The following is a 55375-nucleotide window of genomic DNA, read 5'->3' on the forward strand; positions in this document are numbered from 1 at the left end:
GTTCGACAGCCAGCAGGGCCTGAACGACGCGTTCAAGGCGGGCACGCTCACCGGCGATTTCATCGCCGTCATCCGCTTCCAGGGTCCGAAGGCCAACGGCATGCCGGAACTGCACAAGCTGACGACCGTGCTCGGCATCCTGCAGGATCGCGGCCAGCGCGTCGCGCTGGTCACCGACGGGCGCATGTCGGGCGCCTCCGGCAAGGTGCCGGCGGCAATCCATGTGACGCCGGAAGCGGTCGAGGACGGGCCGATCGCCAGGATTCATGACGGCGACATCATCCGCCTCGACGCCGATGCCGGCACGCTGGAAGTGCTGGTGCCGGGGACGGAGTTCGCGTTGCGCCGCACCGCGGAAGTCGATCTCATCGGCAATGAATTCGGCTTCGGCCGCGAGCTTTTCGCCGGGTTCCGGCAGTTGGTCGGCCGCGCCGACCACGGCGCCAGCGCTTTCGGAACGGCTTGATCGTCTTCTGGATTTTCAAATAAAAAAGGGCGGCCTTGAGCCGCCCTTTTGCTTGTCCGGCTGGGTGCTACTCGACTTTGAGCTCACTGCGCTCGCCGGCCTTGACCGTGAAGGGCGTCTCCTTGTCGGCCTTGTCGGTGGTGAAATTGGTCACGAGCACGTAGTCGCCCGCTGCCAGCGTGGTCTGCATCTTCTCTCCATAGGCGTAGGTCACCTGCTTGCGCTCGCCCTGGATGTTCTTCTTGGCCTCGAAGATCTTGAAGCCGTCCGCGCCTGGCGCGTCGACCGCCAGGACGCCCGCGTTCAGCGTCACGTTGACATCGGTCATCTGCCCGACCGTGACACTGAAAGGCTGTTCAGTGGACACGGCCTGCACATCGACGCCCATCACATAGTCGCCCGGAGGCAGATCGAACTGGCTGTCGGGGCCGTAGGCGTAGGTCACCTGATCGCGCGTGCCGTCGAGTTTCTTGGCCGCCTTGTACACCTTCCAACCCACATCGGTTTCAGCCTTCTCCCCGCCCTGGGTGTAGAAGGCGTTGGCCTTGGCCTTGCCGACGCCGACAATCATGTCCTTGTCGACAACCTGGCCGGCGACAAGCTGCATGGTCTCGCTCACCTCGCCGGCCCCCAACTTCACGGTGACCTTGGTCTCGCCGGCCGGAACGACGAACTTGACCTCGCCATAATTGCTGTCGGACGTGCCGCCGGGATAGGCGATGCTGATCTGCGCGTTGCGGTCGACATCGGCGCCGGGCGCCGGGCGGGCGTGGATGGAGAGCTCCGCGGCGTTCAGATTGAGCGCCACCTCAGTCGCTTTGTCCGCCGTCAGCGAGACCTTCTGCTCGGCCTTGGCGCCGCCGCTGGTGGCAACGACGATGTAGTTGCCAGCGGGAACGTGGAACTTGATGGCGTTGTAACCGTAGTTGACATTGTCTCCGCCGACGCCCTTTGCATCGTCCTTGAAGACTTCATAGTAGACGTCGATCTTCGGCGCTTCGCCGCCCTCTTTCAAGAATGCTTGCGGGATGAGATTGTAGTCGACCTCGGCCGCTTTCGGGGCGGGCGCGGGAGCAGGCGCCGGTTCGGGTGCTGGCGCGGGAGCCGGGGCTGGTGCCGGCGCTGCGACGGTTTCGACCAGCGCTTCCTGCAGCGCCTTCTCGTCGGAGGCCTGGATGTACTTACCGCCGGTGTTTTCGGCGAGGCAGGCGATCTGCTTGCCTTCATCGGCGGTCAGGCCGAAGCCGACGACGTCGGCGGTGAAGTCGACGCCGGACGCCTCGAGTTCCTTGCCAAGCGCACAGGGGTCGCCGCGGCAGGTCTCGAGCCCGTCGGTGATGAGGACGACGGTCGCCTTGTCCTCGGTGTATTTCAGCGCTTCGGCCGCCTGCTTGACGGCAGCCGTCAGCGGTGTCTTGCCGAGGAATTTCAGACTGTCGGCGGCATCCGTGATGGCGCTTGCCGAGCCCGCCTGGGGCGGTACGATCAGCTGGATGTCATCGCAGCTGCCCTTTTCGCGATGGCCGTAGGCCATGAAGCCGATCTCGTCGTCGGCGGGAACCGATTGAAGCACGGTTCTCAGCGACTCCCGGGCGATTTCGAGCTTGGGCTTGCCGTCGATCTGCGCCCACATCGAGCCGGAAGCGTCGAGAATGATGATGACCTTGTTTGCGGCAAAGCCGAACGTCGTCATGGAAAACAGGAGGATCGCCGCAGCGACGCCCCGCGCAAATACCGCCATCGAAATCTCCTGAGTTAGCCCCCTAGTCCGCACAGGGAAGCTATTTGACGCCGCGTCAGGACACAAGCCCGGGCGCAGCCATCTCGTTCAGGCGCCCTGAGCGGGAACAGAGCGTTCGTGCCGGTCAGCGGGCGTCCCGAGCCCAGACCGGCGTCCGGCTCAGTAGGTGGTGCGGCGCTCTTCCGAAGGCGGCCGACCAAACTGCAGCCGGTAGCTCTGGGCGAAATAGGAATGCGAGGTGAAGCCGGTCGCGATCGCCACGTCGAGGATCGGCATGTTGGTCTGGCGCAGCAATTCGCGCGCCCGCTCCAGCCGCAGCCGCATGTAATAGCGGCCAGGCGTGACGTTGAGGTGGCGCAGGAACAGGCGCTCCACCTGGCGCACCGAAAGGCCGGCCGATTTGGCAAGTTGCACCGCCGACAGCGGCTCGTCGAGATGGTCGGCCATCAGTTCGACGATGCGCCTCAGCTTCTCCGACTTGCCGGTCAGGTCGCGTTCCGGCCCGACGCGCTGGCGGTCGCCAGCCGAACGGATACGCTCGTGCTGGAATTGGTTGGCGACGCCATTGGCGAGGTTCGAGCCGAAATCGCCGCGCACGATCTCCAGCATCAGGTCGATCGAGGTGGTGCCGCCGGCGCAGGTGTAGCGCTTGCGGTCGATCTCGAAGACATTGCCGGTGCAGTTGATGTCAGGGAAGCGCTCCATGAAGCCGGCGCGGTTTTCCCAATGGATGGTGCAGCGGTAGCCGTCGAGCTGGCCGGCCTCGGCCAGCAGGTAGGAGCCGACCGACAGTGCGCCGAGCGCGTTGCCGCGCCGGCCCCAGCTGCGAAGGGCCGCCAGAACCTTGCTCTTGCCGGGGAATTCCGTCGTCAGGCCGACCGAGACGAAGAGGATGTCGACCGGCGGCAAGTCGGCGACGGCATAGTCGATCTTGAGCGGCAGACCGTTGGACGCCATCACCGGATCGCCATCGGCAGACACCGTGGTCCAGCCGTAGAAATCGCGGCCGAGCAGACGGTTCGCCGAACGGAAGGTGTCGATGGCGGCGGCCAGCGAGAACATGGAAAACTTGTCGACCAGCAGGAAGGCGAACTGCCGGCCACCTTGAACGGGATCACTCGTGACCGGCCGTTCCGGGGAAATGGTGGGGTTCGGCAAAACTGGCGCTTTCAGGGTCAACCCGGGCTCAGAAGGAGGGCCGCTTCAATCCGGCCGCAAGGTAGGCGGAAGCTAACGTATTGGCCATCAGCATGGCAATGGTCATCGGCCCGACACCGCCAGGCACCGGCGTGATGGCGCCGGCTTCCTTGGCCGCCTCGGCATAGGCGACGTCGCCGACGAGGCGCGATTTGCCCTCGCCCTTCTCAGGCGCGGGAATGCGGTTGATGCCGACATCGATGACGGTGGCGCCGGGCTTCACCCAATCGCCCTTGATCATCTCCGGCCGGCCGACGGCGGCAACAAGAATGTCGGCCGTGCGGGCAAGCGCCGGCAGATCCCTGGTGCGGCTGTGGGCGATGGTGACCGTGCAGTTGGCGGCAAGCAGCAGATTGGCCATCGGCTTGCCGACGATGTTGGAACGACCGACGACGACTGCGTTGAGGCCGGACAGGTCCTTGCCGCGCACGCGCTCGATCAGAAGCATCGAGCCGGCGGGCGTGCAGGGAACAAAGGCGGTGTCGAGTTCGCCGGTGCCGAGCTTGCCGACATTGATGAAATGGAAGCCGTCGACATCCTTCTGAGGCGCGATGGTCTGGATGACCTTGCCGGCGTCGATATGGGCGGGCAGCGGCAGCTGCACCAGGATGCCGTTGATCGCCGGATCGGCATTGAGGTCGCCGATGATCTTGAGCAGCGCCTCCTCGGAGGTCTCGGCCGGCAGCGTGTGCTGGAGCGAATGAAAGCCGCATTCCTTGGCGGTGCGCGACTTGGAGGCGACATAGACCTGGCTCGCGGGATCCTCGCCGACGATGACGACGGCGAGACCGGGCTTGGCCTTGCCCTTGGCGACCAGCTCGGCGGTCAGGGTCTTGACCGTCCGCACCACATCCTCGGCAACGCTCTTTCCGTCAATCACTTCGGCCATGAACCATCCTCAACACTGTTTTGCCCATCGCCGCTTTCGACAACACAACGCAGCGTCATCGGCAACATGCAGCGCGGCATTGTCACGAAAATCCCATCACGCAATCCCGCCAAAACGCCGTCCGATGCCGTTTACGCGAAACCGGGATGGTTTTGTTCGGCCTCGGCAACGTATTTTGTGGCTCAGAAATAGCGGCGGCGGGTGCGGCTCTCGGTGAGTTCGCGAACAGCCTCGCGGAATTCGCGCAGGCTGGCGCGAATTTCCTCGATCGGCGCCTGTTCGGCGCTTTCCTCTACCGGCGAAGGCTCGGCCGGTGGCTGGGCTGGATAGGCCGATGGTTGCGGCGGAGCGGGCTGTTGATATGGCACATGCCCGGCATAGGGCGCCATACCCTGGGCATAGGGGGAGCCTGCCGGCGGCTGTGGCTGCCAAGGCTGCATCTGCGGATAGCCCGCCTGCTGTGCAGGGGGATAGGGCGGCGGAGCCGGATAGATGGGCGGCGGCATCAGGGGCGACCGCGACGGCGGCCCCATTGGCTGGGAATAGGTGGCATCGAAGCCTGGCGGGAAAGGCGGCCGCGCATAGTCCGACGACCGAGGCATGAAGGCGGTATCCGGGTTCGGGACGCCGGAGGGCATGGCAGCATCCGCCGGCCGCGTGTTGCCGCCAAAAGCGGGGAACTCGCTGTCGTCGTCCGCCTCTGTGGACGGCTTGCTGGATACGGCGTTGCGCAGCTTCGCCATGAGAACGGCGATACGCCCGGGCCGTTCGACGGGAGCGGCTTCGGCCTGTGCCAAGGGCGGTGGTGATGCTGGCGGCGGCGATGCAGGTGGCGGAGGTGGCGGCGCCGGGGGCAACGGGGCTGCCGGCATTGGTGGCGCGGGCGGCGGTGCTGCCCGGAATGCCTGCTCCTCGAGAGGCGCTTTGCGCTCGCGGCGCGATCGCGAGTTCGCGGTCTCACGCAGGCTCTCATAGGCGCCGCGCATAGCGCCGAGGCCGACGCCAGAGGCAAAGCCGAGCAACAGGCCGGCAAGTGCCATCAAGGCTCGCGACGGCCCCTTTGCCTCGAGCGGTGCGAAAGCCTTGGAGATCACGTTCATATTGGCGGTGTTGATGTCCTTCTGCTCGCCGGTCTCCTTGGCGCGCAGCAGATATTGTTCGTAGACGGAGCGCTTGGCAGAGGCCTCACGCTCCAGTTCGCGCATCGATACCAGATCGTTGTTGACGTCGCCGCTGCGCACCTTGAGTTGGGCAAGGCGGGAGGAGAGATCCTGCTCGAGCTGGACAGCGCGTTTCAGATCGACCTGAAGCGAGGAGGCGATGCGGCGCAATTCGCCGGCGATGCGGTCGCGCGCGCCGGCGATCTGTGCGTTGAGCGCCTGGAGTTCGGGATGGCGCGGGCCAAGCCTGATGGCGGCACGGTCCGCCTCCTGCTTGAGCGTGGCATATTGCGAGCGCAGATCGCTCATCGTGTTGGAGTTGATCTCTTCCGGCAAGGTGCCGGAGAGAACCGAATTGACGTCGATCGAGCGCGCCGATGCCGCCCTGGCATTGAGCTCCAGCGTGCGGGCGCGGGCGACCGAGAGCTGCTCGTTGAGCTTCAGCATCTCGTCGTCGCTGATCAAATGGCCCTGTGCATCGACAAGATCATGCGAGGCCCTGAACTCCTCGACCTTGCGCTCGGCCACCTCGACGCCCTTGCGCAGTTCATCGAGCCTTGCCGTCAGTTCGTCGGTCGCGCGGCCGGCGGTATCGGACTGGATCTGGCCGAAGGTCTGCAGGAACACATCCGTCATCGTGTTGGCGATGAGCGCCGATTTCTCGCCATTCTGCGTGATCGCACTGACGGTGATGACGAAGGTCTTGCCGCCGCGCTCGACCGAGAGGCTTTCGGCCAGGTTGCCGACGGCAAGCGCGCGCCGGCGAACCTCGTCGGCGCCGCTCGGGCCATCCTGGTGCGGAAGAATCGAGCGAATGAGAGACCTGATGCCAAGGCCGCCGGCCCCCTGACCATTGAACTCCGGATCGTTGCTCAGGTTGAGCTTGTCGACAACCTTGTTGAGAACGGTGCCCGATGTCAGCACCCTGACCTGGTTTTCGACGATGGCAAGCGTGGCGTCGGAGGCGACCACATTCTGGGTGAGGTCGCGGTCTGTGAGCTTGAGGTCGCGTGGATCGACGATCAGTTCGGTGGTGGCTTCATATTTTTTCGGCGTCGACAGCGCGATGGCGATGCCGAGCCCGGCACCGATCAAGGTGGTCGTGATGATCAGCAGCTTCGACCTGGCAATGCCGCGCACCACCTGCATCGGATCGATCAGGGGTTTCCACTGCTGATCATCCCTGCGATCGCCAAAGGACGCATTCGCTTCGCCCTCATAGCGGGGTCCAGAGGTCTCATGAGACCGAGCACCGCCGGACGGTTCTTCAGCGGCTGACCGTGCGTACGGCGTGGCCGGCGGCAGATCGCTGGTGCCGGTGTCGTCCTGCGAGCGCCAGGCGTCATCCTGTGTAGCCGCTTGCGGCTGCTCGTCCGGCCGGAACCGCTCTGTTCCGGCGGCAGCGGATGGCGTCGGGTTCGCCCGCGCCTCACGACGTGAACGGGCAAGGCGATGGCGCGTGGCGGCATCCTCGCGCCAGGCCGAATCTGCCCGGTCCCCTATCGAGACCAGGGACGCGTCATCCTCACCGCGCATGGCCTGGCCGAGCGCCAGCAATGAACGCTCACGCCTCCAGTCTTCACGGTTTTCCCTGTCGACCATTGTCTTGGAGCTTCACTCTTTGGCCGCTTGGCAGCGGCAGTCGGCCAATCGTTAAGTCACGCTAAACAAGCATAGGAAACAAAAGGTTAATTTCGGCAGGCCGGCGGGTAAGCTTTTCATAACCTCACGGGCGGGAATTTCGGCGCATCCGGGCCTCAAAACGGCACGTTAAGCTTTGCTGCCTATGGCTTGCCCAGACATGACCGAGGCTCGCGGCATATCGCAAAGGCGGACTTTCGCCCGGATCGGCACTTTCGTGGCCGAACGACGGGGGCTGGTGCGCGACTATTTTTCGGCGATCAGCGGCGCCGGCGGGCGACTGGTGTTTTCGCTGGCCTATTTCATCGCGCTCGCCAACACGCTGTCCATCTCCGAATTTGGCATGTTCGCCACCGCTTCGGCGGCCGGCGTGATGCTGTCGCGGATCCTGGCCTTCGGTTTCATCTCGGCGCTCTATCGCACCGCCACCATTCGCCCCAATCTGATCGGTACCTTCACCGCCGGCTTCCTGCTGCTCGGTGTCGCCTCGCTGCCGCTCTTGGCCGCGGCCTCGTTCGGCGTCTACCTGCTCTTCTTCGCCGGCACCGTGCCGCTGTCGGTGTTTTCCACGATCGTCTTTGCCGAAGCACTGTTGTGGCGGCCGGTGGAGGTGGCGCTGATCGTCAACAACGGGCTGGGCAAATTCGGCCGTGCCGCCGTCCTGGCGATCGCCGCCACGGCGCTGCGGGCGCTGGGCGCGGTGCTGTTCATGCTCTCAGCCCAGCACAGCATCTGGATCTGGTCATGGTTCTATATCGGCGCCAATGCCGCCTCGCTGGTTCTGGCTTTCGGCTGGTTCTATCCGCGCCAAAGACTGCGGCTGCGCATCGAGCTTTATCTCAGGCGACTGGCGGATTCCCTTTACGTGGCCGGCGCCGAAATCCTGTTCTACCTGCAATCGGAATTCGACAAGCTGCTGGTGCTGGCGATCGGCGGCCTGCATCTGGCCGGTATCTATGCCATCATCATGCGGCTGGTCGACCTGACGGCGATCCCGATCCGCACCTTCTCGATGATGCTGGTGCAACGCATGATGCGCGCGCCAGACCTGTTGTCGCGGCTGACGGTCAAGAGCGGCATCGAGGGTGGCGTGTTCGCGGTCTCGACCGCGGCGCTGCTGGCACTGGGTATCGTACTGCACTTCTTCCCCAACGCACTCGGCAAGAATGTCTCAGAAGCCGCGCCCTTGGTGGCGCTGGCGATCTGCGTTCCGGGATTGCGCAATCTGGTCGAATACCAGGCCGAGCTTCTCTTCGCGCGCGGCCAGACGCTGGTGCGGGCGCTCAACCTCGGCCTGCTCGCAGCATTAAAGGCGCTGCTGCTGACCTATGTGCTGACCACCATCGCCGATACGTCAAAGCTGGTGCTGTCGCTCAACATCGTCTTCCTGCTGCTCTATCTCGCTTCGATGCTGCTGACTTATTCGGCAATGCGCAAGCCAGCGAAAGCGATCTGAATTCAGGTGAGGCCGGCCTGCAAACGGCGGCTTCCTGCGCTTCCGGTGCTCACGTACGAAGAGTACGCTCCGCTCCGGTTCTCGGAGGCCACCGTTTTCGACTCGGCCTGACCTAAATTCCTGCGCAGGCTAATCCAGCCCGATCAGGCGGCGGATGCGGCCGATATCGGTGCCGATGAAGGATTGCATGCCGATCGCCACCTGCTCCGGCGCCATGCCGGCAACGAAGCGGCGGAACTCATCGTCCGACAACGCCTCGCCCGTCCAGTGGACGCGGCAGAATTCTTCCGAACCGTGGAAGTGGCCGGCGCCGTCGAGCACATCGTCGACATAGCGGCCATAGATCATGCATTCAGAGAATCTGCGCGCCGAGCCGACGACCTCGACCCAGTCGCGGCCATGCACCTTCTCGATCTGGCCGCACATGGCAAGCACGGCGTCGCGGCGCCAAGCGATCAGCGTCGAAATGTAATCGTGGACCGACGTCCGGGACGGGTCGATGCCGAGTGCCGAACCCGCATTGCGCGACCAGATGCGATGCTCGTCGTGACCGTCATCCGCCAGCACGCCGTCGCGGCGGAACAGCCGCGCCTTGCCGTCGCGCCAGAAGGCGGCGCAGTCGAACGCCTTCAGGAAAGCGACATCAGAATCGCAGAAGACCAGAACGTCTTCCCTGGCATGGTTGGCGATGGCAATGCGACGCAGCTGCTGCACGTGCCAGCCGCGCAGCGGCTGCGTCTTCAGGCTGAGCCAGACACGCCGGCGAAACAGGCTGAGCGGATCGTCGAAAGCATGCAGCCAGCGCGGCAACAGGTCACGTTCGTCGACGATCGTGCGCCGGCTTGTCTCCAGCTGACGGAAGAGCGCGACGTCGCGATGTTCGACCAGGATGTAGTGGTGCGCGGCACCCGAGACATGCCGGTCGAGGGTCTCGCACAACAGGCGGCAGCGCTCGAAATCCGGCGCGTAGCTCGCCGTCACCACCGCCGCAGTCGGCGTCTTCAGCAACAGGCCCGGGCCGGCAAGGGCCTCTGGAACGAACCGCTCGTTCAACGGAGATCTCCGTCCGTTTCGGCGCCATGCGACCATCTCTGCCTCACGACCCGCCACAGGAAAACAGGATTGCCGACCACGTAACGGCGCCAGAGCCGGCCCGGCTCGACCGCCAGCCGGAACAGCCATTCCAGGCGCAGGCGGCGCATCCATAGCGGCGCGCGCGGCACCGAGCCGCTCAGGAAATCGAGCAGCGCGCCGACCGCGACCGGCATGGTGCAGTGGCGTTCGTCGATATGGCGTGCGATCCAAAGTTCCTGGCGCGGCACGCCCATGGCGACCAGCAGCATATCAGGCCGCAGCGCTGCGATCCGGCCGATGATCTCCGGCTCCTGTTCGGCGGAGAAATAACCGTCATGAATGACCACGAAATTGTGCTGCACGGCAAGGGCGGCCAGCTTGACCGACGCCGCCTCGGCGTTGACACGCGTCGCGCCGAGCAGCCCGACGGTCAGCGGCCGCGTCGAGGCCTGCAGGAAGGCCGGCACGAAATCGGTGCCGTTGAGATTGTCCGGAAACGGCGCGCCATAGAGAACCTTGGCGGCGAGATCGACGCCGATGCCGTCCGGCAGGATGAGGAAATCGTCGAGCGCCTCGGCGAAGACCGGATCGGTATGGGCGATGTTGGCGTTGTGGGCGTTGAGGAAACTGACCTTTGTGAAGCGCCGTTCGGCGATCAGGCGGTTCAGCAGGGCAATGGCATCGTCCCAACGAATGGAGAGCACCGAAATGCCAAGGATCGCCTTCAAGCTGTCTAGCCCGAACGTGATGCGGGCGGTGTGCATGTTCATGCGAACACCTCCTGCCTGACGCCCCCGAGTTTTTCCAAACCGAGCCGGATGGCGACATCGAGCGCCTTCACCTGCTGGCGATGGAATGCGCTGCCATCGACGTCCCGGACGTCGGCCGCCGCGGCCTCCAGCGCCTTGGCGAAACTGGCCGGATCGTCGGTGACGACGCAATTGTCCGGGCGATGGTCGATACCGCGCAGCGAGCGGCTGGTGGCGACAGACGGCAAGCCAAGCTCGAAAGTCTCTATGGTCTTCAATTGCACACCGCTGCCGGCGGTGCTGATCAGCGGGATGACGGCCGCGCCGCGCACGAATGCCCTGGCATCCGGGACACGGCCGACAAACTCGACGCCCGGATGCGCCGAAGTGACGCCAGAGGGCATGTGGCCCGCGATGCGGATGCGGAAATCGGGCCGCAGATGCGGCACCACCTTGCCCAGGAACCAATCGAGGCCGATGCGGTTCGGCTGCCAGGTCCAGGTGCCGATCAAAGCGGCGTCGCAGTCGATCCGGCGTGGGCCTTTCCGGGTTGGCGCCTTGGCACCGGTGACCAGCGGCAGCACCGCCGAGCGGCCGTCGGCGGCGACGCCGAGTGCCGCGCGGTCTTCCTCGGCCAGCGTGAAGACAAAGCGCGCGCGGCGGCAGAGACGCTCTTCCACGACCTTGAGCAGCCTTGCCTCGCGGCGAAACAGCAGGCGCTGGAAGAGGCCACCGGCGGCAACGGCGTTCTCTTCCGCCGAGAGATGCTCGACGTTGTGGGCGACGAAGATCGAAGGCTTGTCTTCGAAGAGCTTTTCGAAGGCACCGGCGAACTGCACGGAATTCAGCACATAGCCATCGAAGGGACCGGCCTGTTCGATGGCGGCCCGGACATCGTGCTCGGGCACCGCGCGCAGCTTGACCGACGCGAAGGTGAGGCCCGAAAGCACCGCCTTGCCGACCCAGGCGAGTTTTTGCAGCGCGGATGCACTTTCGGTGCGGACGTCGATGGCACCCAGCACCACGGTGTTTTCGGGGTCGGCAGCGCCCTTCCCGGGCCACGTGAAGCCGATCACCGTGACGCGCGCGCCGGCGCGCCGCAAGGCGGCGATGATCGCAGCGTTGGCGATCTCGTAGCCCGAGGCGAGGGCACCGTCGGGCACGATCGATGTGGCGAACAACAGATGCATCTACCTATCCTGTGGTGTAGCCGGTAGCAAAGCGCGGTGAACCCATGATTAAGCGAGCACAATCAACGGCCGAAAGCGCCTGCCTGACGGGCGTCTCCGCGCAAGGTGATTAACGAAACCTTATCACCGTGGTGCTACCAGAACGCGACTCAGATGTGGCTGGACACGGATGATCCCTTTGCCATCGGATGGTTCGGTATCGATCGCTGGACGGTCTCCCCGGCTTGACGTGGAGGCTGTCGAAGCGGTCGTCACCTTGCCGACCTTCAAGCGGCCCGAACAGGTGCTGGACACGCTGGCGTCGCTCAACGCGCAGCAGACCGGCAGGCGCTTTGCCGTCATCGTCATGGAGAACGAAGGCGAGGCGCGCGAAGGCGCCAAGGCGGCGCTGCCGTTGTTCGAGCGCGGCGAGATGCCGGGCATGGTCATCATCGCGCATGAGCGCGGCAATTGCAGCGCCTACAATGCCGGCTGGCAGACAGCGATCCTGCATTTCCCCAACTTCAGGCATTTGCTGGTCATCGACGATGACGAGATCGCCGATCCGCACTGGCTGGAACGCATGTGCGCGGCTGCAGAAACGCTCGGCGCCGATATAGTCGGCGGACCGCAGGTGCCGGTGTTCGCCGACCCTGCCCATGCGAAATGGGCCGAGCATCCTGTCTTTGCGCCGCCCTACCGGGAGACGGGACGCGTGCCGGCGCTCTATTCGTCCGGCAATCTTCTGGTCGGGCGCAACGTGCTGGTCGCCATGGGGCCGCCCTTCCTCGATCTCAGATTCAATTTCATGGGCGGCGGTGACTCCGACTTTCTCAGCCGGTCGGCGCAACGGGGCTTTGTGCTCGGCTGGTGCGCCGAGGGCCAAGTGCGCGAAACCGTTCCGGCGCGGCGTGTCGAGGCCGACTGGATCCGGGCCCGCAGCCTGCGCAACGGCGTGATCTCGACACTGGTTGAGAAGAAGAAGCGCGCGGGCACGCCGCTGGCCGGCGCCAGAGTGTTCGCGAAGAGCCTAGCGCTGCTTGTCGCCTCGCCGTTTCGCGGCCTGATCCGGCTGGCGCGGACCGGATCGCCGGCGATCGCCATCTACCCCGTCCATGTGGCCTTGGGCCGCGTGATGGCCGAATTTGGATATGCCAATGAGCAGTATCGCCAGCCCGAGAAAAACTGAGCGCGCCCCGCTCAGCGACGCGTTCACGCGCGACGGCGTGGCGACCGCGATCGCCGCACTGCTGTTCACCGTCATCATGGTGTCGTTCCGCCCGTTCCAGCCGGCCGGCGCCGAACTCACCGGCGACGGCGGCGACATCGTCAACCAGCTCGGCTTCGGCTCGCTCGGCGCCGTTTCGATCTTCTCGCTGATGGCCTTCGCCGATCCGCGCATCGTGCGCTCGCTGCTCAGCCCGTCATGGGTGCTGATGCTGGGTTTCTTCTTCTTGTCGGTGGTGCTGGCGACCGATCCGCCCTCGGCGATGCGCGCCGCGTCCTTCACCATGATCGGCATCCTGACGATGGCAACGATCCTGGCGCTGCCGCGCGATGCCGAATCCTTCTCGAAAGTCATCATCTTCACCGCTGTCGTGGTGATGGGGCTTTCCTATCTCGGCCTCATCGTCTTTCCGCACGAGGCGATGCACACGGCCGATTCCCAGGAGCCAGAGCATGCGGGCCTGTGGCGCGGCGTGTTCACCCACAAGAACATCGCCGGCCCGATCATGGCCTGCCTCAGCTTCGCCGGCCTCTATCTCTACCGGCGCGGACAACGCTGGTGGGGCGCAGGCATCTTCTGTGCGGCGATGATCTTCATGCTGCACACCGGCTCCAAGACCACTGCCGGCCTGGTGCCGTTCTCGATCCTGATCGTGGTGCTGCCGAGCCTGATGGGCATGCGCCTCGGCACGCCGATCCTGTTTGCGCTGGCGATCATCGCCACGGCGGTCGGTACGCTGGGCATCGTTTTCCTGCCGCCGGTCAAACATCTGGCGGCGATCTATTTCCCCGACATGACCTATACCGGCCGCACGACGCTGTGGGAGTTCGCCGGCTCGATGCTAGCGAAGAAGCCATGGACCGGCTACGGCTATGAGAGCTTCTGGGGCACGCCGCTGCTGCTCAACCAGGACCAGCCTTTCGACCGGCCCTGGGATATCAGGACCATCGTGCACGGCCATGACGGCTATCTCGACATCGCGGTGCTGATGGGCATTCCTGCCCTTTGCGTGGCGGTCTACACCTTCCTCATCGCGCCGCTGCGCGACTACATGCGCATTCCGCTGCGCCGGGAAAACATCTTTCTCGGCGACTTCTTCATGATGGTGGTGCTGTTCACCGCGCTCAATGCTTTCCTCGAGAGCTTCTTCTTCCATCGCGGCGACCCGGTCTGGCTGTTCTTCGTGCTCGGCGTGCTTGGCCTGAGGCAAGTGTCGCTGCGGCCGATCGCGGTGCGCGGCCCCGATCGCGATTCTCGATCTTCGCACCCGGCCTGACGGGGCTTCCCCAGGGAACCGCGAGCGTCTATGTCAGGGCCTTCCTTCGGAGGGCTTTCGATGACGATCAGGCTTGTTCTCGCCGGCTGCGGCAATATGGGTTACGCCATGCTCTCGGGCTGGCTGAAATCCGGCAAGCTCGCGCCATCGGCGGTTTTCGTGGTCGAGCCCAATGCCGATCTGCGCCAGCGCGCCGCCGCACTCGGCTGTGCGACGGCTGCTGATGCCGGCGACATTCCGGCAGACGCCGTGCCTGACCTCGTCGTCATCGCGGTGAAGCCCCAGGTGATCCGCGAGGTGACGGCCGCCTACAAGCGTTTCGGCGACGGCCGCACCACCTTTGTCAGCATCGCCGCCGGCACGCCCGTGGCGACCTTCGAGCATATCCTTGGCAACAGCGCGCCGATCGTGCGCTGCATGCCCAACACGCCAGCCTCCATCGGCAAGGGCATGATGGTGGTGTTTTCCAACCCGCTCGTGTCCGATGATACCAAGCGTTTCGTCGCCGACCTGCTGTCGGCCAGCGGTGAAGTGGCCACGATCGACGACGAAGGCCTGATGGATGCCGTGACCGCCGTGTCGGGATCGGGGCCGGCCTATATCTTCCACTTCATCGAAGCGCTGACCGTGGCCGCGGAGAGAGCGGGCCTGCCGGCGGCAACCGCCAGGCTGCTCGCCATGCAGACCGTCTACGGCGCTGCCTCGCTCGCCGCCGAAAGCCACGAAGACCCGGGCGTGCTGCGCCAGCAGGTGACCAGCCCGAACGGCACGACGGCGGCGGCGCTTGGCGTGCTGATGGGCGAGGACCGGCTGACCAATCTAGTGACGCAGGCAGTGGAAGCCGCGCGGCTGCGGTCGATCGAACTGGGGAAGTAAGACCTCAGTTCGCCCCGTACAGCATCTCGTCCTGCAGCCGGCGCAAGGCGAACAGCCTCGTCGTCTGGTCGGGCGCGGCATTGTCGGCGGTCAGCAACTCGCCTTTCCTGACCGGCCTCAGCACCTTGCCGCCCTCGAGCAGGCCGACCGGCACGGCGTGCTGAGCGCGGGCTTCGCCGACGGTCATGGTCCATGAGCGGTAGCAGGTCTCGCCGATCGCATCGAAGGTCTCGCCAGCAGCCAAGTCCCGCTTGGCGACCGCGCAAACCTCGGCGACCGGCCGTGGCAGCGGCACCATGTCGGGCTTGCCGAACAGCACGATGCGGGCGGCGGTCAGCGGCACTTCCAGTGACGTCAGATGGTACGGCCGAAACAGGCTGTAATATGGACCGTGGCCGATATGCAAATCGTCCATGCGCTCGATGATGCGCGGATGCGTTGCCTCGACGATGACGAAGACACCGGGCGCCACCCCCTTGCCTATGGTGTAGTCGACGACGCCCTTTTTCAGCAACAGCCCGCCGTCCTCGCGTGGGATCAGCACCTTGACGAGGTCGTCGCGGTCGGCCTTCGGGCCATGCATGCCGGGCACGTCGGGCACCAGGCCGGTGGCGTTGGCGATGGCGCACATCTCGACCATGGTTTTCGAGCCATCGACGAACTCGACCAGCATGCGCGGGTTCATGTTGCGGCGGATCGCTTCCTCGCGATAGTCGTCGGGCATGGCGTCGTGGTTGAGCGGGTTGTTCTTGCCCTTGCCGGCCGAGACGATGGTGAGGCCGAGCGCCGACGCGAACTCGATCAGCTCCATGCAGCTCGACGGCTCGTCGCCGGCGCCAACGGAATAGACGACGCCGAGCCGGTCGGCCTGCTGCTTGAGATAGCAGCCGATGGTGACGTCGGCCTCGACATTCATCATCACCAGATGCTTGCCATGCTCCATCGCCGACAGGCAGAAATCGGCGGCGACGCCGGGTTTTCCCGTGGCATCGATGACGACGTCGATCAGCGGATTGGTCACCAGCATCTCATTCGAGGTGATGGCGATTTTTCCGGCCTCGATTGCCGCTGTCACTTTCGACGCGGTGTCGGCTTCGACCGCCATCGCCTCGTCGCCATAGGCGATGCGGATGGCGTCACGTGCGGTGTGTGGACGTCGAGTGGAAACGGCGCAAACCGAAATGCCCGGCATCAGCATGCCTTGTGTGACGAGGTCGGTGCCCATTTCACCCGAACCGATGACACCGATGCGCACCGGGCGGCCCTCGGCGGCACGCTTGGCAAGATCGCGGGCAAGGCCGGTCAAGGCGACATTGGTCATGCGGGGATGTCCATGGTTCTTGATTTGGAGGCGGCATAGCAGGGAACCGCCCGCTTTTGCCAACGAAACCGCTCTAACGTGGCTTCAAACCACCCTGACGTAGCTCGTCATGCCCGATTTCTGGTGCTCGATGATGTGGCAGTGCAGCAGCCAGTCGCCGGGATTGTCGGCGACAAAGCCGAGCTGAACCTTCTCGTTGGGCTGGATGAGATAGGTGTCGGAAATGGCAGGCTGAACCGGCCGCGTCGACGACGACAGCACCTTGAAGCTCATGCCGTGCAGATGCATCGGATGCGATTGCGGCGTCAAATTCTCCATGTCGATGACATAGCTCTTGCCAAGCTTCAGCTCGGCCAGCGGCGCGGTTGGATCTGATGTATCGCCCGGCCACGGCACCTTGTTGATGGCCCAGAAACTGTAGCCGAGTGAACCGCAGATGCCATCGCTCGGGACGTTTTCCGCCGTCGCGCTGAGCGCCAGCGAAATATGCTGGGCAGCGGTGAGATCCACCTCCTTCACAGGATTGGCCTCCAGCGGCGCAACATCACGAACGTCGCGCTTCAGCGAGCTGCCAACCGCACGCAAGGTCGTGAGCACCTTGGGTTTGGTGCCCCTGACGTCTCGCAGGCTCACGATCGCGCCCTCATCATCGGGCATGCGGATGGCGAGTTCCATGCGCTGGCCTGGTCCCAGCAGCAAAGCATCGGGTGAAAAGCGCTCAGGCACCGGATTGCCGTCGAGTGCCATGACCGTCGCCTCGGCGCCGTCGACGCGAAAGGCATAGATGCGGGTGACGTCAGTGATCGCCACCCGTAACCGCACCAGTCCACCGGCCGGCGCGTCATATTGCGGCTGATCGAGCCAATTGGCGGTGCGCACCGTGCCGTAGGTGCCGGTTCTCGCGGCATCGCGCGGGCGGAACTGATCGATGAACTGGCCGTCGTCGCCAAGACGCCAATCCCGCAGATTGAGGACGAACTCGGCGTCGAATTTCGGATCGCTTGGGTTCTCGACCACGATCACGCCGGTCAGACCGTGCCCCATCTGCTCCAGCGTGTTGCAATGCGGATGATACCAGAAGGTGCCGGCGTCGGGCGGGGTGAAGGCGTAGTCGAAATGATCGCCGGTGTAGACATAGGGTTGGACCAGGAAGGGCACGCCGTCCATCTTGTTTGGAACGCGAATGCCGTGCCAGTGGATGGTCGTCGGATCATCGATGGCGTTGACCAGACGCGCGGCGAAGGGCTCGCCCTTCTTCATCCTCAGCACCGGCGGCATCCCGGCATTGCCATAGGTCAGCACATTGTTGGTCGGGCCGGCATCCATCAGCCTGGCCTGGATTTTCGCCGTCTGCAGCACCACCGGCTCCGGACCGGCGGCGGCCCAGCTGCCAAGCCTGCCGATGGCCGAGAGTCCGACCCCGCTGGCGCCAGTGATGGCGGCCGTTTTCAAGAGCCTGCGGCGTGTAAGGACGGTCATTCAAGCTCCAACTGCAAAGACGGCTGCCCAGTATCTATCGCCGCCTTGAACCATGAGCCAGCAATCCGTGCAAATGCCTTATGGGCACATCCTGTCTTGCCATGGCGGCAGGATGAGACGACAGAGCCTCCCGCCCTACTCCGCCGCCTCGGCATACTGCGCGGGCACATAGTTGAGGATAGGTCCGAGCCAGCGCTCGACCTCAGCCAACGGCATGTCCTTACGAACGGCATAATCCTCGACCTGGTCGCGCTCGACCTTCGCGACGCCGAAATAATAGCTTTCGGGATGCGCCAGATAAATGCCGGACACTGACGAGCCCGGCCACATCGCGTAGCTTTCGGTCAGGCTGACGCCGGCATTACGCTCGCCGTCGAGCAGCCTGAACAGCGTTTTCTTCTCCGTATGGTCGGGCTGGGCGGGATAGCCGGGCGCCGGGCGGATGCCGCGATAGGGCTCGCCGATCAATTCGTCCGGTGCCAGCGCCTCGTCAGCCGCATAGCCCCAGAATTCCTTGCGCACCTTCTCGTGAATACGCTCGGCGAAGGCTTCGGCGAAGCGGTCGGCCAGTGCCTTGACCATGATCGAGGAGTAATCGTCATTGGCGCGCTCAAAACGCTCTGATATCGCCACTTCCTCGATGCCGGCGGTGACGATGAAGCCGCCGATGTAGTCGGACTTGCCGCCGTCCATTGGCGCGACGAAATCCGACAGCGCGACATTGGCCTTGCCGTCGCGCTTGGTCAGTTGCTGGCGGAGAGTGAAGAAAGTCGCCAACTCCTGCGAGTGCCCCTCGTCCGTGAACAGCCTGATGTCGTCACCGACGGCATTGGCCGGCCAGAAGCCGATGACGCCGCGCGGCGCGAACCATTTTTCCGCGATGATCTTCTTCAGCATCGCCTGCGCATCCTCGAACAGCTGGCGCGCGGCGGGTCCCTGTGCCTCATCCTCGAGTATCTTGGGATAGCGGCCCTTCAGCTCCCAGGTCTGGAAGAACGGCGTCCAGTCAATGTAACGCGCAAGCTCGGTCAGGTCCCAGTTCTCGAACACCTTCACGCCGGTGAAAGACGGCTTCGGCGGCTCGTAGGCAGACCAGTCGACCTTGTGCGCATTGGCCCTTGCCCTGGCCAGTGGCAGCCGCTGCTTGTCGGCCTCGGAGCGGGCATGCGCGTCGGCAACCCTCTTGTACTCGGCTCGCACCGTATCGACAAAGCCGCCCTTAGTCTCGTTCGACAGCAAAGACGACAAAACGCCGACCGCGCGGCTGGCGTCGGTGACATAGACGGTCTGCCCCCTGGCGTAGCGCGGGTGGATCTTCACCGCCGTGTGCACACGGCTGGTCGTCGCGCCGCCGATCAGCAACGGAATGTCGAAGCCTTCGCGCTCCATCTCGGTGGCCATGTGTACCATCTCGTCCAGCGATGGGGTGATCAGGCCGGAGAGGCCGATAATGTCGACATTTTGCTCGCGCGCGGTCTGCAGGATTTTCGCCGCCGGCACCATGACACCGAGATCGATGATCTCGTAATTGTTGCAGGCGAGAACGACGCCGACGATGTTCTTGCCGATGTCGTGGACATCGCCCTTCACCGTCGCCATCAGGATCTTGCCCGCCGTCTGGCGCTCGCCATTGACGATGCCGTTGGCGGCGTTGGCCAGTTTCTCGGCCTCCATATGCGGTAACAGCCCGGCTACCGCCTGCTTCATGACACGGGCCGACTTCACCACTTGCGGCAAAAACATCTTGCCTGCGCCGAACAGGTCGCCGACGACATTCATGCCGGCCATCAACGGGCCTTCGATGACATGCAGCGGGCGCTCGGCCGCCAGCCGCGCTTCCTCGGTGTCGGCGTCGATGAATTCGGTGATGCCGTTGACCAGCGCATGCGAAATGCGCTGCTCGACCGTCCATTCGCGCCAGGCGAGGTCGCGCTCCCTGGCTTCCTTGCCGGCCGTGCCCTTGAAGCGTTCGGCGATCTCCAGCATGCGCTCGGTGGCGGTGCCGCCGGCCTTGGGCGCGCGGTTGAGCACGACATCCTCGCAGGCCTCGCGCAGCTCCGGCTCGATCGTGTCATAGACGGCCAACTGACCGGCATTGACGATGCCCATGTCCATGCCGCGCTGGATGGCGTGGTAGAGGAACACCGCGTGCATGGCCTCGCGCACCGGCTCGTTGCCGCGAAACGAGAAGGAGAGGTTCGACACGCCGCCGGAAATATGGACATGCGGCAGCGTCGCAGTAATCTCGCCGGTGGCCTCGATGAAGTCGACGCCGTAATTGTCATGCTCCTCGATGCCGGTGGCGACCGCGAAGACGTTGGGGTCGAAGACGATATCCTCGGGCGGGAAGCCGGCCTGTTCGGTCAAGAGCTTGTAGGCGCGGGTGCAGATCTCGACCTTGCGCGCCTTGGTGTCGGCCTGGCCGGCCTCGTCGAAGGCCATGACGACCACGGCGGCGCCATAGGCGCGCACCAGCCTGGCATGATGCAGGAACGCTTCCTCGCCTTCCTTCATCGAGATGGAATTGACCAGCGGCTTGCCCTGCACGCATTTCAAGCCCGCCTCGATGATCTCCCATTTCGAACTGTCGACCATGACAGGAACACGGGCGATGTCCGGTTCGGCGGCGATCAGGTTGAGATAATCGACCATCGCCTTCTTCGAATCGATCAGCCCTTCGTCCATGTTGATGTCGATGATCTGCGCGCCATTGGCGACCTGATCGCGCGCCACGTCGAGCGCGGGAACATAATCGCCCGCGGTGATCAGTTTCCGGAACTTGGCAGAGCCGGTGACGTTGGTGCGCTCGCCGACATTGACGAAGGGGATTTCGTCCGAAAGCGTGAACGGCTCCAGTCCAGATAAGCGCATCTTGCGCTCGATCTGCGGAATGGCACGCGGCGGGTACTTTTTCACTGCCTCCGCGATGGCGCGGATATGATCCGGCGTCGAGCCGCAGCAGCCGCCGACGACATTGACCAGCCCTTCCCTGGCAAAGTCCTCGATCTGCGCGGCCATGAAGTCCGGGCTCTCGTCATACCTGCCGAATTCATTGGGCAGGCCGGCATTCGGATAGGCGCAGACGAAAGTGTCCGCGGTATCAGATATTTCGGCCAGGTGCGCGCGCATGGCGTTGGCGCCGAGCGCGCAGTTGAGGCCGATGGTGAAGGGATTGGCATGGCGCACCGAATGCCAGAAAGCCGTCGGCGTCTGGCCCGACAGCGTGCGGCCGGAAAGGTCGGTGATGGTGCCCGAAATCATCACCGGCAGGTGCACACCCTTCTCGATGAAAATCTCGTTGCAAGCGAAGATTGCCGCCTTGGCGTTCAGCGTGTCGAAGATGGTCTCGATCAGGATGATGTCGGCGCCGCCGTCGATCAGGCCGCGCAGCTGCTCGCCATAGGCAAGCCGCAACTCGTCGAAGGTCACCGCGCGATAGCCGGGATTGTTGACGTCGGGCGACATCGAGGCGGTGCGGTTGGTTGGCCCGAGCGCGCCGGCAACGAAGCGGCGCTTGCCGTCTTCCTGCTCAGCCCGCTTCGCCGCCCGTCGCACCAGCCGCGCGCCGTCGCGGTTCAGCGCATAGACGGCATCCTCCATGCCGTAATCGGCCTGGGCGATCGCGGTCGACGAGAAGGTGTTGGTCTCGAGAATATCCGCGCCGGCAATCGCGTATTGATAGTGGATCTCCTCGATCGCGGCGGGCTGCGTCAGGATCAGAAGGTCGTTGTTTCCCTGCTGATGGCAGGCGCAGCCGGCGAAAGCATTGCCGCGGAAATGGTCTTCGTCGAAACCAAGCCCCTGGATCTGCGTGCCCATGGCGCCGTCGAGGATGAGGATGCGCTCGCGCGCCGCCGCGGTCAGCGCCGCGAGCACTTCCGAACCGTCGGGCTTGGCCGCGACAGGGCCGAACAGGTCATCCAGCGATGCAGAATTCTGCGACATTTTCTATCCCTTGGGCGACAAGCCTGTTCATGTCACATAAGGATATCTTTATGTCAATATACGCTTCTCACTAACGGTGTCACGCGCCATCGCAGGTGCCAGAGCAACTAACGCCAAAAGCGACCGTTGCCGGGGCGTCCTTTGCACGTCTAACTGGACGCGCGGCAATCCTGTGTCAGTGCAAGTCGGCCAGCAAGGCTTGCGCCTCGGCAAGGTTCTTCTCGGAGCCGGCGGTGAGGTCGTCCATCTTGCGATCCCTGAAAACGACGAGCGCCTCCTGGCAAGCGGCGATCGCCTCTTGGGCAAGCGCCTTGTCCTTGCGGGCCGTGCCCAAATCGGTCAGCACGTCGCACAGGCTGTCTTCGGTGAAGGCGACGGCCGGTACTGAATTGATCTTCTTCTGCACGGCGATCGCCTCGCGCAAGATCGGCACCGCCTCCTCGAAACGGGCAACGTTGTTTTCGGAACGGCCGGCCATCGTCAAGGCATAGCCGACCTCGTTCTGCAGGCTCGCCCAGCGGTCGGGGTCGCGATCTCGGCCAACCTCTTCGGCCAGCGCCCGATTGACGGCGATCGCCTCGTCGAACACTTCAGGCGATGGTTCCCTGGCCGCGATCATGCTCAGCACATTGGCAAGGTTCCCCTGCGTGGTTGCCCAGCGCTCTGGATCGCGAGCCCGGGTGCGCACGGCCTGTATGCTGCGGTAGATGCCGGCCGAGCGTTTCAGCAAGGCGAGGTCATTGCGCCAATAGCCCAGCGACGACAGGGCGCTTGCCAGATTGGACTGGTTGCGGGTCCAGCCATCGGCATCCTTGTCACGGGTGGTGACCGTTAGTGCCGCCTCATAGGCCTGCACCGACTTCGCCATGATGTCCGGATCGGAAGCCGCACTCGCCTGCATCATGCGCGCATTGCCGAGATCGCTTTCGACCGAGGCCCACAGCGTACGGTCGGGTAACGTGGCATAGACGGCAAGGGCTGCTTCATGCGCGGTCGCCGCCTTCTGGTAGAGCGACTGATCGTTGCTCGCGCCGGCGAGGTAGTAGTAGGCGCTGCCGAGATCGTTCTGCAATTGGGCGTGATCCTGCGGCACGCTGGCAAGGTCATAAAAGGGCAAAGCCGCTTCGAGCGCCGTCACCGACTGGTTGAAATCGGCGCCGTCTTGCACGCGGTCGCCCAGCACCAGAAGCACATGGCCGAGCCCCCATTGCGTCGCCGCCCAGGCGTCCGGATCGCTGTCGCGGGTCTGCACTTCGAGCGCCGCACGATAGGCCGTCACCGAGCGTTCGAGCGCTTCGGTCGGGCCGCCATCGGCCTTGCCCAGCATCGAAAGGGCGGCACCCAGCCGATACTGCGTCTTTGCCCAGTCCTTCGCTGCATTGTCCTTGGTCCGCACGGTGAGCGCGGCGTCGTAGGCGGCGACCGCCTGTTCGAGCACCGCTCTGTCGCCGGCACGATCGCCCCAGGTCGACAGCGTGCTGCCGAGACTGTGCTCGATGGAAGCAAACTCCGCGGGCGCGGCCGTGGCCGTGTAAACTTCCTTTGCGCTGCGATACGCGGTTGCCGATTTCTGCAGATAGTCGATCCCCGTGTCGCGCTCGCCGAGCGAGGCATAGGCGGAGCCGAGATTCTGCTGCAGCGAGGCCCAGTCGAGCGGCAGCTTTTCACGCGGATACTCCGAGAGGGCGGCCTCATAGGCGGACACCGCCTTAAGCAGCGTCGCGGTGTCGTCCTGCTTCACGCCGAGACGCTGCAAGGCATTGCCGAGCGTCAGCTGGCCGTTGGCCCAGCTTGCCGGCGCATGCTCGCGCGTCCACACGGTGAGTGCGGCGTCCGCCGCTTCGCGCGCATGCTGCAGCGTCGGGATGTCGCCATTGATCTCGCCGATCGTCTCCAGCGCAGAGCTCATATTGTTCTCGATCGTCGCCCATTGCGCCGGCGCGCGCTCCCTGGTCATTTCCTCCGTCGCCGACTGGTAGGCGGCGACCGACTGCTCGAGCGTTGCGACGTCCTTCTCGCGTGCACCAAGGCGAAACAGGGCAGCACCGAGATTGACCTGGCTCAATGCCCAGTCGAGCGGCACGCGCTCGCGGCTGTACTCTGTCAACGCGGCGCGATGCGCCTCGATGGCGGCGCGAAAACTGTCGCTGGTCGTCTCGCGTTCGCCGAGTTCCGACAGCACGATGCCGAGATTGTTTTCAGTCGCCGCCCATTCCAACGGCACCTTCTTCGACCCCTGCACCTCGAGCGCCGCGCGGAAGGTGGCGACCGCCTTGTCGAGCAACGCCGTGCCGGTCTCGCGCTGCCCGAGCCGCCAATAGACGGTGCCGAGATTGCCTGACGTGGAGCCCCAATCGTCCGGATAAGTTTCCCGCGTATAGACCGTCAGCGCCTGCTCGAAGGCGGCGGCCGCCTTGTCGAGGTTTTCGCGCCCGGCCTCGCGCTCACCCAAAGTCGACAGCGTGGTGGCGAGGTTGTTCTGGGTGGCTGCCCATTGCCGTGGATTTTTCTCGGGCGACACATAGGCCAGGCTCTTTTCATAGGCCGCGACGGCCTGCGCCAGGAATGCGTTGTCGCCGGAGAAAGTACCTTGCTGGGAAAGCGCGTTGGCTTCAGCCGCCTTGTAGTACCAGGCGTCCTGGTCGTCCCATTTCTCAGCCTGCTCATAGGCCTTGCCGTAGTCCTGGGCCGCCTCCTGAAACTTGAAGGAGATTTCGTAGGTTTTTGCGCTGTCGCCAAAAACTTTCGCAAATTCCAGCCGGCGTGCCTTGAGATCCGCTTCGGCCTTGTCGACCGTGTTTGACAATTCGCCGACGCGCGCCTTGGCCTGTTCGTGGAATTTCCTGGCGGCATCGAGCGCGCCTTCGCGCACCGCCTGATCGGCCAGTTTCGACAGCCGGACGATCTCCGGGTCCTGGCTCTTCAGCGCCGCCTGCTCGGCCAGCACCTGCTTCAGCCGCTCGGTCTGGCCGCGCAGCAATTTGTCGAGCTCGGCCGGGTCTTTCGGCGTGTCGGTGCCCAGCGTCTTCAGCATGGCATAGAGCGCGTCCATCGGCACGCCACCGTCGCGCGAGATGGTCTCGATCTGGCGACGTTCGGGATCGGGCAGGGTGGAGATGGTGAGCAGCAGCCGGCGGCGCTCGGTCAGGATGTCGCCTTCATCGCCCTTCGGCGCCTCAGCCGGCGTGCCGAAATAGAGCAGCCGGCGCAGGCTCTCATTGACCCATGGCCGCTGCTGGCCGTTGGTCTTGAGATAGACCTCCTCGCCGATCATGCGCAGCACGGTGCCGAATTCCTCACCGCCCATCGTGTCGATGTGGCGCAGGATCGCCGCCGCATAGGGGCTGTTGCCATCGGCCGGACCATCGAGCGCTACCTTGCCGGGCTCGGCAGCAAAGCCGATGACCTGGCCAAGGCTGTCGTCAGCCGAGCCCTTGGCCGGCGCGCTATTCTTCAGCGCGACGACGCTGCGCGTTTCACCGAGACCACCGGCACCAATCGGCTTGCCGTCATCGCCCGGCGACAGCTTCAGCAAGGTGCCCGGCGGGAACGGATCGTTGCGGCAAGCGTCGAGCAGCACGATGGTGACCGGCACCTTGGTCTTGAGCTCAGCGACGATCGAGGACAGCGGAACCAGCTTCTCGCCGGCATCGTCGAGCGCCGAGACATCGGCATCAACAGGGACCAGGAAATTCTCGCCGCCGGCCTCGATGCCGTGGCCCGAATAATAGATGACGGCGACATCGGCACCTTCGGCATCGTCGACAAAGCCTTCGAGATCGCGCCGCAATTTGCGCGCGTCGCGGTTGGTGGCCACAGTCGTCTCGAAGCCGAGCTTGTCGAACATTTCCTCGATGGCGCGAGCGTCATTTTCCGGATTGGGCAGTTTGCCGACATGATGATAGTCGGACTGGCCGATGATCAGCGCGATCCCTTTCAGCGCCTTCGGCTCCTCGGCGTGAGCCGGGACCAGCGCGCACAGGCACAGCACCAGTGCCGCGGCAAACGCCACGCAGATGCGCATCCTTTCGACTGTCATTCGCCCAAACCGCATCGCCCACCCCTGAACCCGCAAGGCGCGATCTTCCCCAGGGAGATGGCATCATGATGGCCGGCGCATGGCAAGGCCCGGGACGAACGGTGTTCTTGTCGTGAGGTGCAGATGCCGGCTGGTTTTCACGCCGTGAGCAGGTAGTCTTGAGCAAAAGTGGCCGTTCCGATGCGCACGCTGGCGACAGATTCGGCCCGAAAAGCTTCAGGGGAGGTTGCGATGACGGACTTTACACCAAAATTCGATCTGGCCGGCAAGGTGGCGCTGGTCACCGGCGCCTCACGCGGCATTGGCCGCGCCTGTGCACTGGCTTGCGCCGGCTCCGGCGCCGACATGATCGTCGGCGTGCGCAGCAAGACCGACGGGTCGGAGCTTGTCGCCGAGATCGAACGCATCGGCCGGCGGGCGCTAGCCGTGCAGATGGATGCGACCGATCTCGCCACGGTGCGCAAAGGCGTCGCCGACGCGCATGCCGCCTTCGGCCGCATCGACGTCCTGGTCAACAATGTCGGGCTCGGGCCGGAAAACCTGGCGGAAAACGTCACCGAGGAGGATTTCGACCTGACGGTCAACGTCAACCTCAAGGGCACGTTCTTCACCACCCAGGCGGTCGGCAAACTGATGATCGCGCAAAAAGGTGGGCGCATCATCAACATCAGCTCTCAGGCCGGCACGGTGACGCTGAAGGGCGAGGCGATCTACTGCATGACCAAGGCGGCGATCAACCATCTGACGCGCTGCCTGGCCGCCGAGTGGGCGCAGCATAAGATCGCCGTCAACAGCGTGGCGCCGACCTTCATCTGGACCGACGGCACACGCCCCTCGCTCGCCGAACCGGACTTCCACGCCCATGTGCTCGGCCACATCCCGCTCGGCCGCATCGGCGACCCGATCGATGTGGCGGGAACCGTGGTGTTCCTCGCCTCGCCGGCGGCGTCGCTGATCACCGGGGCGAACATACTGGTCGATGGCGGCTGGTCGGTGGCGTAGGCCCCTGCCGCCCCCTATTTGAAGCTGGCGATGGGCAGGAATTTCACGGCCGACCCAGTGAAGCGGCGGTGATCGGATTTCTGTCCTCGCGGCTGGAAACCGTCGAGATAGACCTGCTGCGGCGCCGTGCGGATGAAATTGGCGGCGATGACGGGCGCCGCCGCTGATCCGGCCCCGCCAGCGATGCCGCGACCAGTTGACGCCACGGGCACAATCATGGCGGTGGCTTCGGGATCGAGACGCGGCTGGACACGGTCGGCCTTTGGGCTGGTCCTGACGCGATCTTCGGGCTTCGATGCAGGGATCGCGGCGCGCTGGCCGGCCAGCCCATCGAGGCTGTTATCGGGGTGATGCATGGCCAGCAAGGCAGCGATGGCATCGGCGGATTTGGCTGCATCCGGCTGACGCTCCGGGCTTGTCTGGCTTTGAGGCCGCCATGTCGGCAAGGGGACGGTGAGCGCTGCCATCTCCGGAGCGACGGCCGCTGGAGCGGCATCCATCCTGCCCAGAGGAATTTCCGCATTGCTTGCCGCCGGCTTGGCCCCCGGCAGATCAGCCCGCGCCGTGGACGCGCTGGCTACCGCGAACGGCGCGGTTTGCGGGGTCGCAATGCTGGCCGTGGGGACGTCGCGCGGGGCGAAGGCCGGCAACGGCACTGTGTTGGGCGCCATCGCCATCACGATTGCTTCAGGCGTCTTACTCTTTTGCTCAGCGAGTGGTTCTTCAGCCACACCGGTGGAGGCCATCTCGATGTCCGCGCGCTGGGCTGCCTCCGGCGGGACGATGGCGATGCCCTGCCCGGCCGCCTTGGGTTCGACAGACTTGGCCGGTTTGCGCGGCGTCGGCGCCGCTTCGGCGACATCGTCCGCCTCGTCCGCACCGCGTCCGCCCAAAAGTGTCGCCAGCAGGCCGCGCGACTTGCGTTGACCGCTGTCAGCGCTTGCCAGTTCGATGTTGGGCGTACCAGCGCTCTTGCGCGATTTGTAGGCGGCGAGCGCTTGGTCAAAGCCGGGTAGCGGCCTGCCGTCGCTCGGCACATGCAGGGTGCTGCCGTTCGGGAAGACCCTTGCGAGCTCCTGACGGCTGATGCCCGGCCAATGCCGCACATTGCCGACATCCATGTGGATGAAAGGCGAACCGGAGGTCGGATAATAGCCAACGCCGCCGCCCTGCATCTTGAGGCCGATGTCGCGCAGCTTCTTCAGCGGCACGTCAGGCAGGAAGAAGTCCATCGCGCGGCCAACCATGTGCTGGCTTTCGCGGGCCACGCCCTTCGAGCGGCTCCGCAGCATGGCGTTGGTCGCCGGCGAACGATAGGCGCTGACCACATGGATATAGGAGGTCGAGCCGCTGGCGCGATAGGCCTGCCAGACGAGGTCGAGCAGGCGCGGATCCATTCGGGTCGGCTCGTTGCGGCGCCAGTCGCGCAGCATGACATTGATCTTCTTCAACCCCGCCTGATCGTAGCGGCCGTTGCGCTTGAAGACGATCTCGGCCTTCTCGCCGGTATGAAGATGTTGAATCCGCAAAGCGCGCGTCTCGGCGGACGCGCCAGTGACGCACAGGCAAAGGAACGCGGCCACAATGGCCGGCAGCCATGTCCAACGGTGGGAAGCGCCGGGCGCGTTCTGTTCGCGTTCAATCACGTTCATGCCTTGCACATTGTTGCTGTTTCGGGCGATTTGACGTCTTCGCCGGCTGCGCAGCCTCCCATCGATGAACAGCATCTTGGTTAACGAATCGTGTCCGTGCCGGGAATGGGCCTTCCCGACAGCCGCGGATTGCCCGAAAGGCGTTCAGCCGATCGCTTCAGCGGAACAGATATTTCGAGACTTCCGGATTGCCGCGCCGCCACATCACATTGTCCAGGAAGTAATGGTGCACGTTGATGAAGATCCATGCGATGAAGAGGAAAAGCGACGAGCCGAGCACCGCCTTGTCGTAGGGAACCAGGTCGATCAGCATCATCGGCACCAGCCAGAAGCCGAGTGCGCCAAGAATTCCACCGACCACGATGAAGGCCAGCACCCGCAGCCTGTATCGCGGTCCAAGAATGGACAGGGCCTTCAATCCCGGCCTCTCGACGGCATCCGCACGATCGCGCTCGACATTGGTCTGGTAGCGCCAGACCACCGCCAGATACTGCAAGGAATGGAGCGCCGGCACCACGAGCAGCCAGAGTGGGTTCAGCGTCACGAACAGGATCCAGGCATAGAGGGACACGACGTAGGCGACGACCCCATTATAGGGCAGCGCCCCACCATGCTTGCGCCAGCGGTTGATGAACATCACGGCGGTGGCCGCCGAGGAGGCGGCGGCGATCGCCATGGCGATGGTGAGGAGCCATGGCGGGACCGCGAAGGTGTAGTACTGCAAACCCCAGAACTGCCGCTCGGTGATCACCACGTTCGTCTGCAGCCAGGCGAACAGCCACACGGCATAGCCGTTGAACAGCAACACCTTCTTGTCCTGATCGCTGAAGAACTTGCGCTTCAGCACGGCATCCACCATCAGCATGCCGTAGCCTTGCTTGACGTAGTGCCAGCCGACGAAAAAGCCCATGGCGTTGGTGGCGTTGCCCAGCAGGCGCGCATTCCCTGCCAGCGAGCCATAGGCAAAGAAGGCGGTCATGGCCAACGGCACGACAATGCCGGCGATGATGTAGCGGATCTGGAGATTGCGGCTGTAACCGTCGCCGCGCACCTTGCGCGCGAAATTGCGGTAAAAGATCTGGTACGAATGACCGAAGTGCGGCTGGTTTATGAGATGCGAGAGCAGGAACATCGTCAGCGTCACGGCGGCTTCGTACCGGAGCGGCAGGAAATACAGCACCGGCAGGATGACAAGCGCGCTTCCGCCAAGCATGAAAAAGTCGATGAACGGGCCAAACAGATATTTTTGCGGCGTGGCCGCGACGGAAGCCGGGGCATCTGCCGAAAGGTGAAGTGCCATGGTGCCTTCTCCCTGTGATCGTCTATTTAGCCATCGGCGCTCTGCTTGAACAAGGTCTTACGCAATTCCTGACGACCAAGCTCGGTGGGTGTCGGGTGCAGCGAGGTTTTCGCTATGCATCCGGCAACAGCCCGTATGATCGAGGTCGCCAGCATCGAAGCATATCCGTCAATCACGTAATGCCAAGCCAGTTGGCTGGCAGTCAGTCTTCAGATGGGGATCACGCCGGCGCAGGAATTTGCGCAGCGGCAACTCGAACCGAATGTACATCCGCCAAGCGAAAAGAACGGATGTGGCTGTGCCGATCACGATGATAAGGTCCGGAGGAATCGGAAAAGCGGTCCATACCATCAGAAGCAGCGTTATCGGCAGAGTATGGATTAGATAAAGCATATAGGAGGCATCACCGAGAACCGTCCAGACGCTCGGCTTCGCGTCGATCTGCATCGTGCCGAAGACGATCATCGCCGCCGGGACACCATAGACCAGCACGCGCTGGAAGCCGTTATCGCCGGCGAGAAACTCCATCGTTCCCCCTTGCGGCGCCATCCCAACGAATCCGACAGCTATCATCGCCGCGGCGCCGACCGGCAGGCACCACACCGCCGGTTTCCAGCTGGGCGCATAGGCGAGAACGACTCCGAAGCCGAACTCGATGATCAGCGGGTTGCCAAGAAACTGCAGCACCGGGCCCGCCGAGCGAAATATCATTGCGAGGCCGAAGATACCGACGAGTACCGACAGCAGTCGCCGGTCGATGAGAACGATGGTCGCGGCGGCGTAGAACAGCATTTCGAAGCACAGCGTCCAAGCCGCTGGCAATGCTGGCGCGGTCATTTGATCGGTGGCCGGCCACAGCAAGAGCGTCGCCACCGCGTCCCGCCAGCCAAAGCCGGTTTTGTAGGCGACGATCGCATAGGGGATGCTGATCAGCAGGTAGAGCGGAACAATGCGCCGGAACCGTCTCCACGCGAAAGATCGCCAAGTCAGACCTGGTGCCGTCTTGGCAATAATCACCCCTGATATGACAAAGAAGATGTCGACGCCTGCGAAGCCGACCACCTGAAAATCATGAGGCAACAGGCCATTGGATCCGGTGACCTTAACGGCAGTCTGGGCTGCGTGGACATATACGACCATCAGCGCGGCAACGAAGCGAAGTACTTGCAGGGACCAGATCAACAGGGCGAGTCCTGACTATTGGCCGCCAGAGTTTGGTATGGCGCCACCAAGGAACCGCGGCAAGAGCATGGGGACGCGCCGAGCGTAATCGTCGTACTCTGGGAAGGTTTGCCGAAGGATAGCCTCTTCATTTCTCGCGCGTCTATATTGCAAAAGAAATTGAAACGCACTCAGCGCCACCATCAGCAGTGAAAAATGCGAAAGGACCATCCCGAGAACGAATACCCCCTCACAGATGTAGAGCGGATGCCGGACGATCGAGTACGGGCCAGTGGTAACCAGGCGACGAGCTGTCGCCATGAGAGAGAAGGAACGGCCCAGCCAATAAAGACAGAAAATCGAACTGGCGGTACCGATGAGGACCAGGCAGAGGCCTATCACTTGCGCCGCCTCATTTTGCAATGCCGGCGTCAGGTTCAATGCGAGCAGGATCATAAATGTTCCAGCGATCGCGGTTACTCTCGGTTCAATTCCCTGCGCAGTTCCCTTCGGCGGAAGGCGGATGATGGTCATCACAAGCAGCAGCAACAGAAACACGGTTGACGCCAGTTGAGTGACGATTGCGAGCGAACTTGCTGAGGTATCCTGACGGAAATAGTGCAATATAGGTATCGCGCTGGACGTCGCCATAACCGTCATGACAAAGACGATGGCAATACGGCCAAAAAAGTCCTCATTCAACATTTTCACGCCCCCGTGCCTAAGCAGTCATTGAAACATCACTTCCGCGCCCCGACAATAAGATGGTTTGAAAAGAGTTAACGGCTATGCCGTCTCAACTTTTGATTAATCTATCCGGCCTATCGCGGCAAAATGCCCAAATCTTCGTGCTTCGTATCCTGGCGTCGATCTCAATTGTGATTTGCGATGATTGCACTCAGCCCTCACAGCACAACGTTTGCGGTTTTGATTTGCGTTGCCTATCAATGCGGCTGGATGGCCCGCATTTCGCATAGCAGAGCGCGCTGCCGCCGTTCAGCTAAGCTGATTCAGGATTCCTGAGCTGCCCGCCAACACCAAACTTTCGTAGATCACGAGCAGTAGCGTGCAGATCGCCGCGACCGAGATTGGCACGCCGAACGGCACAACGCCTTTGCGGTCGAGATGCTGAACGTAGACGCGGAAGGCACCTGCGGGCAGCAGGAATGGATTTTTCATGGCCGCTGCGGTGACGAGGGCGAAAACCAGTAGCAGCAGGGAAAACACGACGAGGTCGTTGCCGCCGGTCAGGAAAGGGATGACCGCCATCAGCTTGACGTCGCCGGCGCCGATCTTGCGCAAGAGCCAGAACGGGAACAACGCAAGAAACAGCACGAGGGCGGCAGCCGCGCTCAAGCCCATGTCCAACCAGGATCCGGATCGGAGCAGCAGCAGCAACAGCGATCCCGCCCCAAGGCAGAGCAGCAGCAGCACATCGCGATTGGCAATCTTCTGCGTCGTGAAGTCGAGCCACGCAACCCTTGCAAGCAGAGGGATGGCGAGGGCCTTCAGCAGGAGCGCTTCGACAAGCAGCATGCTAGCGCTCGATGTTCTGCACGCTTGAGGACAGCAGCTTCAGATTGTTGGCTACCGTCGGATCGTTGGGCGCCAGTTCGTAAGCCTTGAGGAAATTCGCGCGTGCATCCTGCAGCTTGCCGCGCAGCAGATAGGAATAGCCGACATTGTTGTAGTACTCAGGCGACGCGCCAACCAGCTTGAAAGCCCTGGCATAGGCCCGGTCGGAGAGGTCGAACCGGTGTATGCGGTCACAGGAAGCGGCCAACCCCATCCAGGCGCCGCCATCATTGGGCGCCAGCTGCGTCGCCTTGAAAAAGAGGGCGCCGGCGTTGCCGTAATTTTCCGCACGGAATTGGTTCTTGGCTTCGGCCACGGCCTGGTCCGAGGCGTAATATTCGACGTTGCCGACCGTCTTCAATCCATCGAAGGCATCGCCAAAAGACGTGACATCGCCTTTCGACGGCTCGTTGGTGCGGACGACACCATCTGTGGTGTCCGCGCCATTTGTCTGACAGCCAACAAGCGCCATCATCAGCAGGCTGGCTGCGGCTGCGACTGAGAGGCGCATTGGCCCTGTCATTTTATCTCCCAAGAGTCCTGCGACTCCACTTTAGAATCAAAGCATATACCGGTTCAGAAGAAAATGCCCTTCATGCGGATAATCACCGGTAACATGATCACCATCATCACCACCGGGAAGATGCACAGTCCCAATGGAATCATCATCTTGACAGGCAAGGAGTTGGCACGTTCTTCGGCATGAAGAATTCTCTGGCTGCGCATCTCTTCGCTGTAGACCCGCAAAGCGTCGGTCAGGCTGGTGCCGAGTTCTTCCGACTGCCGAAAAAGCACGGCCAAAGCCCGCGCCTCGTCAAGACCGATTCGGTCGGCGAGGTCACGCAGCGCCTCACGCAGCGGCTTACCGGCACGCAACTGCAGATTCATGATCGAAAGCTGGATGCCGAGCCATTTGTGGGTGCCGGCCAGTTCACTGCTGACGCGCTCCACCGCCGCCTCCAGGCTCATACCCGCGTCCGCGCAGGTGATCATCATGTCCATGAAATCGGGAAAGGCGCGGCGATAGACCTCTCTCTGCGCACTCTCGAAGCGATCGAGCAGGATGCTTGGAACCACGATGCATGCGAGCCCGAAAAGAGCGGAACCGGCAAAACCTATGAAACCGGGCATTTGAGGTGGGAGAATGCGCGACAAGAGCGCATAGGCAGCCAGAAAGCCGGCACAGGCAGCACCAAGCCGTGACAAGGTGTAAATGAGCGGCGCGCTGGTCTGATAGAAGCCGGCTCGAAACAGCTTCGCCTCAAGCGCATTTGGTTCGTCCCGTTCCTTCTCCATCGACCGGAAATAGGCGTCGACCGGCCGCTGCGCGGAAATCTTCGCAAGCAGTTCCTGTCCGGCGAGCGAACGACGATCGGCAAACCCCTCGGTCTTCAGGCTTTGCGCGACCAGCGTCCGCGTCTGCAGCGCCGGCAAGAAGACAAGCGCGCCGAACAGGAACAACGCAACCGCCGCGATGAAGACGGCAAGGGAGATCAGAGTGCCCAGATCCTGGATGATCGAAAACAAGTTTATGCTTCGCTCCCGTCAGAAATCAAAATTGACCATGCGGTACATGATAAAGTCGCCCAACAACGCCCACAGCCCGAAAATCGTGAATACCGGCAAGATCATCGGACTGTCCCAGACGGTGCCGTAGTAGGACGGGGCAAGCAGTTGAAGGATCAGGAACATAACAAGGGGAAACAGCGAAATGATCCACGCGGACACGCGGCCCTCGCCCGAAAGCGCCCGGATCTTCATCCTGAGTTTCTGCCTGTCGCGCAGCACCACGGAAAGATTGGACAGGATTCCTGTAAGATTGCCGCCTGTCTTGGACTGGATCGACAGCGACACCGACAGCAGATGAAGGCCTTCGAAGCCCACGCGCTGCGACAGCTTCCGCACTGCCTGCTCGATGCTCAGACCAAATGTGATTTCATCGGAAACGATGCCGAATTCGGTACCGAGTGGATCAGGCATTTCGCGCGCTACGAGCGCGACCGCCACCGAAGCCGGATGTCCGGCTCGCAGCGAACGGACGATCATGTCGAGCGCATCCGGAAGCTGTTTTGCAAACTTCTGAATGCGCTTGTTGCGGGCGCGGCGAAGAACGAGAAGCGGCAGCCCGAATGCGATCACCAGAAAAACGATGAGCGACACCAAGTTAGAGAAATGCAACAAGACCGACATCAGCAACGCAACCGCCAGTCCAGCGCAGAGAAACGTCGTGGCGAAAACCATTGGGTTTCCGGTGATGCCGGACTGGGTATAGAGCCTGTTCAGCCGGATCATGCTGAATAGAAAGTCGCCTGATTCCGTCAGTCCACGTTCGCGCAGCAATCCCTGCAGGGTCTGTTCCGCGGGCGCTTCGTCAGCCAGCCGCCTCAGCCGATGATTGATCACGCCAATCCGGGACCGGCGGCCGGCAAAGGAAAGATATAGAGCTTCCCCGGCGAGAATGACCGAAGCCGCCGCCAGCATATAGATAAAGTATAGCAGTGCCTGGCCGGTCGGCATCAGAGCGGAACCTGCGGATTGAAGGCATCCTTGGCAAAATGATGCCCGAGCGTCGCTGCCTCCGGAGCAAAACGCGGACGCACGCCGGTGGCGCGAAAATCCCCGATGACCTTGCCGTCCGCGGTCACCTCGCGACGCACGAAGTTGTAAATCTCCTGGAGCTGTACGACATTGCCTTCCATGCCAGTCAGTTCGGATATGGACGTCACGCGCCTGCCGCCGTCCGACAGGCGCTGGGTCTGCACGATGATGTCGATAGCCGAGGCGATCTGCGCCCGAATGGACTCGTGGGTCATCGGCATGCCCGCCATGCCGACCATCTGCTCCAGCCGCGAGATGGCATCGCGCGGCGTGTTGGCATGGATGGTGGTCATCGAGCCTTCATGTCCGGTGTTCATCGCCTGCAGCATGTCGAAGGCTTCCTCGCCGCGCACCTCGCCGACGATGATGCGATCGGGCCGCATGCGCAGCGCGTTCTTGAGCAGTTCTCGCTGGCGGACCTCGCCCCTGCCCTCGACATTTGGAGGACGGGTCTCCAGACGCCCGACATGCGGTTGCTGCAGTTGCAGTTCGGCCGCATCCTCGATGGTGATCAGGCGTTCCCTGGATGGGATGTAGCTCGATAGCGCGTTGAGCAAGGTCGTCTTGCCGCTGCCGGTGCCGCCGGAAACCAGGATGGATTTGCGTGCCTGTACGGCGATCCGCAACAGCTCAACCATCGGGGGCCGAATAGAATTGAGCACCACGAGACGTTCGAGCGAATAGGGATTCTTGGAAAATTTCCGGATCGAGACCAGCGGGCCGTCCACCGAGATGGGTCGCACCGCGATGTTGACGCGCGATCCGTCGTCCAGCCGGGCATCAACCATCGGCGACGATTCATCGACGCGCCTGCCGATGTTCGAGACGATCTTGTTGATGACCCGCAGCAGATGCGCCTCGTCGCGAAACCGGATTGCCGTCTCTTCGACGATGCCACGCCGCTCGATAAAGACGCGCTTGTGGGTGTTGATCATTATGTCGGTGATCGTATCGTCCTTGAGCAGCGGCTCGATCGGCCCGAGCCCCAGCATCTCGTCGGCTGTCTCGCTGGTCAGTTGGTCGAGTTCGCGCGCATTCAGCGGCACGTTTCGGTTTCGAACGAATTCGCGAACGATCGGAAGGATCTCGCTCAGGATCTCATCCTTGGAGGCACTTTCAAGAGCGGTCAGATTGAAACGATCGATGAGGTGGCGATGAAGCTCGACCTTGAGCGTCAGAAAACCATCGCCATGGGACTCGATGTCGGCGGCCGGCGAAAGTGCCGGCGCAATGGGCAGCACCACTAACGACTCGGGCTTAGCGGCCACCGGCTGCTCGCTCGCCCCCTTGATAAACCGCCCTAGCATAATCGCCTATGCTCCCCTTCGATGCATATTAGCGGAAACTAAACATTAACCAAGTGGGGCACAAGCGCCCGGACGCCTGCGCGTAGTCAATACTTTCAACATAGTTAAGGACCGTCGCCGAAAAATATCGTTTTTATTTCAGGCTCTGCGTCACTCAAATATCAGGATGCATTGAGCTGCGGGGCATTCCGCAACCCTGGCGTGCTCCGGCACCTAAGCCATCCCGAAATTTTCCTCTAACCCCTTAGATATAAAGGAATATGCTATATGGCTAAAGTAGGAGTTACTCAATTAGGTGAACGACATAATTGTGAACGAATGGTTAAGAGCGCTTGAAAAATTAGACGAATCAAGCTCTTGCTGGAATTTAACGTCGCGCTCAACTCGCGAGTTCATGTATTGGGAAGTTAAGGAACCGTTAATCGCGTTTGACTCGGCAATTTCTCGGGACCTAGGATCGAGATGACGGGGGATGCTGGGTATGGGGTACATCCTTGGCTCTGTCTCGTCGGGTTCAACCTCCAAAGGGAGAAATTGACATGAAGAAGCTCATGACGATGACCCGGCAGTTCCGCGACGATGAGAACGGCGCTGCTATGGTCGAATACTCTATCCTGATCGGCATCATTGCCGCGGCATCGATTGTTGCGGTCATTGCCATCGGCGGATGGGTCGGCAGTCAGTTCAGCGGCCTCTGCACGAAGCTGGCCGGCAAGGGTCTCGATGCTGCTGGCACCGGCACTGGCGCTTGCGTCCCAGGTTGACCAGGAGAGATAGCCATGAAGCGGCTTATCGATGTCGCCAGGCAGTTCAACTCCGATGAAAACGGCGCTGCCATGGTGGAGTACTCAATCTTGATAGGCATCATCGCAGCAGCATCGATCGTTGCGATTATTGCTATCGGCGGATGGGTCGGCAGTCAGTTCACCGGCCTTTGCGCAAATCTGAACACCAAGGGCATCAAGGCCGACGGCACTGCCGGCGGCACTTGCTAAGAACCTTCTGGGCCGGAATCGCTCGATTCCGGCCCAGAATTCTACGCTTAGAAGGGGCTGACATTCGCCCAGCGGGCGATGGTGGGGTGGAAGAATGCGTGCCAATACGCTTATCATGATCGTTCTCGCCGGCGTGTTCGGCGTCCTTGCGGTTGTGCTCGCCAATATCTGGCTGGCCAGCCAGCGCAATGCGATGGCGCGGACGGATGACGTCCCGCGCGATACGGTCGTCGTGGCGGCCGTACCATTGAAATTCGGCGACATGCTGACCGATGACAAGCTGCGCGAAGTGGCGTGGCCGGCGGGCGCGGTTCCGGCCGGCGCTTTCAAGACAACAAAAGAAGCGCTGGCTGGCGAAGGCACCAAGCAGGCGTTGCAGGCGATCGGCACCAATGAGCCTGTTCTCGCCACAAAGATCACCGGCCCTGGCCAGCGCGCAACGCTTTCAGCAGTGCTCGGCGAAGGCATGAAGGCCGTTTCCATCAGGGTCAATGACGTGCTCGGGGTCGCCGGCTTTGTTTTTCCCGGTGACCGGGTCGATGTCCTTTTGACGCGCACAGAACGCGGCGGTGATGGCGCGGACAAGAGTTTCGTCGACGTGCTTCTGCAGAGCATGAAGGTGCTCGCGGTCGACCAGGTGGCCGACGAGAGCAAGGACAGCCCGACAGTGGTGAAGTCGGTGACGCTGGAGGCCAGCACCAAGGATGCGCAGAAGCTGACGCTTGCGGCGGGCGCCGGCCAATTGTCGCTGGCGCTGCGCCAGGCCGCGGCCAGCAAGGGCGAAACGACCGAGCGCGTGACGCTCTCGGATTTGACCGGCGAAACGCCAGACGACGTTGCCAAAAGGCAGGCCGAGCTCGACAAGAAAGCAGCGGCTGAAGCTGCCGCAGCCGAGGAGCGTAAGCGTGCGGACGACAAGCTAGCCGGGCTCGCCCAGGCCGTGGAGCGGGTTGGAAGCCGCCTTGACGAGTTGGGCAAGGTCAAGCCCGTTCCAGCCGTGGCGTCTACGCCGGAAGTGCGGGAAGTCGTCAAGGAAGTGGTCAAATACGTGCAGCCCGAGCCGCCCAAGAACGTGACAGTGGGCGTGTTCCGGGGGGTGAAGCTCGATACATATGACGTGCCGCGACAACCATGATAAGATGCGGCTAATAAAGTGGGGCTGCCAGCGGTAGCAGCAGTGGGGAGACGGGGATGCAGGGGTTTTGCGTAAGGATAGCTGCGGCCGCGTTGTCATGCCTGGCGGCGGTAACGCTATCGAGCCTCGCGGCCGATGCAGCTGACCGCTTCATCGACGTGTCGAACCCCAGCGTCCATCGTGTTTTCCTGCCGATGTCGCAATCGGTAACCATCCAGGTGAGCGCCAACCTCGGCGATATCGTCGTCGGCGACGAGAAGATCGCCGATGCCCAGCCGATGACCGACCGTACGCTCTATGTCATCGGCAAGGGCGCCGGCACCACCACGGTCAATCTGTTTTCCCCGGACAAGCGCTCGCTCGGCGTCATCCAGATCGAGGTCGGCGTCGACGTCAGCGACATGGCGCAGGCGATCCGCCAGGTGGCGCCCAAGGCGCGTATCGAAATCGGTTCGATCAACGGCAAGGTCAGGCTTGGCGGCCATGTCAAGGACGGCGCGACGCTGGCGTCGATCCTGGAAGTGGCACAGCAGTATGGCCCCGACGCCATCATCAACTCCGTCACTGTCGACGACAGCCAGCAGGTCAATCTTGAAGTGCGCGTGTTGGAGGCGAAGCGTAACGCCGGCCGCGACCTTGGCGTGTCGATCAGGAGTACGAACGGCAGCGGCACGAACCGGCTTGGCACGGGCGGTGCTGCCGTCGACGAGGATAATGTGCTGGCCGGAACGGGCAATGTTATCGCCGGCCTGTTGTCGACCTCCAGCCCCTTTGCGGCACTGGTCACCCGCGTCATCGACAGCAACATCAAGGTTGACCTACTCATTGAGGCGCTCGAGGCCAAGGGCGTGGTGCGCACGCTGGCCGAGCCCAATCTCACCACACTTTCCGGTGAACCGGCCAGCTTCAACGCCGGCGGCGAAGTGCCCATCCGTGTCCTCGGCAATGATGGCCAGGTAACCATCACGTACAAGCAATTCGGCGTCAATCTGCTGTTCACACCGGTCGTACTCGACGACGGCAAGATCCATATGAAGCTGGCGCCGGAGGTCAGCGATCTCACCGGCTTCACCACCGCCGGCGACCCGATCTTCACCAATCGCAAGCTTGATACCGTCGTCGAACTGCGCGATGGCCAGAGCTTCGCGGTCGGAGGGCTGCTGTCCAGCAAGACCACAAAGCTGCAGAACCAGGTGCCGTGGCTCGGCCAGGTGCCGGTCATCGGCACGCTGTTTCGCAATTCGAGCAACCAGAAGGAAGAGACCGAACTGGTCGTCATCGTCACGCCGCATGTCGTGCGGCCGGTGAAGCCCGGCGAACAGTTGGCGACGCCGTTCGACAAGACGCGGCCGGCCAACGATCCGGAATTCTTCGTGCTTGGTCAGCTCGAGGTGAACAAGGACATGATCCGAAAATATGAGACGGGCGACGGCGTCACCGGCCCCTATGGCCACATGCTGGACTTCAAATCGAAGGACAAGATGCTCTATGTCAAGAAATAGCGCCTTGATCCTCATACTTTGCGCCGGTGCGCTTTCGGGCTGCGCTGCCGACTATCTGAACCATTACGACACGGTGACCTTGGCCGCCGGCGACACGCAGAAGTTCAATTCGCTTCTGCAGACGGTCGATCCGCTCAATCCGGCCTCCAGGAACACGCATATCGAAGGCGACGGCACGCGCGCCGCCGCCGTTGCCCAAAACTACAAATTTCCACCGCCACCTCCACCACCGCCGGCGATCACGGTCAATGTCGGCGGGTCGGGAGTGACGAAGCAGTGAGCTGAACGGAAGGATGCGGAGGCGCCGGGCATGCGAGGGGCCCTTGCGCAGGAAAGCAGAGAGTAAGGTCATGTTGGGGACCATTCGAGCCTTCTGGAACGATCAACGCGGCGTAGCGATGATCCTCGTGGCCATCATGATACCCGTGCTTATCGGCTTCTCGCTGCTGGCCATAGACATGAGCCGGGTCAACAGCCTGCAGAACGATCTCCAGAAGGGCATAGACGCGATGGCGCTTGCCGCCGCGGCGGAACTCGACGGCAATTCGGATGCGATCACCCGGGCCAACCGGGCCGTCACCAACCTTGTGGCCAACAGGACGGTGTTTTCGACATCAGGTGATCACCAAATCGCCTTGGCTGACGTAACGGTTACCTATCTGACCGGGATACCGGCGAGCGATGACATCACGTTGACTGCCGCGGGCGTCGACTCAAATGCCAAGAACTGGGCCAGCACCGATCCGAAGGCCGTCAAGTTTACCGAAGTGACTGTGAACGCATCGGGTGCGACGGACGGCGCGGGCGCCTTCGCGACGATTTTTCCAGCCAGCCTCATCGGCAGCACCGACAGGATGGACGTGCGGCCACAAGCGGTGGCGGGATTCACCAATGCGTTGTGTCAGTTCACGCCGATGTTCATTTGCAATCCATATGCCAGTATTGGCGCGTTGCAGACAGCGTTGTCTGGAACCACGAAGCCGATGATCTGGCTCAAAGAACAGCAAGGTGGCGCCAGCGCGCAGTACGGCCCGGGCAATTACGGCTTCCTGTCATCGCCGGAAGGGGACAAGAATACGGCAGCGATGACCGAAATGTTCGCCGTTACGAACCCGCCTGCTTGCTACGACCAGAGCGGGGTGACGACCCGCCCGGGCAACATTCCTCCCGTGGATGCCGGCATCAACACCCGTTTCGACATTTACAACAATGGCGGCCCGTACAAAACCGATCCGACAATCAATCCGCCGGCGCCGAATGTCCGAAAGGGAATGGTCGTTTCGAACGCAGGCAAGAATAACTGCAGCTACAGCGCACCCAACAGCGGCCAGGCCAAGAACTACATGGCGCTGCCCAGGGACAATTGCTTTACATCTGGGACCTGCACACAGGCGGGGGCACTCGGAGATGGCACATGGGATTTCTCCGGGTACTGGACCGTCAACCATGGCAATGCGAGCACTTCCGGGGTGGTAGCGGCCTGCGGCGCAAGCCCGAGCCGATACTGTGTCTACAAGTATGAAATCAACAATCCGACTTTGAAGAGCGGCCAGGAGGCAACGGCGCCGCAATGCAACACGACGACCCAAAGCGCCGATCGGCGGCTGCTCTACGTCGCGATCATCGACTGCGTGGCGAACGCGGTCCAAGGCGGTGGTCAGACCTTGCCAGTGCAAGCCTTTGGAAGTGTATTTATCACCGAGCCGGCGGGCGGCGCGCCCAACGCCGACATTTACGGCGAGATGCAGGACATCAGCACGGTGGTAGGCCAAGGCACATTGACGAAGCTGCAGCGCAACGAAGCGCAATTGTACCGGTAGCGCCATGTTCATCAAACTGAGACAGTTCCTCCAGCGGTTCCACCACGACGAACAAGGCTCTGCCTTGGTCGAGATAGCGATCGTCACGCCATTCGTGTTGCTGCTGTCGGCCGGCGTCTTCGAGTTCTCGAACATCTTCAACACGCGTCTGCTTCTCGAAGCTGGAGTCGAGGATGCCTCCCGCTACATGGCGCGCTGCAGCAGCGACTGGAATACTTGTTCAGTGTTGGCAACAAACCTGGCCGTGAATGGGGCCGTCCAGGGCGGTACCGCGAGGGTTACCGGGTGGACCACGGCTCAGGTCACCATCACGCCAGTATTATCGACCCCGGCGGTCGACACCGCGACCGGTACCCAGCTCTATCTCAGCAGCACCGCTAACGTCGTTGTCGTGCAGGTCAGCGCCGCATATCCGTATCCTACCCTGGGCCTCTGGTCTTATCTTGGCTTTGGTAACGTCAAGCTCACTGTGTTCCATCAGGAGCGTGTCTTGGGATGGTGATCTCGCACGGCACGTTCTGGAGAAACCAATCCGGCGCGACAATGGTAGAGGCGGCCATTGCAATGCCCATGCTGCTGACTTTGCTGCTTGGTTTCGTCGACTTTGGCTATGCCCTCTACCAATGGAATGCTGGCAACAAAGCGGTGCAGGCCGGCGCCAGGCTGGCGCAGATTTCCGCTCCGATCGCCAGCGGACTTCTGCTCGAGGCAAAAACCCCCAGCGACTCACTGGATGTGGGAAAGGCGGTACCAGCCAACACTTACAGCTATATCTGTACGGCCAGTGCCGCCGGAGTTGTGTCTTGCACCTGTGGAACAGGCGCCACATGCCAGAACCTCAATGTGAACCAGGCCGCTTTCGACTTCATCTTTAGCGGCAGCAGCAACCGGCCGGGAATGCTGACTTTCCTGCCAACCCTTCTGAAATCCGAGGTCCAGATTCAGTATCAGGCTTCGGGGCTCGGCTACTGGACGCGGCCCAATGGGCCGGTACCAACGGTCACCGTCAGCATTGTCAATCATCCCTTCCAGTTCTTCTTTCTGGCCGGTTTTCTCGGTCTCGGAACCATCACCATGCCCTCCATGCTGAGCACGGCTACGGGCGAAGACATGAAGAGCACCTTTCCATGAACGCCATCAACACCAAGGTTACACCGACCAAGCGAAAGCAGGTGGCGCTGTTCTCGTCGGATCCGAATTTCAAGCGCGATGTGGCGACCCGGCTCGATGCGCTGGCGATCTATGACGTCCGGGTCTCCGAGACGGACGATTTTCTCAAGGGGCCGCCGGCCGATACGCGCCCGGGCATCGTCATACTTGATCTCGGCAATGGCGAATTGCTCGGCAAATCAGGCATCGTCGAGGCGCGCGCTTTGTGGGCAACCGTGCCGCTAATCGCGGTTTCCGATGAGCTGACGTCCGAACAGACGCGCGTTCTGGTCCGCATGAACGCCTCGGACTGGCTGCACAAGCCGCTCGACGGCAAGGAACTGCTCAACGCGGTAACTTTCCATGATACCGGCAACCAGGGCACGAAAAGCCGCATCATCACCTTCATCAGCGCCAGCGGCGGTGCCGGTGCCACGACGCTGGCGCTGTCGGCAGCCGAGCACCTCGCCTCGAAATCGGCCGAGCGCGCGGCTTCGACCTGTCTGGTCGATCTCGATTTCCAGAGCGCCAATTGCGGCGCCTATATCAACCAGTTCAACCAGTTCGACCTGACGGGCATCATCGGCCAGCCGGAACGGCTCGATGTCGAACTGATGGATGTCATCAAGCTTTCGCGCCCGTCCGGTCTCACCCTCTATGCCTTCGAGAGGCCGCAACTGCCGTTCGAGCCGCAAGGCAGCGATTTCGTCTTCCGGCTTCTGGACCTCGTCGCCTACCGGTTCGACGACATTGTCATCGACCTGCCCAATATCGAAACGCCCTGGCACAATTCGGTGCTTTCGACCAGCGACGAGATCTTCATCGTTTTCGAACTCAATGTCGCATCGCTGCGTCAAGGCAAGCGGCTCTATAGTAAAATCCGTGAACTGCGCGGCAATGCGGTCAGCATCACGCTGGTCGCCAACAAGCACAAGCGCAAATGGTTCGGGAACCATTTTTCGCGCAGCGAACTCGAGAAGATCTTCAAGGCGCCGCACATCAAATCGGTCGCGCTGGACAACGCCCTTCTGACCGATGCCTTGAACCGGGCGATCCTGCCCTCCGAAGTGGATGGCCGGGCGCGCTTCAACAAGGATTTGAAGAAGATGTTCAAAGAGCGGCTTGATGACGCTGCCCGGTAGATATCGGATCGCCCCAGGGCTGGCCGGCGCTTGCGTGCTGGGCATGGCACTGGCGCTGTCCGCCCAGGACTTCGCCCAGGCGCGGTCGCTTTCGGACCGGCCGCCGCTGCCGGCAATGGGACCCAGCCTGCGCAAGGCCGTTGCCTTCGCAACCACCGAGCAGCCGGGCACGATCGTCATCCGCAAGAACGAGAAGGCGCTTTACCTGGTGACCCGCCAGGGCCAGGCGCTACGCTATCAGATCAGCGTTGGGCGTGACGGATTTGGCTGGACCGGGGTCGTGAAGGTCGGGGCCAAGACGGAATGGCCGCAGTGGCGCCCGCCCAGGGAAATGCGCGCCCGCCAGCCGGAACTGCCGGAGCTGGTGCCCTCGGGCCCTTACAACCCGCTCGGCGCCCGGGCGCTGTATCTGCTTCGGGACGGACGCGACACGCTCTATCGCATCCATGGCACCAACGATCCCAAGGGCGTGGGATTCGACGGCACGTCGGGTTGCTTTCGCCTGACAAACACGGATGTGATCGATCTTTTCAAGCGCGTGCCTGTGGGCACCAAGGTGGTTGTTCAATGACGACGATCAGTGACCCGGACGTACCGACCATCATCGCCGAGCAACTTGAACCGCAACTGCTCGACCGCGCCAGGAGCAGATCCCGGCTGGCCGTCGTGGTCGGCGTCGGATTGACGCTGTTTGCCGTGCTGAATGCCACGGCCGCCATCTACCTCTACCGGGGCATCAGCGACCTGCGCACCGTGGAGGGACGTCTCGAGGAACTCGGCACGTTCGAGCAGCGGATCGGTGCCCGGCTCGACACGGTCAACAACGGTTTTCAAAGCCGATTTGAAAAGCTCGACAGCCAGTTGCAGGGCAGTTTCAACGAAATCAACGGCAACATAGCCCGCCTGCAACAGAACCTTCCATTGGCCGGCGAAGCCGGCGTCTCGAGCGCGCCGGAACCCGTCGTCACGACGAGTACCGTGGCGGAAGCGTCTCCCGACACCGAAGTCGCGGCCGAACCCGCAATTGCCGATACGCCGCGGCCACCCAAGAGAAGGGTTGCCGCCGCACCTCCTGCTCCAAACCCCTCCTACCAGCGAACGCAAACGCCGGACGGCAAGGTCTATTATCGCAAGATCAATTGAGGCGTGTCGGGTTCGGGTGAAGCTGGCCGGCGCCGAGCCTCACAGCTTTCAAGGGACGGCGGTCAGGGATATTGGCGCGCTCTCAAAACGCCCAGTGCGCCAGACTACATATCCCGTCCCAAAGCCATGAGGCGCAAGGCCAGGGACTCTCCGCGCAGCCGCGTTTCGCGAAGGAACGTGACATGACAGTACGCGCAGGCCGCGAGACCCAGAACAAGCACCAGGCTGTTCTGCCAGGTAAAATCGATCTTCAGAGCGAACTGGAGGCCGTTGGACATCGGAATTGCCGCGAGCGTGCTCGCCGTCTCCGAATGACTGCTGGAAGCGATCATGAGCCCGGCGAATAGCAGGGCAACGTGGTTGGCCAGGAAGAAGGCGGTCGCCCGCTTCATGCGGCATGCGCTCCAACACACCATTGCCGCCGCAACCAGGATGACGGCATCCAGGGCCATTGAACCGCCGAGATCCAGGTTGATCTGTTGCCAAAACATCGCCGACAGGGGGCGAAGTTCAAGCCAGACCCTCCACATGGCAGGGCTGGCGGGATAGGCTCCGAGCAGCATGGTCGCTATTCGCTCGCACGCCAGAATCATCAGGATGAAAGCTGGAAAAGCGAAGAGTAATATCGGCCTGCGCTTCATTTTATCCTCGACAATCTGGCAGCAGCATAGATCGCAAGTATTGCGCGAGGCTTAACAAAAAAGCGCCACTGGGGCCGTGCTTGGGAGTTTATAAGGCAACCCGAGATTCAGCATCGGCCCTTGATGCAGCCGCGGCATGATCTTGGCCGGAGCGTCATTAAATTTCCACGGCAACCTTTCAGCTCAGACGGACTACATACGGTTCCGCCGGCCTTCAGCCGTTTGTGCGTTTGGACTTTTCCACATCAGGCGGCGTTTGGCCGAAGCCTCGGCGACCCCGATTTTGTGCCATTTTTGCTACATTTCCCAACCTTATGGCCGAAATCCCTAATTTAGATGCCTCTAAATTAATATTCACTCACATATTTCTTGAAATTGTTGGATAGTCCCCTGAGACGGGCTCAGGCTTGGTTCAGCGCTCGAAAAGGGCGTGGGGGAAACGTTGGGGCGGGTTAAATGAATACGACAAGCATCTCGACTATGGGCAAGCGCCTTGGTCTTTTGATGGCAGCTACGATGCTGACCTGCGCAAATGCGAGCGCACTTACACTCCAGGAAGCAATGGCGGTTGCCGTCGAATCCAATCCCGAGATCGGCCAGGCCATAGAAAATCGCGAAGCAATCGAGTTCGAGTTGCGGCAGGCCAAGGGGCTCTATCTCCCCAGCGTCGACCTGGAAGCGTCGGCAGGGGCTCGCCGCCTCGACAACTCGTCGCGACGTGCGCTCGACATAGAGCACGACGCGCTTTATCCGGCGGAAACCGATCTGACGATTTCACAGACCGTATATGACAGCGGCGCAAGGCGGGCCGAATTGAACCGCCAGGCCTCACGCGTCGACGGCGCATCATTTCGTGTCCTGGAGCGGTCAGAGTTCATCGGGCTCTCGGTCGTCCAGGACTACCTCGAATACATGCTTCAGGCTTCGATCGTGTCAGAGGCAAAGAAGAACCTGGGCTTTCATCAAGGGATTCTCCACGACATCCAGGAAGGCATTGCCGGCGGCGGGTTGAACGAGGCCGACCGGCAACAGGCCGAAGAGCGCCTGTTCGCGGCCAAGGCCCGCATGCAGGAAGCCTCGGAGGAGCTGGAGGCTTCAAGGATACGGTTCTTCAAGACCGTCGGGAAGCCGCTCACGAATGCATCGAGGCCGGGCGATGTTTCCGGCGCGCTGCCAAGGTCTCTGGACGATGCGATCGGCCTTGCGCGGGAGAGCAATCCGCGCGTCCATATGGCCAACAGCGATATCGCAGCGGCGGCCTCGCTGGTGGACGCGGCCCGCGCGAAATACGGCCCCTCGATCGTCGCCGAAGGCGTCGCTCGGGCTGGGTACGACATCGACGGCGACAATGGAGACACGTCCGACCTGCAAGCACGCCTGGTGCTGCGGTGGAACCTGTACCGGGGCGGCATCGACAAGGCCAACGAGCAGGAGCAGATCCGCCGCACCAGCGAGCAGCGGCTTGCCCAGCATCAGGTGCTGCGGGAAATCGAAGAAGCCGTTCGCACGTCATGGGATCGCCGCTTCCGGCAAGCCGACCTGGCAAAGACCCTGAAGCTGCAAGCCGCGTCCAGCGAGAAGCTGGTTGCGTCCTATCGCGAGCAATTCAAAGTCGGGCAGCGCTCGCTGCTCGATGTGCTGGATGCGCAGAATACGCGGTTCAACACGGCAACGCTGGCCGACACCGCATCCTACGCCTCTCTCTTTGCCCAGTATCGGCTTCTGGCAGCCACGGGGCAGTTGCTGAAAACGATGGACATCCGCCCGCCAAAGCAGGCCGCGGCTTACGCACGGACCGAGTTCGCGGCACCGGAAAACGCCGACACCGAAACCTATGCGCGGACGCCGTCGGAACAGAAGAACGACTTGCCGTTCGATATCCTGGCACCGGTCAGGAAAAAGTAGGCTGAGGTAAGGATCGATCGAAAGTCCCTATGGGCGGATCGTGAACCAGCAACCCAACATCCTCTCCCCGAAGGAGGCGTTCAAGGCCTGCTTCTCGGCCGTTGCCGGCTATCTCGGCAGGCCGAGCGCGCAAACGGTGCTGTTCGCCGGCGTGCCGCTGTCGGACACGCGCATCGACATCGACGCCATCCGGCATATTGCCGAACGCATCGGCCTTGAAATCACCGAGTTCAGCCATCGTGAGTTTCTTCGGGGGCGCATCGACCTCCCCGCTATCGTGTTTCGCGTCAGCCAATTGCCGGTTGCCCTGCTGGCCGAAACCGAGGACGGCGCATTCACCACCGCTCCCCAGGAAGACGGCCGCGTAACCATTACGAGATCCGAGCTGGCCACCAGCTACATCAGCGGCGGCGTTTCCTTCTCGATAACCTATGCCAACGCTGCCGAAGGGATGAACGTCGGTTCGGCGCCGAAGATCGAGCGGCGACATTGGCTGACGGGAACGATGGGTCCGTTCTGGCGTACCTATTCGAAGGTCATCCTGTCGGCATTGTTCATCAACCTCCTGGCCATCGCCTCGCCGATCTTCACCATGAACGTCTACGACAGGATCCTGCCGAACAAGGCAATATCGACGCTCTGGGTGCTGTCGATCGGCATCGGCGCGGTCATCCTGTTCGACCTGCTTTTGAAGACCGCCAGGGCGTCGCTCATCGACTATGCCGGGCGCAAGGCCGATCTGCGCATTTCCTATTTGCTGTTCGAGAAAGTGCTGAACTCGTCCCTGTCGGCACGGCCAGGCTCGACGGGCGAATACGCAAATCGGGTGACGCAGTATGAGTTCGTGCGCGAATTCTTCACGTCGAACACCATCAGCGTGTTCATCGACACGGCCTTCGTGTTCGTTTTTCTGGTGGTCATCTATGCGATAGGCGGCTGGCTGGTCATCATACCGGCGCTGGCCTTCGTCGCGTCCGTGATCGTTGGGCTGATCACGCAGCGGCGCATCGGGAAGCGTGTCGCGGCCTCGATGAACGAGGCCTCGCAACGGCAGGCCCTGCTGGTCGAATCCATCTCCACGCTGGAGACGATCAAGTCGCTGCGCGCCGAGGCGTATCTGTTGCGAAAATGGGCAGAGCATTCCAAGAACGCGTCCAACACGTCCGAGAAGATAAAGCAGCTTTCGGCGGCCGCCGGCAATACAACGCAGGCCATCCAGCAGCTGGTCACCGTTGCCCTGATCGTGGCCGGTGCCTATGCCTTCTCGGAAGGACATGTCTCCACCGGAGCCATCATCGGCACCGTCATGCTGGCGGGCCGGTCGGTGGCCCCGCTCGGCCAGATCGCCATTACTCTGTCCAGACTTCGCCAGGCCATGCTCTCCTTGCGCATGGTGAACTCGATCATGGCGCAGCCGGAGGATCGCCCGGATACGGTGGGTTTCGTCAACCGGCCCATTCGCAATGGTGCCATGGCGTTCAGGAATGTCGGCTTCGTCTATCCGGGCTCCGAGAATGAGGTCCTGACCGGTCTGAATTTCTCGGTGAAGCCCGGTGAGCGGATCGGTATCATCGGTCGCATAGGCTCGGGAAAGACAACCATGGGCCGGCTGATCGGCAGGCTCTTCCTGCCGACATCAGGCGAGTTGCTGCTGGACGGGATCGACATCCGCCAATACCACCCATCGGAGGTTCGCGCCGCGGTCGGCATCGTTGCGCAAGCCAATGATCTGTTTTCGGGCACCATCAAGGAAAACCTCCTGATGGCTTGTCCGGAGGCTACCGATGAGCAGATCGTCGCAGCGGCCAAAGCCGCCGGCGTCGACGATTTCGTCTCCCGTCACCCGCGTGGCTACGACATGAATGTCGGTGAGCGCGGCACCAATCTCTCGGGCGGCCAGCGGCAGACCATGGCGATTGCCCGTCTGCTGCTGACCAAACCGAAAATCGTTTTCCTGGACGAGCCGTCGGGCTCGATGGACCTGGCTTCGGAGCGCCAGCTGATCAAGCAGCTCAAAGTGGCTTTCGACCGGAGCACGACGCTGATCATTTCGACGCACCGCTTCAGCATGCTCGAGCTGGCCGACCGTCTTATCGTCATCGAGCAAGGCAGGATCGTTGCCGATGGACCAAAGGATCAAGTGATACAGGCGCTGCAGAAAACAAACGCCTGAAAAACAGACTTATTGAACGCATTCAATGCGTTGGGGTTGTAGGACATGCTTGCAAGGGAAGACCGGCCGCCGCTCTTCGCGTCGGCGTCCTTATTCATCATCGGGGCACTCTTTGTGTCTTCCGTCGCCTGGGCCTCCTATGCCGAGGTCGATGAAATCGCGCGCGGCGACGGCAAGATCATACCCGCATCGAAGACCCAGATTATCCAGGCCAGCGAGCCGGGCGTCGTTCAGGAAATTGCCGTGACGATCGGGCAGATCGTCAAGAAGAACGACCTCATCATCCGCCTCGACAATACGTTCAACACCTCAAGTCTTGGCGAGCAGCAAGCCAAGGCGCGGGCTCTGCAGACCCGCATCGCCCGGCTCACCTTCGAACAGGCCGGCAATCTCGAAGGCTCATTTCCGTGCCCGTCCGAAATCCAGAAGGTCGCCCCGGAGATCTGCGACAACGAGCAGAAGCTGCTCGTCGCGCGCCGCGACAACTTCCAGGTCAAGCTGTCGGTTCTCAAGTCGCGCCTCGACCAACGGGAGAAGGAACTGGACGAAGCGACCGCCAATGCCGACCGCCTCACACAGAATCTGGCCGTCAGCGACCAGGAGGCAAAGCTGATTGAATCGATGGTCAAGAAAGGCCTGATGGCGCGTACCGAGCAGCTCCGCGTCGAGCGCGAGATGACCGAGCTCAACGGTCAGCTGACGCTCGCTGGAGAAACCATCAAGAAAGCCAAGTCGGCCATCACGGAAGCCCGGCTTCAGGTCGATGAACTTGGCCTGCAGCTGCAACAGGAGGCCCTCGGCGATCTGACGCAGGCGCTGGCCGACCTCTCGGTGGTGGACGAGACGATACGCGGCGCCACCGACAAAGTGGCGCGCACCGACATCCGCTCGCCTGTCGACGGGATCGTAAACACGCTTGATATCAACACGGTCGGCGCGTTCGTGCAGCCCGGCGCGGTCGTGGCCGGCATCGTGCCGACTTCCGAGACCTTGCTGGTCGAAGCGCGGGTTTCACCACGGGATGTCGCCTTCATCCGGCCGGGCCAGGACGCGCTGATCAAGGTCACCGCCTATGATTTCTCGATCTTCGGCGGCATCGAGGGCAAGGTCTCCAACATCACCGCCGACAGCCTGGTCGACCAGAAGACGGGAGAACCCTACTACCAGGTGCGCGTCGCAACCGAGAGGTCGACGCTGACGCGGGACGGCAAGACCTATTCGATCATCCCCGGCATGATCTGTTCGGTCGACATCAAGACCGGCCGCAAAACCATCCTCACCTATCTGATGAAGCCGATCAACAAGGCACGTGAGGAGGCAATGAGTGAGCGATAGCGCCACCTCCCCTCCTGCCGGTCGCGAACGGCTGCTTCCGCCCATGGCGACGGAGGATTTCGGGCTGGAATTCCGGGTTGTGGCGCGTGGCGGCACACGACGCGGCATTCGTCTGGAGCGGGCGTTCTGGACCTCGCTGAAGCAGATGGCCGAAAGCCGCAAATGCACGATCGGCATGCTGATCGACGAGATCGCCGAGAGCCATGCCAACACAGGAAACCTGACGTCGGCAATCCGGGTGGCCTGCATGCGCGGATTGGCCGATGAAAACCAGACCTTGCGAAGGCTTGCGTCGATCAAGACGATCAACGCCATTCTGGTCGCCTGTCCGTCACCAGCTTTTGCACTCTCATCGTCGAAGAGGATCCTGACCTTCAACGCGCCGTTCCAGCAACTGGTCAGGCGCCAATTGCCGGTGGCGCCAAACGAAGATGCGCGCCACGACCTGAAGCTTGCTCTGGACCTCAATGTCGCTGACATATTCTCGCGGCTCGACGCCAATGGCGAAACACCGGTCGCCACCGGTTTCGTCATCGGCGCAGGCGACCGCCGCTACCGGGGGCAATTGAACGCAGTGCGAGCGCCGGTGATCGAGCCGGAGCTGCTGATGGCCTTCGTTTTCGGCGGCTAACGCATGTCGCCCAAAAGGCGAAGACGACATGCATAAAAACAGGACCTGAAGCGCCGGGCATGGATCCGTTTCGACGCAACGCGCTTCGGCACGGCCGGGGCCCGAACCGGCTGCGTCGCTTGTCTTGGGAACGCTATGGCTGCAAGCCCTCGCCGGGCGCGACCGTTGCAAGACCGCCTTTGATATCGGCAACTTGCGCCGCGCCGGGCCTGGTGCCGTGGATCCACGCGCGGTCGGTGCTGAACGAGTACAATGGTACGTAGTCGGGGAGATCGCTGTCGCGCGAGACCACGTTGCTCAGGCTGTCCAGGATGAACACACCGCTGCCGGTGCTGACAGACAGAACGGCATGAAAGAAGCCACGCTTGCGATCCTGCAGGACGACGAGCGACATGCTCTGCGCCGGAATACCGGCACGCAGCAGCGCCGCCATCTTGAGAATGGCGAAATCCTCGCAGTCACCCGCCCGATGCTCGAGAATTTCAGTGGGCTTGGCCCAATAGTCGAGCTTGCCGTAAACCACGCTGTCCTTCTTGTAGGCGATCGCGTGATTTATGCTTGAGTTGATGAAGGACAGCTTGTCGATAAACCGCTTGTCCTTGGCAGCATTGACGATCGCGACAAAGAGGCTGTTCTTGCCATCGCACGCACTGCCCGTGGAACAGTCGACGATTGCCCTGTAGACCGGCGCCCAACGTGCCGAAACCGGAAAATTATGCATGGACAGCGCGACCGATCCGAACACGCCGGGAATGATCGCCGCGGTCTGGATGGGATCGATCCCGGCATTGTTCTGCGTCGTCGAAGAATCGTTTTCCTGATCGACGGCGGCAGGACCATAGCTGGCGAGAACCATGCCGATCCTGTAGGCCGGGGCAGGCTGCCAGGGCTGCGGCCGCATGAGCGAAACGCCACCGAGGATGGAAGGCGTTTCGACCTTCGCCAGCAGCGCATCGGCAGGATCGACAAGCGCCGGGAAATTGCTCGCGGACGACGGCTGCGGCAGGCTCATGATGCCGACCAGCAGTAGCAGCGCTTTGAGCCCGATTGCCCCTTGGGCAGATTTTTCTTTTGTCATAACGCCCACCTTTGACTGTGGACGCTACCAATTCCGCCTCAAATTATTGGAAAGGAAGGTGGATAAGTTTCCTGTACTTGATAATCCCTATTTTGTGTAAAATTTTATACGAATTTATACTTCTGTTTACCAAGTGACCAGTGCCGACCCCTATCAGATAGATCGCATACCAGCCCATGTATATCCGGTTATATGGTTTGAGTTTACCACGCGTAAAAAATGCCGAAGCCAGCATACCAGAATATATGAAATGGATTGCATGATAGTTGCAAAGTAGAGGTGGCCACTGTCTCTTTCCGGGAAATGCCGAAGGGGTTTGGCCATGACAAACAGTAACGATTTGGACACCGTCTCTCATTCTTGGGACGAGCACTCTGAACACAGCGGACTGCCGTCGCAGGCGCAGATCCAGGTCGCGGAGGCAACCCCGGCACAAAAGGCCGCCCCGGCAGCCGCCGAACCGGTTCCTGTCGATGTCGGCAACGGCACGCCCGTCAAGCCGGAAGCACCCGCGGAGGCGAAGGCCCCGGCGGCAGCGGCACCACACGAATATGTGGCCGACGCCAGCAATGTGGTGAAGCTTCCCGCCAATGTCTCGATCGACAACATCAAAGTCGACGGCCACAACCTCGTGCTCGAACAGGCCGACGGTTCGGTGATCGTCATCAAGGACGGCGCACTGAACGTGCCGACCTTCCTCATCGGCGACGTCGAAGTGCCGCGCGTAGCCTTGATCGCGGCGTTGGAAGCAAGCCATGTCGATGTCGCCTTTGGCGCCGACGGATCGATATCTGCGGGCCCAGGCGGTTCAACCTCGAGTGCGGGCGGAGACTTCTCAGTTCCCCCCGGCGGCATTGGCGATGGGTTCGGCCTTTCGGCACTGTTGCCGCCGACGGATCTGGCGTTCGGCCAGCCGGAACATCGTGAACTGTTTCCGAGTCTCCTGCCCGACTCAACGCCGTCGATCATCGACTTGACACCTTCCGTCGATGGCGGCGACACCACGGTCAATGAAAAGGGCCTGCCGGCAAGCTCGGGGTCGGAAGGCTCCGGCGAGGCGCAGAATCCCGCCCCCAACAGCGACCAGTCCGAGATCAACACCGGCACCTTCACCATCGCCTCGCCCGACGGTGTCGGCTCGCTGACGATTGCCGGCCAGGTGATTTCGGGCGCTGCCCTTGCCGACAGCGCGTCGACGCCGATCAACATCACCACGCCGCTCGGCAACACGCTGACCATCAGCGGTTACGACGCCAGCACCGGCCAGGTGACCTACACCTACACGCTGCTGCACAGCGAGACACATCCAGCAGGCAGCGATCCCATTTTCGATAATATGACAGTGACCGTGACCGACCCAGACGGCGATGTCTCGGCTCCCGGTACGCTGTCGGTCCAGATTGTGGACGATGTGCCTGTTGCACATAACGACATCGGCACGCAGGCAACCGAGAACGCACCGGTGACGGTGAACGTGTTCGCCAACGACGTGCCAGGCGCGGACGGCGTCAACATCGCCGATCCGACCAAGGTCGCCTATGTGGCGAACTCGCTGACCGGCGGCGCCGGAACGGTCACCTACAACAATGACGGCACCTTCACCTACACGCCGGCTGCCGGCGAGGAAGGAACCGTGACGTTCCAGTACCAGATCGTCGACGGCGACGGCGACGCCTCGGTGGCGACGGTGACGATCAATCTGAAGCCGGATTCCATACCGACCATCGACGTAACGCCTCAGAACCCCGACGCGAACGGCCACAGCGCGGCGAACGAAGCCGGCCTTCCGCCGCATGACGGCTTGCCAGCAGGCTCCGGCGAAATTGCCGACAACGACGCCAACAACAACAGCGACACCAGCGAAACGACGACGGGCGCGCTCACGATCACCACGGGCAGCGACACGATCGGCCACCTCTATGTCACCGACAAGGACAACACCCAGATCGAGGTGACCAACGCGGCCGGCGGCATCCTGGTGCACGGCCAGTATGGCGACCTGACCATCACCGGCACGCCGGCGACTGGCTACACCTATTCCTACACGCTGCTCGACAGCACCACGGGTAACGGCACTCACGACGATTTCGCTGTCAAGGTGGTCGATTCCGACGGCGACCCAGCCTCCGCCACGCTCACCATCGATATCGTCAACGACGTCCCGACAGCCAAAGCCGATACGGACGCCGCACAGTCGGGCGAGACGGTGACCGGCAATGTCGAGACCGGGACCAGCACCCACGGCACCGGTGCGGCCGATACGGCCGGCGCCGACGGCATCGCCTCGATCGCCTGGACGGGCATCGCCGGCTCCACGGTGACGGGAACCTATGGCGTGCTGACGGTCGATGCCAATGGCGGCTACAGCTACCATGCCAACCCGAACGCCTCGGGCACCGACGTGTTCGCCTACACCATCAAGGAC

At 62.3% G+C, this 55375-nt stretch carries 45 protein-coding genes (1 of these 45 only partly in view); 23 read left to right on the forward strand and 22 right to left on the reverse strand.

The window, feature by feature from the left end; all coding sequences use genetic code 11:
• Nucleotides 1-466, forward strand: partial view of a phosphogluconate dehydratase gene (gene edd, locus AC1DX4_RS31335; RefSeq protein ID WP_477223999.1) — the final stretch only. It extends 1358 nt beyond the left edge of the window; only the last 466 of its 1824 coding nucleotides appear in the window; its start codon lies beyond the left edge, outside the window; it ends in the stop codon at nucleotides 464-466.
• Between the two features lie 67 nt (nucleotides 467-533).
• Here edd and AC1DX4_RS31340 read toward each other — a convergent pair whose 3' ends face one another.
• The 4 genes from AC1DX4_RS31340 to AC1DX4_RS31355 all read right to left on the reverse strand — a co-directional run bounded on the left by AC1DX4_RS31340 (nucleotide 534) and on the right by AC1DX4_RS31355 (nucleotide 7055).
• The gene (locus AC1DX4_RS31340) at nucleotides 534-2207 is read right to left on the reverse strand and encodes a vWA domain-containing protein (RefSeq protein ID WP_477224000.1); all 1674 of its coding nucleotides are present in this window, start codon (nucleotides 2205-2207) and stop codon (nucleotides 534-536) included.
• A gap of 159 nt (nucleotides 2208-2366) precedes the next feature.
• Entirely contained in the window at nucleotides 2367-3365 is a 999-nt protein-coding gene (locus AC1DX4_RS31345) for a GlxA family transcriptional regulator (RefSeq protein WP_032938715.1), read from the reverse strand.
• Between the two features lie 28 nt (nucleotides 3366-3393).
• Nucleotides 3394-4293 carry a bifunctional methylenetetrahydrofolate dehydrogenase/methenyltetrahydrofolate cyclohydrolase FolD gene (gene folD, locus AC1DX4_RS31350; RefSeq protein ID WP_477224001.1) on the reverse strand — a complete coding sequence of 300 codons (900 nt, stop codon included), beginning with the start codon at nucleotides 4291-4293 and terminating at the stop codon, nucleotides 3394-3396.
• Nucleotides 4294-4475: 182 nt separating this feature from the next.
• On the reverse strand, nucleotides 4476-7055 hold the full coding sequence (locus tag AC1DX4_RS31355) for a GumC family protein (RefSeq protein ID WP_477224002.1): 2580 nt from the start codon (nucleotides 7053-7055) through the stop codon (nucleotides 4476-4478).
• A 199-nt stretch (nucleotides 7056-7254) separates the two neighbouring features.
• On the opposite strand from AC1DX4_RS31355, the gene AC1DX4_RS31360 reads away from it, so the two are divergent.
• Nucleotides 7255-8550 carry a lipopolysaccharide biosynthesis protein gene (locus AC1DX4_RS31360; RefSeq protein WP_477224003.1) on the forward strand — a complete coding sequence of 432 codons (1296 nt, stop codon included), beginning with the start codon at nucleotides 7255-7257 and terminating at the stop codon, nucleotides 8548-8550.
• A gap of 129 nt (nucleotides 8551-8679) precedes the next feature.
• Here the strand turns inward: AC1DX4_RS31360 and AC1DX4_RS31365 are convergent, their stop codons facing one another.
• The 3 genes from AC1DX4_RS31365 to AC1DX4_RS31375 are packed head-to-tail and all read right to left on the reverse strand — an operon-like array spanning nucleotide 8680 to nucleotide 11563.
• On the reverse strand, nucleotides 8680-9603 hold the full coding sequence (locus AC1DX4_RS31365) for a DUF6492 family protein (RefSeq protein WP_477224004.1): 924 nt from the start codon (nucleotides 9601-9603) through the stop codon (nucleotides 8680-8682).
• Nucleotides 9600-10394, reverse strand: coding sequence for a WecB/TagA/CpsF family glycosyltransferase (locus tag AC1DX4_RS31370; protein WP_477224005.1), 795 nt, complete (start codon nucleotides 10392-10394; stop codon nucleotides 9600-9602). The genes AC1DX4_RS31365 and AC1DX4_RS31370 overlap by 4 nt, the downstream gene beginning before the upstream one ends.
• Nucleotides 10391-11563, reverse strand: coding sequence for a glycosyltransferase family 4 protein (locus AC1DX4_RS31375; RefSeq protein WP_477224006.1), 1173 nt, complete (start codon nucleotides 11561-11563; stop codon nucleotides 10391-10393). The genes AC1DX4_RS31370 and AC1DX4_RS31375 overlap by 4 nt, the downstream gene beginning before the upstream one ends.
• A 169-nt stretch (nucleotides 11564-11732) precedes the next feature.
• On the opposite strand from AC1DX4_RS31375, the gene AC1DX4_RS31380 reads away from it, so the two are divergent.
• The 3 genes from AC1DX4_RS31380 to proC are packed head-to-tail and all read left to right on the forward strand — an operon-like array spanning nucleotide 11733 to nucleotide 14922.
• Nucleotides 11733-12731 carry a glycosyltransferase family 2 protein gene (locus AC1DX4_RS31380; protein ID WP_477224007.1) on the forward strand — a complete coding sequence of 333 codons (999 nt, stop codon included), beginning with the start codon at nucleotides 11733-11735 and terminating at the stop codon, nucleotides 12729-12731.
• The gene (locus AC1DX4_RS31385; protein WP_477224008.1) at nucleotides 12700-14046 is read left to right on the forward strand and encodes an O-antigen ligase family protein; all 1347 of its coding nucleotides are present in this window, start codon (nucleotides 12700-12702) and stop codon (nucleotides 14044-14046) included. The genes AC1DX4_RS31380 and AC1DX4_RS31385 overlap by 32 nt, the downstream gene beginning before the upstream one ends.
• A 60-nt stretch (nucleotides 14047-14106) precedes the next feature.
• Nucleotides 14107-14922 carry a pyrroline-5-carboxylate reductase gene (proC, locus tag AC1DX4_RS31390; protein ID WP_477224009.1) on the forward strand — a complete coding sequence of 272 codons (816 nt, stop codon included), beginning with the start codon at nucleotides 14107-14109 and terminating at the stop codon, nucleotides 14920-14922.
• Between the two features lie 4 nt (nucleotides 14923-14926).
• Here proC and AC1DX4_RS31395 read toward each other — a convergent pair whose 3' ends face one another.
• The 4 genes from AC1DX4_RS31395 to AC1DX4_RS31410 all read right to left on the reverse strand — a co-directional run bounded on the left by AC1DX4_RS31395 (nucleotide 14927) and on the right by AC1DX4_RS31410 (nucleotide 25706).
• Nucleotides 14927-16243 carry an NAD(P)H-dependent oxidoreductase gene (locus AC1DX4_RS31395; RefSeq protein WP_477224010.1) on the reverse strand — a complete coding sequence of 439 codons (1317 nt, stop codon included), beginning with the start codon at nucleotides 16241-16243 and terminating at the stop codon, nucleotides 14927-14929.
• A gap of 84 nt (nucleotides 16244-16327) precedes the next feature.
• On the reverse strand, nucleotides 16328-17722 hold the full coding sequence (locus AC1DX4_RS31400; protein WP_477224011.1) for a multicopper oxidase family protein: 1395 nt from the start codon (nucleotides 17720-17722) through the stop codon (nucleotides 16328-16330).
• A gap of 135 nt (nucleotides 17723-17857) precedes the next feature.
• Nucleotides 17858-21667: a methionine synthase gene (metH, locus tag AC1DX4_RS31405; RefSeq protein WP_477224012.1), complete on the reverse strand. Its 3810-nt coding sequence runs from the start codon at nucleotides 21665-21667 to the stop codon at nucleotides 17858-17860.
• Nucleotides 21668-21842: 175 nt separating this feature from the next.
• Nucleotides 21843-25706 carry a caspase family protein gene (locus AC1DX4_RS31410; protein WP_477224013.1) on the reverse strand — a complete coding sequence of 1288 codons (3864 nt, stop codon included), beginning with the start codon at nucleotides 25704-25706 and terminating at the stop codon, nucleotides 21843-21845.
• A gap of 231 nt (nucleotides 25707-25937) precedes the next feature.
• On the opposite strand from AC1DX4_RS31410, the gene AC1DX4_RS31415 reads away from it, so the two are divergent.
• The gene (locus AC1DX4_RS31415) at nucleotides 25938-26708 is read left to right on the forward strand and encodes an SDR family NAD(P)-dependent oxidoreductase (protein ID WP_477224014.1); all 771 of its coding nucleotides are present in this window, start codon (nucleotides 25938-25940) and stop codon (nucleotides 26706-26708) included.
• Between the two features lie 14 nt (nucleotides 26709-26722).
• On the opposite strand, the gene AC1DX4_RS31420 is transcribed toward AC1DX4_RS31415, so the two are convergent.
• The 9 genes from AC1DX4_RS31420 to AC1DX4_RS31460 all read right to left on the reverse strand — a co-directional run bounded on the left by AC1DX4_RS31420 (nucleotide 26723) and on the right by AC1DX4_RS31460 (nucleotide 36301).
• Nucleotides 26723-28360 (reverse strand): peptidoglycan L,D-endopeptidase MepK, encoded by a 1638-nt coding sequence (locus AC1DX4_RS31420; protein WP_477224015.1) that lies wholly within the window; start codon nucleotides 28358-28360, stop codon nucleotides 26723-26725.
• Between the two features lie 157 nt (nucleotides 28361-28517).
• A complete protein-coding gene (locus AC1DX4_RS31425) occupies nucleotides 28518-29660 on the reverse strand; it encodes a hypothetical protein (protein WP_477224016.1) in 1143 nt (380 codons plus the stop codon).
• Nucleotides 29661-29828: 168 nt separating this feature from the next.
• Nucleotides 29829-30842, reverse strand: coding sequence for an acyltransferase family protein (locus tag AC1DX4_RS31430; RefSeq protein WP_477224017.1), 1014 nt, complete (start codon nucleotides 30840-30842; stop codon nucleotides 29829-29831).
• Between the two features lie 15 nt (nucleotides 30843-30857).
• The gene (locus AC1DX4_RS31435) at nucleotides 30858-31526 is read right to left on the reverse strand and encodes a methyltransferase family protein (protein ID WP_477224018.1); all 669 of its coding nucleotides are present in this window, start codon (nucleotides 31524-31526) and stop codon (nucleotides 30858-30860) included.
• A 291-nt stretch (nucleotides 31527-31817) separates the two neighbouring features.
• Entirely contained in the window at nucleotides 31818-32357 is a 540-nt protein-coding gene (locus AC1DX4_RS31440) for a prepilin peptidase (protein ID WP_477224019.1), read from the reverse strand.
• Between the two features lies 1 nt (nucleotide 32358).
• Nucleotides 32359-32919 (reverse strand): tetratricopeptide repeat protein, encoded by a 561-nt coding sequence (locus AC1DX4_RS31445; RefSeq protein WP_477224020.1) that lies wholly within the window; start codon nucleotides 32917-32919, stop codon nucleotides 32359-32361.
• A gap of 53 nt (nucleotides 32920-32972) precedes the next feature.
• Complete coding sequence (locus AC1DX4_RS31450) at nucleotides 32973-33923, reverse strand: type II secretion system F family protein (protein ID WP_477224021.1); 951 nt, start codon at nucleotides 33921-33923, stop codon at nucleotides 32973-32975.
• An 18-nt stretch (nucleotides 33924-33941) separates the two neighbouring features.
• A complete protein-coding gene (locus AC1DX4_RS31455) occupies nucleotides 33942-34913 on the reverse strand; it encodes a type II secretion system F family protein (protein WP_477224022.1) in 972 nt (323 codons plus the stop codon).
• Entirely contained in the window at nucleotides 34913-36301 is a 1389-nt protein-coding gene (locus AC1DX4_RS31460) for a CpaF family protein (RefSeq protein ID WP_477224023.1), read from the reverse strand. The genes AC1DX4_RS31455 and AC1DX4_RS31460 overlap by 1 nt, the downstream gene beginning before the upstream one ends.
• 539 nt (nucleotides 36302-36840) lie before the next feature.
• On the opposite strand from AC1DX4_RS31460, the gene AC1DX4_RS31465 reads away from it, so the two are divergent.
• The 11 genes from AC1DX4_RS31465 to AC1DX4_RS31515 all read left to right on the forward strand — a co-directional run bounded on the left by AC1DX4_RS31465 (nucleotide 36841) and on the right by AC1DX4_RS31515 (nucleotide 45187).
• Nucleotides 36841-37065: a Flp family type IVb pilin gene (locus tag AC1DX4_RS31465; RefSeq protein ID WP_224688881.1), complete on the forward strand. Its 225-nt coding sequence runs from the start codon at nucleotides 36841-36843 to the stop codon at nucleotides 37063-37065.
• A 15-nt stretch (nucleotides 37066-37080) separates the two neighbouring features.
• The gene (locus AC1DX4_RS31470; RefSeq protein ID WP_477224024.1) at nucleotides 37081-37296 is read left to right on the forward strand and encodes a Flp family type IVb pilin; all 216 of its coding nucleotides are present in this window, start codon (nucleotides 37081-37083) and stop codon (nucleotides 37294-37296) included.
• Nucleotides 37297-37390: 94 nt separating this feature from the next.
• Complete coding sequence (gene cpaB / locus AC1DX4_RS31475) at nucleotides 37391-38431, forward strand: Flp pilus assembly protein CpaB (RefSeq protein ID WP_477224025.1); 1041 nt, start codon at nucleotides 37391-37393, stop codon at nucleotides 38429-38431.
• 56 nt (nucleotides 38432-38487) lie between these two features.
• Complete coding sequence (locus tag AC1DX4_RS31480) at nucleotides 38488-39933, forward strand: type II and III secretion system protein family protein (RefSeq protein WP_477224026.1); 1446 nt, start codon at nucleotides 38488-38490, stop codon at nucleotides 39931-39933.
• Nucleotides 39934-39937: 4 nt separating this feature from the next.
• Nucleotides 39938-40213: a hypothetical protein gene (locus AC1DX4_RS31485; protein ID WP_477224027.1), complete on the forward strand. Its 276-nt coding sequence runs from the start codon at nucleotides 39938-39940 to the stop codon at nucleotides 40211-40213.
• Between the two features lie 70 nt (nucleotides 40214-40283).
• Nucleotides 40284-41753, forward strand: coding sequence for a TadE/TadG family type IV pilus assembly protein (locus AC1DX4_RS31490; RefSeq protein WP_477224028.1), 1470 nt, complete (start codon nucleotides 40284-40286; stop codon nucleotides 41751-41753).
• A 4-nt stretch (nucleotides 41754-41757) separates the two neighbouring features.
• Nucleotides 41758-42255, forward strand: a complete 498-nt coding sequence (locus AC1DX4_RS31495) for a TadE/TadG family type IV pilus assembly protein (RefSeq protein ID WP_477224029.1) — start codon at nucleotides 41758-41760, stop codon at nucleotides 42253-42255.
• Nucleotides 42249-42884, forward strand: coding sequence for a TadE/TadG family type IV pilus assembly protein (locus tag AC1DX4_RS31500; RefSeq protein WP_477224030.1), 636 nt, complete (start codon nucleotides 42249-42251; stop codon nucleotides 42882-42884). The genes AC1DX4_RS31495 and AC1DX4_RS31500 overlap by 7 nt, the downstream gene beginning before the upstream one ends.
• Nucleotides 42881-44044 (forward strand): CpaE/TadZ family protein, encoded by a 1164-nt coding sequence (locus AC1DX4_RS31505; protein ID WP_477224031.1) that lies wholly within the window; start codon nucleotides 42881-42883, stop codon nucleotides 44042-44044. The genes AC1DX4_RS31500 and AC1DX4_RS31505 overlap by 4 nt, the downstream gene beginning before the upstream one ends.
• Nucleotides 44028-44615 carry a L,D-transpeptidase gene (locus AC1DX4_RS31510; RefSeq protein ID WP_477224032.1) on the forward strand — a complete coding sequence of 196 codons (588 nt, stop codon included), beginning with the start codon at nucleotides 44028-44030 and terminating at the stop codon, nucleotides 44613-44615. Before AC1DX4_RS31505 ends, AC1DX4_RS31510 begins: the two co-directional genes overlap by 17 nt.
• Complete coding sequence (locus AC1DX4_RS31515) at nucleotides 44612-45187, forward strand: hypothetical protein (RefSeq protein WP_477224033.1); 576 nt, start codon at nucleotides 44612-44614, stop codon at nucleotides 45185-45187. Before AC1DX4_RS31510 ends, AC1DX4_RS31515 begins: the two co-directional genes overlap by 4 nt.
• Nucleotides 45188-45291: 104 nt before the next feature.
• On the opposite strand, the gene AC1DX4_RS31520 is transcribed toward AC1DX4_RS31515, so the two are convergent.
• Complete coding sequence (locus tag AC1DX4_RS31520) at nucleotides 45292-45828, reverse strand: hypothetical protein (protein WP_477224034.1); 537 nt, start codon at nucleotides 45826-45828, stop codon at nucleotides 45292-45294.
• A gap of 456 nt (nucleotides 45829-46284) precedes the next feature.
• Between AC1DX4_RS31520 and AC1DX4_RS31525 the strand changes: the two genes are divergently transcribed.
• From AC1DX4_RS31525 to AC1DX4_RS31540, 4 genes are read left to right on the forward strand one after another with little or no spacing between them, the layout of a single operon-like run.
• The gene (locus AC1DX4_RS31525; protein ID WP_477224035.1) at nucleotides 46285-47733 is read left to right on the forward strand and encodes a TolC family protein; all 1449 of its coding nucleotides are present in this window, start codon (nucleotides 46285-46287) and stop codon (nucleotides 47731-47733) included.
• Nucleotides 47734-47773: 40 nt separating this feature from the next.
• Nucleotides 47774-49906: a type I secretion system permease/ATPase gene (locus AC1DX4_RS31530; protein WP_477224036.1), complete on the forward strand. Its 2133-nt coding sequence runs from the start codon at nucleotides 47774-47776 to the stop codon at nucleotides 49904-49906.
• Between the two features lie 45 nt (nucleotides 49907-49951).
• Nucleotides 49952-51241 carry an HlyD family type I secretion periplasmic adaptor subunit gene (locus AC1DX4_RS31535; protein WP_477224037.1) on the forward strand — a complete coding sequence of 430 codons (1290 nt, stop codon included), beginning with the start codon at nucleotides 49952-49954 and terminating at the stop codon, nucleotides 51239-51241.
• Complete coding sequence (locus AC1DX4_RS31540; RefSeq protein WP_477224038.1) at nucleotides 51231-51872, forward strand: ribbon-helix-helix domain-containing protein; 642 nt, start codon at nucleotides 51231-51233, stop codon at nucleotides 51870-51872. Before AC1DX4_RS31535 ends, AC1DX4_RS31540 begins: the two co-directional genes overlap by 11 nt.
• A 133-nt stretch (nucleotides 51873-52005) precedes the next feature.
• On the opposite strand, the gene AC1DX4_RS31545 is transcribed toward AC1DX4_RS31540, so the two are convergent.
• Nucleotides 52006-52728, reverse strand: coding sequence for a transglutaminase-like cysteine peptidase (locus AC1DX4_RS31545; protein ID WP_477224039.1), 723 nt, complete (start codon nucleotides 52726-52728; stop codon nucleotides 52006-52008).
• 43 nt (nucleotides 52729-52771) lie between these two features.
• Here AC1DX4_RS31545 and AC1DX4_RS31550 point away from each other — a divergent pair, with 43 nt between their 5' ends.
• Entirely contained in the window at nucleotides 52772-53050 is a 279-nt protein-coding gene (locus AC1DX4_RS31550) for a hypothetical protein (protein WP_477224040.1), read from the forward strand.
• Between the two features lie 222 nt (nucleotides 53051-53272).
• On the forward strand, nucleotides 53273-55375 hold a 2103-nt coding region (locus tag AC1DX4_RS31555), incomplete at its 3' end, for an Ig-like domain-containing protein (RefSeq protein WP_477224041.1).

The sequence above is a fragment of the Mesorhizobium sp. P3_A8 genome (assembly GCF_056402995.1).

Excerpts from the sequence above, each read along its gene's own strand:
- AC1DX4_RS31495 (WP_477224029.1), top strand. The coding sequence starts at position 41,758 with ATGTTCATCAAACTGAGACAGTTCCTCCAGCGGTTCCACCACGACGAA.
- AC1DX4_RS31550 (WP_477224040.1), top strand. The coding sequence starts at position 52,772 with ATGAGCGAAACGCCACCGAGGATGGAAGGCGTTTCGACCTTCGCCAGC.
- AC1DX4_RS31510 (WP_477224032.1), top strand. The coding sequence starts at position 44,028 with ATGACGCTGCCCGGTAGATATCGGATCGCCCCAGGGCTGGCCGGCGCT.
- AC1DX4_RS31545 (WP_477224039.1), bottom strand. The coding sequence starts at position 52,728 with ATGGTTCTCGCCAGCTATGGTCCTGCCGCCGTCGATCAGGAAAACGAT.
- AC1DX4_RS31520 (WP_477224034.1), bottom strand. The coding sequence starts at position 45,828 with ATGAAGCGCAGGCCGATATTACTCTTCGCTTTTCCAGCTTTCATCCTG.
- proC (WP_477224009.1), top strand. The coding sequence starts at position 14,107 with ATGACGATCAGGCTTGTTCTCGCCGGCTGCGGCAATATGGGTTACGCC.
- cpaB (WP_477224025.1), top strand. The coding sequence starts at position 37,391 with ATGCGTGCCAATACGCTTATCATGATCGTTCTCGCCGGCGTGTTCGGC.
- AC1DX4_RS31455 (WP_477224022.1), bottom strand. The coding sequence starts at position 34,913 with ATGCCGACCGGCCAGGCACTGCTATACTTTATCTATATGCTGGCGGCG.
- AC1DX4_RS31465 (WP_224688881.1), top strand. The coding sequence starts at position 36,841 with ATGAAGAAGCTCATGACGATGACCCGGCAGTTCCGCGACGATGAGAAC.
- AC1DX4_RS31470 (WP_477224024.1), top strand. The coding sequence starts at position 37,081 with ATGAAGCGGCTTATCGATGTCGCCAGGCAGTTCAACTCCGATGAAAAC.
- AC1DX4_RS31500 (WP_477224030.1), top strand. The coding sequence starts at position 42,249 with ATGGTGATCTCGCACGGCACGTTCTGGAGAAACCAATCCGGCGCGACA.
- AC1DX4_RS31425 (WP_477224016.1), bottom strand. The coding sequence starts at position 29,660 with ATGGCACTTCACCTTTCGGCAGATGCCCCGGCTTCCGTCGCGGCCACG.
- AC1DX4_RS31400 (WP_477224011.1), bottom strand. The coding sequence starts at position 17,722 with ATGACCGTCCTTACACGCCGCAGGCTCTTGAAAACGGCCGCCATCACT.
- AC1DX4_RS31505 (WP_477224031.1), top strand. The coding sequence starts at position 42,881 with ATGAACGCCATCAACACCAAGGTTACACCGACCAAGCGAAAGCAGGTG.
- folD (WP_477224001.1), bottom strand. The coding sequence starts at position 4,293 with ATGGCCGAAGTGATTGACGGAAAGAGCGTTGCCGAGGATGTGGTGCGG.
- AC1DX4_RS31415 (WP_477224014.1), top strand. The coding sequence starts at position 25,938 with ATGACGGACTTTACACCAAAATTCGATCTGGCCGGCAAGGTGGCGCTG.
- AC1DX4_RS31525 (WP_477224035.1), top strand. The coding sequence starts at position 46,285 with ATGAATACGACAAGCATCTCGACTATGGGCAAGCGCCTTGGTCTTTTG.
- AC1DX4_RS31440 (WP_477224019.1), bottom strand. The coding sequence starts at position 32,357 with ATGCTGCTTGTCGAAGCGCTCCTGCTGAAGGCCCTCGCCATCCCTCTG.
- metH (WP_477224012.1), bottom strand. The coding sequence starts at position 21,667 with ATGTCGCAGAATTCTGCATCGCTGGATGACCTGTTCGGCCCTGTCGCG.
- AC1DX4_RS31460 (WP_477224023.1), bottom strand. The coding sequence starts at position 36,301 with ATGCTAGGGCGGTTTATCAAGGGGGCGAGCGAGCAGCCGGTGGCCGCT.
- AC1DX4_RS31340 (WP_477224000.1), bottom strand. The coding sequence starts at position 2,207 with ATGGCGGTATTTGCGCGGGGCGTCGCTGCGGCGATCCTCCTGTTTTCC.
- AC1DX4_RS31480 (WP_477224026.1), top strand. The coding sequence starts at position 38,488 with ATGCAGGGGTTTTGCGTAAGGATAGCTGCGGCCGCGTTGTCATGCCTG.
- AC1DX4_RS31435 (WP_477224018.1), bottom strand. The coding sequence starts at position 31,526 with ATGTTGAATGAGGACTTTTTTGGCCGTATTGCCATCGTCTTTGTCATG.
- AC1DX4_RS31380 (WP_477224007.1), top strand. The coding sequence starts at position 11,733 with ATGATCCCTTTGCCATCGGATGGTTCGGTATCGATCGCTGGACGGTCT.
- AC1DX4_RS31355 (WP_477224002.1), bottom strand. The coding sequence starts at position 7,055 with ATGGTCGACAGGGAAAACCGTGAAGACTGGAGGCGTGAGCGTTCATTG.
- AC1DX4_RS31420 (WP_477224015.1), bottom strand. The coding sequence starts at position 28,360 with ATGAACGTGATTGAACGCGAACAGAACGCGCCCGGCGCTTCCCACCGT.
- AC1DX4_RS31410 (WP_477224013.1), bottom strand. The coding sequence starts at position 25,706 with ATGACAGTCGAAAGGATGCGCATCTGCGTGGCGTTTGCCGCGGCACTG.
- AC1DX4_RS31360 (WP_477224003.1), top strand. The coding sequence starts at position 7,255 with ATGACCGAGGCTCGCGGCATATCGCAAAGGCGGACTTTCGCCCGGATC.
- AC1DX4_RS31445 (WP_477224020.1), bottom strand. The coding sequence starts at position 32,919 with ATGACAGGGCCAATGCGCCTCTCAGTCGCAGCCGCAGCCAGCCTGCTG.
- AC1DX4_RS31535 (WP_477224037.1), top strand. The coding sequence starts at position 49,952 with ATGCTTGCAAGGGAAGACCGGCCGCCGCTCTTCGCGTCGGCGTCCTTA.
- AC1DX4_RS31375 (WP_477224006.1), bottom strand. The coding sequence starts at position 11,563 with ATGCATCTGTTGTTCGCCACATCGATCGTGCCCGACGGTGCCCTCGCC.
- AC1DX4_RS31515 (WP_477224033.1), top strand. The coding sequence starts at position 44,612 with ATGACGACGATCAGTGACCCGGACGTACCGACCATCATCGCCGAGCAA.
- AC1DX4_RS31395 (WP_477224010.1), bottom strand. The coding sequence starts at position 16,243 with ATGACCAATGTCGCCTTGACCGGCCTTGCCCGCGATCTTGCCAAGCGT.
- AC1DX4_RS31490 (WP_477224028.1), top strand. The coding sequence starts at position 40,284 with ATGTTGGGGACCATTCGAGCCTTCTGGAACGATCAACGCGGCGTAGCG.
- AC1DX4_RS31370 (WP_477224005.1), bottom strand. The coding sequence starts at position 10,394 with ATGAACATGCACACCGCCCGCATCACGTTCGGGCTAGACAGCTTGAAG.
- AC1DX4_RS31385 (WP_477224008.1), top strand. The coding sequence starts at position 12,700 with ATGAGCAGTATCGCCAGCCCGAGAAAAACTGAGCGCGCCCCGCTCAGC.